At 61.9% G+C, this 56,863-nt stretch carries 54 protein-coding genes and 1 pseudogene (1 of these 55 cut by a window edge); 32 read left to right on the forward strand and 23 right to left on the reverse strand.

What is annotated here, in order from left to right; translation table 11 throughout:
• A partial coding sequence (locus tag BM275_RS18100) for an integrase core domain-containing protein (RefSeq protein WP_139229585.1) occupies window positions 1-323 on the forward strand: 323 nt, incomplete at its 5' end.
• A 282-nt stretch (window positions 324-605) separates the two neighbouring features.
• Window positions 606-1,160, forward strand: a complete 555-nt coding sequence (locus BM275_RS18105) for a hypothetical protein (protein WP_341864684.1) — start codon at window positions 606-608, stop codon at window positions 1,158-1,160.
• A gap of 497 nt (window positions 1,161-1,657) precedes the next feature.
• On the opposite strand, the gene gyrB is transcribed toward BM275_RS18105, so the two are convergent.
• From gyrB to dnaA, 4 genes are read right to left on the reverse strand one after another with little or no spacing between them, the layout of a single operon-like run.
• Window positions 1,658-4,072: a DNA topoisomerase (ATP-hydrolyzing) subunit B gene (gene gyrB, locus BM275_RS18110; RefSeq protein ID WP_023446448.1), complete on the reverse strand. Its 2,415-nt coding sequence runs from the start codon at window positions 4,070-4,072 to the stop codon at window positions 1,658-1,660.
• Window positions 4,069-5,181 carry a DNA replication/repair protein RecF gene (gene recF / locus BM275_RS18115; protein ID WP_090522749.1) on the reverse strand — a complete coding sequence of 371 codons (1,113 nt, stop codon included), beginning with the start codon at window positions 5,179-5,181 and terminating at the stop codon, window positions 4,069-4,071. The genes gyrB and recF overlap by 4 nt, the downstream gene beginning before the upstream one ends.
• A gap of 9 nt (window positions 5,182-5,190) precedes the next feature.
• Entirely contained in the window at window positions 5,191-6,294 is a 1,104-nt protein-coding gene (gene dnaN, locus BM275_RS18120) for a DNA polymerase III subunit beta (RefSeq protein WP_090522751.1), read from the reverse strand.
• A 33-nt stretch (window positions 6,295-6,327) separates the two neighbouring features.
• On the reverse strand, window positions 6,328-7,773 hold the full coding sequence (gene dnaA / locus BM275_RS18125) for a chromosomal replication initiator protein DnaA (RefSeq protein ID WP_090522753.1): 1,446 nt from the start codon (window positions 7,771-7,773) through the stop codon (window positions 6,328-6,330).
• A gap of 514 nt (window positions 7,774-8,287) precedes the next feature.
• Here dnaA and rpmH point away from each other — a divergent pair.
• From rpmH to glmS, 21 genes are all read left to right on the forward strand, one after another.
• Window positions 8,288-8,422, forward strand: a complete 135-nt coding sequence (rpmH, locus tag BM275_RS18130) for a 50S ribosomal protein L34 (RefSeq protein ID WP_003290924.1) — start codon at window positions 8,288-8,290, stop codon at window positions 8,420-8,422.
• A gap of 14 nt (window positions 8,423-8,436) precedes the next feature.
• Window positions 8,437-8,832 (forward strand): ribonuclease P protein component, encoded by a 396-nt coding sequence (gene rnpA, locus BM275_RS18135; protein WP_014822281.1) that lies wholly within the window; start codon window positions 8,437-8,439, stop codon window positions 8,830-8,832.
• Complete coding sequence (gene yidD, locus BM275_RS18140; RefSeq protein WP_014822280.1) at window positions 8,825-9,070, forward strand: membrane protein insertion efficiency factor YidD; 246 nt, start codon at window positions 8,825-8,827, stop codon at window positions 9,068-9,070. The genes rnpA and yidD overlap by 8 nt, the downstream gene beginning before the upstream one ends.
• 2 nt (window positions 9,071-9,072) lie before the next feature.
• Complete coding sequence (gene yidC / locus BM275_RS18145) at window positions 9,073-10,743, forward strand: membrane protein insertase YidC (RefSeq protein ID WP_042925928.1); 1,671 nt, start codon at window positions 9,073-9,075, stop codon at window positions 10,741-10,743.
• 72 nt (window positions 10,744-10,815) lie between these two features.
• Window positions 10,816-12,183: a tRNA uridine-5-carboxymethylaminomethyl(34) synthesis GTPase MnmE gene (gene mnmE, locus BM275_RS18150; RefSeq protein ID WP_090522755.1), complete on the forward strand. Its 1,368-nt coding sequence runs from the start codon at window positions 10,816-10,818 to the stop codon at window positions 12,181-12,183.
• Between the two features lie 486 nt (window positions 12,184-12,669).
• Window positions 12,670-14,562, forward strand: a complete 1,893-nt coding sequence (gene mnmG, locus BM275_RS18155; RefSeq protein WP_090522757.1) for a tRNA uridine-5-carboxymethylaminomethyl(34) synthesis enzyme MnmG — start codon at window positions 12,670-12,672, stop codon at window positions 14,560-14,562.
• Window positions 14,562-15,209 carry a 16S rRNA (guanine(527)-N(7))-methyltransferase RsmG gene (gene rsmG / locus BM275_RS18160; protein ID WP_090522759.1) on the forward strand — a complete coding sequence of 216 codons (648 nt, stop codon included), beginning with the start codon at window positions 14,562-14,564 and terminating at the stop codon, window positions 15,207-15,209. The genes mnmG and rsmG overlap by 1 nt, the downstream gene beginning before the upstream one ends.
• Window positions 15,210-15,227: 18 nt before the next feature.
• The gene (locus tag BM275_RS18165) at window positions 15,228-16,016 is read left to right on the forward strand and encodes a ParA family protein (protein WP_014822275.1); all 789 of its coding nucleotides are present in this window, start codon (window positions 15,228-15,230) and stop codon (window positions 16,014-16,016) included.
• Window positions 16,017-16,025: 9 nt separating this feature from the next.
• Window positions 16,026-16,898, forward strand: a complete 873-nt coding sequence (locus BM275_RS18170) for a ParB/RepB/Spo0J family partition protein (protein ID WP_090522761.1) — start codon at window positions 16,026-16,028, stop codon at window positions 16,896-16,898.
• 127 nt (window positions 16,899-17,025) lie between these two features.
• Complete coding sequence (locus BM275_RS18175; RefSeq protein WP_371104282.1) at window positions 17,026-17,430, forward strand: F0F1 ATP synthase subunit I; 405 nt, start codon at window positions 17,026-17,028, stop codon at window positions 17,428-17,430.
• 14 nt (window positions 17,431-17,444) lie between these two features.
• The gene (gene atpB / locus BM275_RS18180; protein ID WP_023446456.1) at window positions 17,445-18,299 is read left to right on the forward strand and encodes a F0F1 ATP synthase subunit A; all 855 of its coding nucleotides are present in this window, start codon (window positions 17,445-17,447) and stop codon (window positions 18,297-18,299) included.
• A 57-nt stretch (window positions 18,300-18,356) separates the two neighbouring features.
• Window positions 18,357-18,584 carry a F0F1 ATP synthase subunit C gene (atpE, locus tag BM275_RS18185; RefSeq protein ID WP_003290909.1) on the forward strand — a complete coding sequence of 76 codons (228 nt, stop codon included), beginning with the start codon at window positions 18,357-18,359 and terminating at the stop codon, window positions 18,582-18,584.
• A gap of 92 nt (window positions 18,585-18,676) precedes the next feature.
• The gene (locus tag BM275_RS18190) at window positions 18,677-19,147 is read left to right on the forward strand and encodes a F0F1 ATP synthase subunit B (RefSeq protein WP_014822271.1); all 471 of its coding nucleotides are present in this window, start codon (window positions 18,677-18,679) and stop codon (window positions 19,145-19,147) included.
• A gap of 12 nt (window positions 19,148-19,159) precedes the next feature.
• Entirely contained in the window at window positions 19,160-19,696 is a 537-nt protein-coding gene (locus BM275_RS18195; RefSeq protein WP_003291824.1) for a F0F1 ATP synthase subunit delta, read from the forward strand.
• Between the two features lie 15 nt (window positions 19,697-19,711).
• Window positions 19,712-21,256 carry a F0F1 ATP synthase subunit alpha gene (atpA, locus tag BM275_RS18200; RefSeq protein WP_003291823.1) on the forward strand — a complete coding sequence of 515 codons (1,545 nt, stop codon included), beginning with the start codon at window positions 19,712-19,714 and terminating at the stop codon, window positions 21,254-21,256.
• 50 nt (window positions 21,257-21,306) lie between these two features.
• On the forward strand, window positions 21,307-22,173 hold the full coding sequence (atpG, locus tag BM275_RS18205) for a F0F1 ATP synthase subunit gamma (protein ID WP_014822269.1): 867 nt from the start codon (window positions 21,307-21,309) through the stop codon (window positions 22,171-22,173).
• A 30-nt stretch (window positions 22,174-22,203) separates the two neighbouring features.
• Window positions 22,204-23,580 carry a F0F1 ATP synthase subunit beta gene (atpD, locus tag BM275_RS18210; protein WP_003303688.1) on the forward strand — a complete coding sequence of 459 codons (1,377 nt, stop codon included), beginning with the start codon at window positions 22,204-22,206 and terminating at the stop codon, window positions 23,578-23,580.
• A gap of 74 nt (window positions 23,581-23,654) precedes the next feature.
• Entirely contained in the window at window positions 23,655-24,083 is a 429-nt protein-coding gene (locus BM275_RS18215; protein ID WP_003303687.1) for a F0F1 ATP synthase subunit epsilon, read from the forward strand.
• Between the two features lie 142 nt (window positions 24,084-24,225).
• Entirely contained in the window at window positions 24,226-25,587 is a 1,362-nt protein-coding gene (gene glmU, locus BM275_RS18220; protein ID WP_090522763.1) for a bifunctional UDP-N-acetylglucosamine diphosphorylase/glucosamine-1-phosphate N-acetyltransferase GlmU, read from the forward strand.
• 130 nt (window positions 25,588-25,717) lie between these two features.
• Complete coding sequence (locus BM275_RS18225) at window positions 25,718-26,500, forward strand: DeoR/GlpR family DNA-binding transcription regulator (RefSeq protein WP_090522765.1); 783 nt, start codon at window positions 25,718-25,720, stop codon at window positions 26,498-26,500.
• A gap of 2 nt (window positions 26,501-26,502) precedes the next feature.
• Complete coding sequence (gene glmS, locus BM275_RS18230; RefSeq protein WP_090522767.1) at window positions 26,503-28,353, forward strand: glutamine--fructose-6-phosphate transaminase (isomerizing); 1,851 nt, start codon at window positions 26,503-26,505, stop codon at window positions 28,351-28,353.
• Between the two features lie 67 nt (window positions 28,354-28,420).
• Here glmS and BM275_RS18235 read toward each other — a convergent pair whose 3' ends face one another.
• From BM275_RS18235 to BM275_RS18250, 4 genes and pseudogenes are all read right to left on the reverse strand, one after another.
• Window positions 28,421-28,975 carry a biliverdin-producing heme oxygenase gene (locus BM275_RS18235; RefSeq protein ID WP_090522769.1) on the reverse strand — a complete coding sequence of 185 codons (555 nt, stop codon included), beginning with the start codon at window positions 28,973-28,975 and terminating at the stop codon, window positions 28,421-28,423.
• Window positions 28,968-31,362, reverse strand: a pseudogene (locus tag BM275_RS18240) (response regulator). Before BM275_RS18240 ends, BM275_RS18235 begins: the two are co-directional and overlap by 8 nt.
• A gap of 66 nt (window positions 31,363-31,428) precedes the next feature.
• Window positions 31,429-31,902, reverse strand: coding sequence for a response regulator (locus tag BM275_RS18245; protein WP_023446463.1), 474 nt, complete (start codon window positions 31,900-31,902; stop codon window positions 31,429-31,431).
• Complete coding sequence (locus tag BM275_RS18250) at window positions 31,902-34,172, reverse strand: ATP-binding protein (RefSeq protein ID WP_042924203.1); 2,271 nt, start codon at window positions 34,170-34,172, stop codon at window positions 31,902-31,904. Before BM275_RS18250 ends, BM275_RS18245 begins: the two co-directional genes overlap by 1 nt.
• 227 nt (window positions 34,173-34,399) lie before the next feature.
• Between BM275_RS18250 and BM275_RS18255 the strand changes: the two genes are divergently transcribed.
• Entirely contained in the window at window positions 34,400-34,810 is a 411-nt protein-coding gene (locus BM275_RS18255; RefSeq protein WP_044313777.1) for an SMI1/KNR4 family protein, read from the forward strand.
• 82 nt (window positions 34,811-34,892) lie between these two features.
• Window positions 34,893-35,267 carry a DUF3301 domain-containing protein gene (locus tag BM275_RS18260; RefSeq protein WP_014822224.1) on the forward strand — a complete coding sequence of 125 codons (375 nt, stop codon included), beginning with the start codon at window positions 34,893-34,895 and terminating at the stop codon, window positions 35,265-35,267.
• 4 nt (window positions 35,268-35,271) lie between these two features.
• On the opposite strand, the gene BM275_RS18265 is transcribed toward BM275_RS18260, so the two are convergent.
• Window positions 35,272-36,240, reverse strand: a complete 969-nt coding sequence (locus BM275_RS18265) for a CobW family GTP-binding protein (protein WP_473828331.1) — start codon at window positions 36,238-36,240, stop codon at window positions 35,272-35,274.
• 88 nt (window positions 36,241-36,328) lie between these two features.
• On the opposite strand from BM275_RS18265, the gene BM275_RS18270 reads away from it, so the two are divergent.
• A complete protein-coding gene (locus tag BM275_RS18270; RefSeq protein WP_090522773.1) occupies window positions 36,329-36,691 on the forward strand; it encodes an NADH:ubiquinone oxidoreductase in 363 nt (120 codons plus the stop codon).
• Between the two features lie 60 nt (window positions 36,692-36,751).
• Here the strand turns inward: BM275_RS18270 and BM275_RS18275 are convergent, their stop codons facing one another.
• Window positions 36,752-37,279, reverse strand: coding sequence for a DUF3617 domain-containing protein (locus BM275_RS18275; RefSeq protein ID WP_090522775.1), 528 nt, complete (start codon window positions 37,277-37,279; stop codon window positions 36,752-36,754).
• A 165-nt stretch (window positions 37,280-37,444) separates the two neighbouring features.
• On the opposite strand from BM275_RS18275, the gene BM275_RS18280 reads away from it, so the two are divergent.
• The 4 genes from BM275_RS18280 (at window position 37,445) to BM275_RS18295 (ending at window position 42,750) form a co-directional block, all read left to right on the forward strand.
• Entirely contained in the window at window positions 37,445-37,960 is a 516-nt protein-coding gene (locus tag BM275_RS18280; RefSeq protein ID WP_090522777.1) for a sigma-70 family RNA polymerase sigma factor, read from the forward strand.
• Window positions 37,960-38,922 (forward strand): FecR domain-containing protein, encoded by a 963-nt coding sequence (locus tag BM275_RS18285; protein ID WP_090522779.1) that lies wholly within the window; start codon window positions 37,960-37,962, stop codon window positions 38,920-38,922. The genes BM275_RS18280 and BM275_RS18285 overlap by 1 nt, the downstream gene beginning before the upstream one ends.
• Before the next feature lie 99 nt (window positions 38,923-39,021).
• Window positions 39,022-41,478, forward strand: a complete 2,457-nt coding sequence (locus BM275_RS18290) for a TonB-dependent siderophore receptor (RefSeq protein WP_090522781.1) — start codon at window positions 39,022-39,024, stop codon at window positions 41,476-41,478.
• 66 nt (window positions 41,479-41,544) lie between these two features.
• The gene (locus BM275_RS18295; RefSeq protein WP_090522783.1) at window positions 41,545-42,750 is read left to right on the forward strand and encodes a PepSY-associated TM helix domain-containing protein; all 1,206 of its coding nucleotides are present in this window, start codon (window positions 41,545-41,547) and stop codon (window positions 42,748-42,750) included.
• Window positions 42,751-43,068: 318 nt separating this feature from the next.
• On the opposite strand, the gene BM275_RS18300 is transcribed toward BM275_RS18295, so the two are convergent.
• The 5 genes from BM275_RS18300 to BM275_RS18320 are packed head-to-tail and all read right to left on the reverse strand — an operon-like array spanning window position 43,069 to window position 47,041.
• The gene (locus tag BM275_RS18300) at window positions 43,069-43,704 is read right to left on the reverse strand and encodes an SCO family protein (RefSeq protein ID WP_090522785.1); all 636 of its coding nucleotides are present in this window, start codon (window positions 43,702-43,704) and stop codon (window positions 43,069-43,071) included.
• Window positions 43,705-43,725: 21 nt separating this feature from the next.
• The gene (cyoE, locus tag BM275_RS18305; RefSeq protein ID WP_023445729.1) at window positions 43,726-44,625 is read right to left on the reverse strand and encodes a heme o synthase; all 900 of its coding nucleotides are present in this window, start codon (window positions 44,623-44,625) and stop codon (window positions 43,726-43,728) included.
• 17 nt (window positions 44,626-44,642) lie between these two features.
• Window positions 44,643-45,698: a COX15/CtaA family protein gene (locus tag BM275_RS18310; RefSeq protein WP_090522787.1), complete on the reverse strand. Its 1,056-nt coding sequence runs from the start codon at window positions 45,696-45,698 to the stop codon at window positions 44,643-44,645.
• A 52-nt stretch (window positions 45,699-45,750) separates the two neighbouring features.
• Window positions 45,751-46,329: a hypothetical protein gene (locus BM275_RS18315; RefSeq protein WP_090522789.1), complete on the reverse strand. Its 579-nt coding sequence runs from the start codon at window positions 46,327-46,329 to the stop codon at window positions 45,751-45,753.
• Window positions 46,304-47,041, reverse strand: a complete 738-nt coding sequence (locus tag BM275_RS18320) for an SURF1 family protein (RefSeq protein ID WP_090522791.1) — start codon at window positions 47,039-47,041, stop codon at window positions 46,304-46,306. Before BM275_RS18320 ends, BM275_RS18315 begins: the two co-directional genes overlap by 26 nt.
• 70 nt (window positions 47,042-47,111) lie before the next feature.
• Between BM275_RS18320 and BM275_RS18325 the strand changes: the two genes are divergently transcribed.
• Window positions 47,112-47,315: a twin transmembrane helix small protein gene (locus tag BM275_RS18325; RefSeq protein ID WP_003303658.1), complete on the forward strand. Its 204-nt coding sequence runs from the start codon at window positions 47,112-47,114 to the stop codon at window positions 47,313-47,315.
• A gap of 4 nt (window positions 47,316-47,319) precedes the next feature.
• On the opposite strand, the gene BM275_RS18330 is transcribed toward BM275_RS18325, so the two are convergent.
• From BM275_RS18330 to BM275_RS18365, 8 genes are all read right to left on the reverse strand, one after another.
• Window positions 47,320-48,216 (reverse strand): cytochrome c oxidase subunit 3, encoded by an 897-nt coding sequence (locus BM275_RS18330; protein WP_090522793.1) that lies wholly within the window; start codon window positions 48,214-48,216, stop codon window positions 47,320-47,322.
• Entirely contained in the window at window positions 48,213-48,788 is a 576-nt protein-coding gene (locus tag BM275_RS18335; protein ID WP_003303654.1) for a cytochrome c oxidase assembly protein, read from the reverse strand. Before BM275_RS18335 ends, BM275_RS18330 begins: the two co-directional genes overlap by 4 nt.
• 88 nt (window positions 48,789-48,876) lie before the next feature.
• Window positions 48,877-50,514, reverse strand: a complete 1,638-nt coding sequence (ctaD, locus tag BM275_RS18340) for a cytochrome c oxidase subunit I (protein WP_003303652.1) — start codon at window positions 50,512-50,514, stop codon at window positions 48,877-48,879.
• Between the two features lie 12 nt (window positions 50,515-50,526).
• Window positions 50,527-51,660, reverse strand: coding sequence for a cytochrome c oxidase subunit II (coxB, locus tag BM275_RS18345; RefSeq protein WP_042924233.1), 1,134 nt, complete (start codon window positions 51,658-51,660; stop codon window positions 50,527-50,529).
• A 232-nt stretch (window positions 51,661-51,892) separates the two neighbouring features.
• Window positions 51,893-52,159 (reverse strand): hypothetical protein, encoded by a 267-nt coding sequence (locus tag BM275_RS18350; protein ID WP_003303649.1) that lies wholly within the window; start codon window positions 52,157-52,159, stop codon window positions 51,893-51,895.
• Between the two features lie 109 nt (window positions 52,160-52,268).
• Window positions 52,269-53,810, reverse strand: a complete 1,542-nt coding sequence (locus BM275_RS18355; RefSeq protein WP_090522795.1) for a SulP family inorganic anion transporter — start codon at window positions 53,808-53,810, stop codon at window positions 52,269-52,271.
• A 76-nt stretch (window positions 53,811-53,886) separates the two neighbouring features.
• Entirely contained in the window at window positions 53,887-54,540 is a 654-nt protein-coding gene (locus BM275_RS18360) for a carbonic anhydrase (RefSeq protein WP_244153891.1), read from the reverse strand.
• A gap of 294 nt (window positions 54,541-54,834) precedes the next feature.
• Window positions 54,835-55,899 (reverse strand): PA0069 family radical SAM protein, encoded by a 1,065-nt coding sequence (locus tag BM275_RS18365; RefSeq protein WP_090522797.1) that lies wholly within the window; start codon window positions 55,897-55,899, stop codon window positions 54,835-54,837.
• 299 nt (window positions 55,900-56,198) lie between these two features.
• Between BM275_RS18365 and BM275_RS18370 the strand changes: the two genes are divergently transcribed.
• A protein-coding gene (locus BM275_RS18370; RefSeq protein WP_046618235.1) for an acyltransferase family protein crosses the window boundary here: on the forward strand, window positions 56,199-56,863 show its 5' portion. 406 nt of this gene lie beyond the right edge of the window; 665 of the gene's 1,071 nt are visible here — the first part of the coding sequence; the start codon lies at window positions 56,199-56,201; its stop codon lies beyond the right edge, outside the window.

Raw genomic sequence — 56,863 nt, forward strand, 5'->3', positions numbered from 1 at the left:
CGCAGCAGGTACTGTTTCATTCCGATCAGGGCAGCCAATACGCTAGCCGCCTGTTTCGGCAACGGTTGTGGCGATATCGGATGGAACAGAGCATGAGCCGCCGGGGCAACTGCTGGGATAACTCGCCGATGGAGCGATTGTTCCGCAGTTTGAAATCGGAGTGGATTCCACCGACCGGTTACCTGACAGCTCAGGAGGCCCAACGGGACATCAGTCATTACCTGATGCACCGCTACAACTGGATCAGGCCGCATCAATTCAACGATGGGCTACCGCCTGCGGTGGCCGAAGAAAAACTTAACCCACTGTCCGGGATGGGTTGACCACTACATCCTGCATTGGAGCGGGTATTCGATCTTGCTCGAATTCCCAGTACCGATGCTTATTTCATAAGTCGAGCATGGGCGAGTGGTGAGACGCTCTTTGACCAAGCGTCTATCAGTGCCGACGAGTTCCGGCACTGGCTGGAGCAATTACTCGCGGGGCTTGGCTATCTACACAGGCTGGGATTCACCCATAGGAACATAACCCCGCTCAACATCCTCGTGGATGGCGCTAGGGCTACCTTAGTCGGCATGAGTTCTCTGCCAGCAGAGGATCGTCGAGTGGGTGATCTTCGTTATAAATTCCCAGGTGTTATCGAGCAGGGCTGGTCTGCTTTTGCGGATTTGTATGCGCTTTGGGCTTCATTGCTGGATGGCCTACAACCCGGCGTATTGAAGCAAGCAGATGGCGATCTTGAGCGTGCGATACAACAAGTCACTCACCCTGCGCTTTATGATGGCCTGAAAGCCAAAGTAGCGAAGCTGCTGCACGAAGGCACTGCGTTCCATGCTGATGACTACGTTGCGTGGTTTGGTCTGGACATCACTGACCAGCAGACCACAGATCTACCCGACGCGTTTGCCAAAAAATGGGGCATCAGCAAGGGCTACATGACGTTCTTGGTTGTGGACATGTTGAACGATCAAAGACCCCGCATTCGTAGCCAATGGGTTATCGATGCGCTGAGAACCAGACGTATACCGGGAAATAAAACCAACAAAGCCTCGATGAATTCGACCTTCAGCAGGATGAAATCAGCTGGGATCGTTGAGGAGCACAAGACCAAGCACCGCCTGACTGAAGCCTTCTTGGCCGACTGGAGCACCGGCCAGTAGAGGCTTCAGGCTAAGCAAAAGCCCCTGCGGACTCGCGTCAGCAGGGGCTTCTATTTTTAGGCTATCGCCAAATTACTTTGGCCGAACCGCTTAACTTTGGCCGAAAGGGCAAATAACTTTGCCCACCTCCAGGCAGGGTGGCAGGGTGGCAGGGTGGCGGGAATATCAGCATGCGGTTTGTTTCAAAGAAGCCGCAAGCGTGTCGCATCGCACTGCCAATCAGAGTGACTGCTGATGGGCGATGCCCTTTTGATTGGCATAAATTGCAGAGCCCCAGCCGTCCCGTCGAATCTCCCAGAGTTCCTCCACGCCAAAACGAGATTTTCCGCCTCTTCCTTGTAGCTTCACTACACAGCATACCTATGCGGGGCTGTGTGACTATGTCTAAAAGCCTGATCTAGAAAGAAAAACCCCGGCGCTAGGCCGGGGTGGTGAAAGAAATTGTCATGACAATAACTAGCACAAACATGACAATTTATCTGCCCGCCGACAGCGAATCAGAAGTCCAGATTAGACACTGCCAGAGCGTTGGTTTCGATGAAGTCGCGACGCGGTTCAACTGCATCGCCCATCAGGGTATTGAAGATCTGATCTGCACCAATGGCATCTTCGATCGTCACTTTCAACATGCGCCGTACGTTTGGATCCATGGTGGTTTCCCACAGTTGATCCGGGTTCATCTCGCCCAGTCCCTTGTATCGCTGAACGCTGTGGCGGCGCGTGCCTTCGGTCATCAACCATTCCAGCGCTTGCTTGAAGGTGGATACCTGCTTTTTGCGCTCACCGCGCTGAACATAGGCTCCCTCTTCGAGCAGGCTGTTCAGCTTCTCACCGAGAGCAGTTACCGTCCGGTAATCGTTGCTGGCGAAGAAATCACGGTTGAAGGTGATGTAGCTGGCCAGGCCGTGGGAGCTAATCTCGACTTCCGGTAGCCACAGGTGGCGCTCTTTGTCCTCACGCAAGCTGACGTTGTAGATCAAACCGGAGCGTTCACCGACCTTGAGTTGCGCGCTGTACTGCTCCAGCCAGGCCTGCATCGCGGTGTGATCGGCCAACTGCTCTACTGAAACACGCGGCAGGTAGATGAAGTGTTCAGTCAACTCCAACGGATACAGACGCGATAGGCGCTGCAGAGTTTTCATCACCGTACGGTAATCGTTGACCAGCTTCTCCAGCGCTCCACCAGAAAGGCCTGGGGCATGCTCATTGACGTGCAGGCTGGCGTCTTCCAGGGCCGACTGGGTGAGGTATTCCTCCATCGCCTCGTCGTCCTTGATGTACTGCTCCTGCTTGCCACGCTTGACCTTATAGAGCGGCGGCTGGGCGATATATACATAGCCGCGCTCGATCAGCTCAGGCAGCTGACGGAAGAAGAAGGTCAACAGCAGCGTCCGGATGTGCGAACCGTCGACGTCGGCGTCGGTCATGATGATGATGTTGTGATAGCGCAGCTTGTCGATGTTGTACTCTTCACGCCCGATACCACAGCCCAGAGCAGTAATCAGGGTGCCCACTTCCTGGGATGAGATCATCTTGTCGAAACGCGCCTTCTCGACGTTAAGGATCTTGCCCTTGAGCGGCAAAATTGCTTGAGTCTTGCGGTTACGACCTTGCTTGGCCGAGCCACCCGCAGAATCACCCTCCACTATGTAGAGTTCGGAAAGCGCGGGATCCTTTTCCTGGCAGTCAGCAAGTTTGCCCGGCAGGCCGGCGATATCCAGAGCGCCTTTACGACGGGTCATTTCCCGAGCCTTGCGCGCAGCCTCGCGAGCACGGGCGGCGTCGATCATCTTGCCGACCACGGCCTTGGCCTCACCCGGATGCTCGAGGAGGAAATCACCGAAGTACTTGCCCATCTCCTGTTCCACGGCCGTTTTCACTTCCGAGGAAACCAGTTTGTCCTTGGTCTGCGAGCTGAACTTAGGATCCGGAACCTTCACCGAAATGATCGCAGTCAGGCCTTCGCGGGCATCGTCGCCGGTAGTGGCGATCTTGTGCTTCTTGGCCAGGCCTTCCTGCTCAATGTAGGAATTCAAGTTTCGCGTCAGCGCGGAGCGGAAGCCGGCCAGGTGAGTACCGCCGTCACGCTGAGGAATATTGTTGGTAAAGCAGAGAATGTTCTCGTTAAAGCTGTCGTTCCACTGCAGCGCCACCTCGACACCAACGCCGTCGTCACGCTGAACGTTGAAGTGAAACACCTCGTTGACGGGGGTTTTGTTTGTGTTCAGGTAAGCAACGAACGCGCTCAGACCGCCCTCGTACTTGAACAGCTCTTCCTTGGCGGTACGCTCGTCCCGCAGGACGATACCGACACCCGAGTTCAGGAATGACAGTTCGCGCAGACGCTTGGCCAGAATATCCCAGCTGAAATGGATGTTCTGGAAGGTCTCGGACGACGGCTTGAAGTGAATCTGTGTACCCGAGGTATCAGTTTCACCTACCGGAGCCAAAGGTGCCTGGGGCACGCCATGACGGTAGAGCTGTTCCCAGACCTTGCCCTCGCGGCGGATGGTCAGCATCAACTCCTCGGACAGCGCGTTGACCACCGAAACACCCACGCCGTGGAGTCCACCGGATACCTTGTAGGAGTTGTCATCGAACTTACCGCCGGCGTGCAACACGGTCATGATGACCTCTGCCGCCGAAACACCTTCCTCATGGATATCCACCGGAATGCCGCGACCGTTGTCGCGAACGGTGATGGATTCATCGGTATGGATGGTGATGGAGATGTCGCTGCAATGCCCGGCCAGCGCTTCGTCGATCGAGTTATCGACGACCTCGAAGACCATGTGATGCAAACCGGTGCCGTCGTCGGTATCGCCGATGTACATGCCAGGGCGCTTGCGCACTGCATCAAGGCCTTTGAGTACCTTGATGCTCGACGAATCGTACGTGTGGTTTTCGCTCATGCCTTCACTCCCGAGGGGCCGTGGATCTGGGTAATTTGCCCATGTTCCACGTGAAACATTGAGACTGGCGTCTGTTCATGCCAGCCTTCTTGCAAAATGGATGAATCTACGCAGGTGATAAACACCTGACAGTTAAGTTGCTCAAGCAACTTGCACAGCGCCAACCTATGTTGGGCGTCCAGTTCGGACGGCAGGTCGTCGACAAGATAGATGCACTGACCGCGCTTGGTTTCGCTAACCAGATGACCCTGAGCAATACGCAATGCACACACCACCAATTTCTGCTGGCCGCGCGATAGCACTTCAGCCGCGTTGTGATTGCCAACCTTCAATCGCAGATCCGCACGCTGCGGCCCGGATTGGGTGTGCCCTAATGACCTATCCCGTTCCAGCGAAGACACCAGCACATCAGTCAAGGAGCGGTCTTTATCCCATCCCCTGTAATAACTCAGCTTCAGGCCGTCCAAGTCGAGCAAGGCCGCGAGGGTCGATTCAAATACAGGTTTAAGTGCCTGAATATAGGCCCGTCGATATCCGTCAATTTCATCACTTGCCAGCGTCAGTTCCCGGCTCCAGGCCGCATCCAAAGCGCCGTCCAGTGTACCATGCCGCAGCCACGAGTTCCGTTGCCGGAGCGCCTGCTGCATGCGTAGCCAGGCTGGCATGAACCGATGTTCCACGTGGAACACGCCCCAATCAAGAAACTGCCTACGTAATTTCGGTGCGCCTTCGAGAAGGCGGAAACTATCTGGATTGATCAGTTGCAAAGGCAGCGTATCGGCAAGCTCCGCGGCTGACCTGACCCCCTGTCCATCGATACGGATCCGGACGTCACCGCTACGATCCCGGGAAACCCCCAACGCACGACTGTGCTGATCTGGCAGATCAACTTGACCAAAAACGGTGCACGCTGATTGTTCATAGGTGATGACGGGGTTCAGCCGAATGCTACGAAACGAGCGCGCCAGCCCGAGCAGGTGAATGGCTTCGAGCAAGCTGGTTTTTCCGCTACCGTTATCGCCGAAGAGGATGTTGATTCGAGAGGAGGGAGATAACGTCACCGGGTGCAGATTGCGGACCCCGGTGACGGAAAGGCGACTGAGGGACATGAAGCTGGTTTACAGACGCATCGGCATCACGACATATGCGGAATCATCGTTATCGAATTCCTGAACCAGAGCACTGCTGTTCGAGTCAGACAGAATCAGACGCACCTGTTCGGTGGTCATCACGCCCAGCACATCGAGCAGATAGCTGACGTTGAAACCGATCTCCAACGAACTGCCGTTGTAGTCGACCGCAACCTCTTCCTCAGCTTCTTCCTGTTCGGGGTTGTTCGCCTGAATCTTCAACAGCCCACTTTCCAGCTGCAGACGAATGCCGCGGTACTTTTCGTTGGAGAGAATCGCCGTGCGACTGAACGCTTCACGCAGCAACTGACGATCTCCCACCACTAGCTTGTCACCACCACGCGGCAGCACGCGCTCATAGTCCGGGAACTTGCCGTCCACCAGCTTGGAGGTGAAGGTGAACTCGCCAGTGGTGGCGCGAATATGGTGCTGGCCCAGAACGATGCTGACCTCGGCGTCCTGATCGTTGAGCAGCCGCGCGAGCTCGAGGATACCCTTACGCGGCACGATGACCTGATGCCGATCGGGTTGCTCGATCCCCGCCTGCATCGAGCACATCGCCAGGCGGTGGCCGTCCGTCGCTACCGCGCGCAGCATTCCGCTTGAAACTTCGATGAGCATACCGTTGAGGTAGTAGCGAACGTCCTGCTGCGCCATGGCAAAGCTGCTGCGCTCGATCAGCTTGCGCAGCTTGCCCTGTTCGACGGTGAAGGAAAGCGAACCTGGACCTTCTTCAACCGTAGGGAAGTCATTGGCCGGCAAAGTTGAAAGGGTAAAGCGGCTGCGCCCGGACTTGATAACAACCTTCTGATCATCGAGACGGATATTGATCAGCGCATCGCTCGGCAGGCTCTTGCAAATGTCCATGAGTTTGCGCGCCGGAACGGTGATCTCGCCTGGCTCGGCGGCCTCTTCAAGGGCAACACGGCCGACCAGTTCGACTTCGAGATCGGTACCGGTCAGCGACAATTGCTGTCCTTGCACCACAAGCAGTACGTTGGACAGCACCGGCAAGGTCTGACGGCGCTCAACGACGCCAGCAACCAGCTGCAGGGGTTTCAACAGGGCTTCGCGCTGAATGGAGAAATGCATGGTCTGGTCCCTTGCCTATAGATTAGGTCGCACTCAGGTTGTCAAAGTTCGCAGCAAATTCTTGTAATCTTCACGTATATCCGCGTCAGTTTCCCGTAGTTCGGCGATTTTACGGCAAGCATGCAGAACCGTGGTGTGATCCCGCCCACCGAACGCGTCGCCAATCTCAGGGAGGCTGTGGTTGGTCAGCTCCTTGGACAGGGCCATGGCCACCTGCCGCGGTCGGGCGACCGATCGCGATCGCCGCTTCGACAGCAAGTCGGAGATCTTGATCTTGTAGTATTCGGCCACGGTGCGCTGGATATTGTCGACGCTGACCAGTTTATCCTGCAACGCAAGCAAGTCCTTCAGCGATTCGCGAATCAGTTCAATCGTGATATCGCGCCCCATGAAGTGAGCATGGGCGATGACCCGCTTCAGCGCTCCTTCGAGTTCACGGACGTTCGAACGGATCCGCTGGGCAATGAAGAAAGCCGCGTCGTGGGGCAGGTCCACCTTCGCCTGGTCCGCCTTCTTCATCAGGATCGCTACACGAGTCTCAAGCTCGGGCGGCTCGACGGCAACGGTCAGCCCCCAGCCAAAACGCGATTTCAGACGTTCCTCAAGGCCGTCGATTTCCTTGGGATAGCGGTCACTAGTGAGGATGACCTGCTGGCCACCTTCGAGCAGCGCGTTGAAGGTGTGAAAGAACTCTTCTTGCGAACGCTCTTTTTTGGCGAAGAACTGGATATCGTCGATCAGTAGTGCATCGACCGAGCGATAGAAGCGCTTGAACTCGTTGATGGCATTGAGCTGCAGTGCCTTGACCATATCGGCCACGAAGCGCTCGGAGTGCAGGTAAACCACTTTGGCGTTGGGGTTCTTCTTCAGCAGGTGATTACCCACTGCATGCATCAGGTGAGTCTTACCCAGGCCAACACCGCCGTACAGAAAAAGCGGGTTGTAGCCATGCTTGGGATTGTCGGCAACCTGCCAGGCAGCGGCTCGCGCCAACTGGTTGGATTTGCCCTCGACGAAATTTTCGAAGGTAAAGGTCCGGTTCAGGTAGCTGGTGTGCTTGAGCCCACCCTCGACCTGCACGGTACGCTCGACACGCGGCTGCTCGGGTTCACTGGTGTCAGCCGACAACGGCTCGAAGCGTGGCGCCTGCATGGCCGGCGCAGGAGCGCTTACTGCCATTGGCTGTGGCTGAGCACGTGCAGCAGCAGCCGAAGGAAGAGCGGCGGATGACGTCCGTTTACTGCCTATAAGGAGAGAAAGCGCCGGTGCGATTCCGCTTGAACGCTCCGACAGCAGTTCCAACAATCGGGAAAGGTACTTTTCGTTGACCCAGTCGAGCACGAAGCGATTGGGCGCATAGACGCGCAGCTCATCACCATCGCCTTCCACCTGTAGTGGACGAATCCATGTGTTGAATTGCTGAGCAGGCAGTTCATCGCGCAAAATCTCAACACACTGCTGCCAAAGTTCCACCGACACGGAAGCTCCTATCGACTCAGTCGAGGTAAGACGGCGGCCATTGTAACGGCGCGCCCTCAGGTTATCCACAACAAACCTGAAGCGCAGGACGGAATACCCTAGGTCTGGTCAACCACTCAATGCATGGAAAAGCATTGTCGCCAAGTCTGTTGATAAATACCCCTGAGGGCAGTGGTCAAGCCTGTTCAAAAGCACTGATCAATATCGCCTGTGGATATCTTACGTTTTAATCCCCAGGTTGCGCAGAGCCTCTGCACGGGGTGAGCACCGCTTTCGCACCAAGTTTGCATTCGCGGGAGCGCCCGTCTCCTAAGGTCTGTAGCCATCTATCCACAGAAAAGGTGCTGCACATATATAAGCATTACATCTTAAGAGCTTATATTTCTTTTCCTCTTATTTTTTCATCCATGCAGGGCTGGTTGGAAATTGACCTGGCTCGATAGCTTCTCTACAATCGCCGGTCTCTTAAAAGGGGGCCATTCCGGCCCGCAATGGATCACCAGGTAAACGCACCATGAAACGCACTTTCCAGCCCAGCACCATCAAGCGCGCTCGTACTCACGGTTTCCGTGCACGTATGGCCACCAAGAACGGTCGTCAGGTTCTGTCGCGTCGTCGCGCCAAAGGCCGTAAGCGTCTGACCGTCTGATATCGGAACAGGTAGTGAGTCGGGGCTTCGGCCGGGAAAAGCGTCTGCTGACTCCCCGCCAATTCAAGGCAGTCTTCGACTCCCCTTCCGGTAAGGTGCCTGGCAGGAACGTCCTGCTGTTGGCACGCGAGAACGATCTGCAACACCCCCGCCTTGGGCTGGTGATCGGCAAGAAAAGCGTCAAGCTCTCGGTCGAACGTAACCGCATCAAGCGGCAGATACGTGAGACCTTCCGCCATCACCAGTCGGATCTGGTGGGCTGGGACATCGTGATCATCGCCCGCAAGGGATTGGCTGATCTGGACAATCCCGAACTGGCGAAGCAATTCGCCAAGCTCTGGAAGCGACTGTCACGCAGCCCATCCAAGACCGCCGTCGAACCTGGAGCCGCCAACAGCACCCATGCGTAAATTGGCCATCGCTTCGATCAGGGTCTACCAGTACGCCATCAGTCCGATGATGGCCAGTCACTGCCGTTTCTATCCAAGCTGCTCCTGCTATGCACTCGAGGCCATCGAAACTCATGGCCTGTTGCGTGGCGGCTGGCTGAGCCTGCGCAGGTTGGGGCGCTGCCATCCGTGGAATCCCGGTGGCTACGATCCCGTGCCTTCTCATAACACTTCCAATTCATCTCCGATGGCCGAGTAACCATGGATATCAAACGCTCGATACTGCTCGTCGCTCTAGCAGTCGTTGCCTACCTGATGGTTCTTCAATGGAATCAGGACTACGGTCAGGCAGCCCTGCCGACCGAAACCGCGCAAAGCCAGCCGGGCGTACCGGCTCTTCCAGATAGCCCCGCGGCCAACAGCGAAGGCAACGCTGGCGATGTGCCCGCGGTTGCCGGCCAGCAACAGGCCAGCGCCCTGCCGGCTAACGCGCCAAGCAGCCAGCTGATTCGTGTGCGCAGCGACGTGCTTGACGTAGCCATCGATCCGCGCGGTGGCGACATCGTCGAACTGCATCTGCCGCAGTACCCGCGTCGTCAGGATCGTCCCGATGTGCCGTTCCAACTGTTCGAGCGTAGTGGCGAGCGAGTCTATGAAGCACAAAGCGGCCTGATCGGCGACGGCCCGGACAAGGCCAGCGGGCGTCCTCAGTACAGCAGTGAGAAAAGCGAGTACCAACTGGCCGAAGGTCAGGATCAGGTGGTCGTCGATCTGAAATACAATGCTGATGGCGTCAACTACATCAAGCGTTTCACCCTCGAGCGCGGTAACTATGCGCTGAAGGTGAACTACCTGATCGACAACCAAAGCGGTCAACCCTGGACCGGTTACCTGTTCGGTCAGCTCAAGCGCGACAACAGCGGCGATCCCTCCTCAAGCACCGCCACTGGCACCGCTACCTACCTTGGCGCTGCGCTGTGGACCAAGGACGAGCCGTATCGTAAGGTCTCCATGGGCGACATGGATGAAAGCAACCTGCGTGAAAGCGTGCAGGGTGGCTGGATCGCCTGGCTGCAACATTATTTCGTCACCGCCTGGATTCCTCAGCCGGGCGATACCAACCAGGTGCAGACGCGCAAGGATAGCCAGGGCAACTACATCATCGGCTTCACCGGCCCCGCCGTTACCGTACCTGCCGGCGCACAGGGCGAGACAGGCGCCACGCTGTATGCCGGCCCGAAGAGCCAGGACAAGCTGGAAGAACTGTCCCCCGGTCTGCGTCTGACCGTCGACTACGGCATCCTCTGGTTCATCGCTCAGCCGATCTTCTGGCTGCTGGAAAACATCCACGCGCTGCTGGGCAACTGGGGCTGGTCGATCATCGTTCTGACCATCGTCATCAAGCTCGCCTTCTTCCCGCTCTCCGCGGCCAGCTACCGGTCGATGGCGCGCATGCGTGCGGTGTCGCCGAAAATGCAGGCGCTGAAGGAACAGCATGGCGACGACCGCCAGAAGATGTCCCAGGCGATGATGGAGCTGTACAAGAAGGAAAAGATCAATCCGCTGGGCGGCTGCCTGCCGATCCTGGTGCAGATGCCGGTATTCCTGGCCCTGTACTGGGTCCTGCTGGAAAGCGTCGAGATGCGCCAGGCGCCCTGGATGTTCTGGATCACCGACCTTTCGATCAAAGACCCGTTCTTCATCCTGCCGATCATCATGGGCGTGACCATGTTCATCCAGCAGCAGCTGAACCCGACGCCGCCGGATCCGATGCAGGCACGAGTGATGAAGCTGCTGCCGGTGATCTTCACCTTCTTCTTCCTCTGGTTCCCTGCCGGTCTGGTGCTGTACTGGGTGGTCAACAACGTCCTGTCCATCGCCCAGCAGTGGTACATTACCCGCAAGATCGAGGCCGCGGCGAAGCCCGCCTGACGCCTCAACCGCCAATGCAGAACGCCCCTTGATTGGGGCGTTCTGCTATCTGCCGTCCAGAAAGGAGGCCGCATGAATCCAGTTCGCGACACCATTGCCGCCGTCGCTACCGCGCCGGGGCGCGGAGGAGTAGGCATCGTTCGGGTATCAGGGCCACGGTCCAAGGCTATCGCCATTACCCTGACCGGCCGTGAGCCAACGCCGCGGCATGCACATTACGGTGCATTTCACGCAGACGACGGCGAGGTGATCGACGAAGGCCTGCTACTGTTCTTTCCGGGACCGCATTCGTTCACCGGTGAGGACGTACTCGAACTGCAGGGGCATGGCGGCCCGGTTGTCATGGATATGCTGCTGCAGCGCTGCGTCGAGCTCGGCGTTCGTCTGGCTCGGCCAGGCGAATTCAGTGAACGCGCATTCCTTAACGACAAGCTCGATCTGGCCCAGGCCGAGGCGATCGCCGACCTTATCGAAGCGAGTTCGGCGCAGGCCGCGCGCAATGCGGTGCGTTCGCTACAGGGTGAATTCTCTCGCCGCGTGCATCAGTTGACCGAAAGATTGATTCAGCTGCGTATCTATGTCGAAGCGGCGATCGATTTTCCCGAAGAAGAGATCGACTTTCTCGCCGATGGGCATGTCCTGGCACAATTGGATGTCGTGAAAGCCGAGTTATCCACAGTGCTGCGCGAAGCCGGGCAGGGCGCCTTGCTGCGCGACGGAATGACCGTGGTGATTGCAGGGCGCCCCAACGCCGGCAAGTCCAGTCTGCTTAACGCACTGGCGGGCCGTGAGGCCGCCATTGTCACCGATATTGCCGGCACCACCCGCGATGTCCTGCGCGAACATATCCTGATCGACGGCATGCCGCTGCATGTCGTCGATACCGCGGGCCTACGCGATACCGAAGATCAGGTCGAGCGGATCGGTGTGCAGCGCGCGCTCAGCGCCATCGGCGAAGCGGACAGGGTACTCCTGATGGTCGATGCCAGTGCGCCTGAGGCGCAGGACCCACTAGCCCTTTGGCCGGAGTTTCTCGAATCCAACCCTGCGCCGAACCGGGTGACGCTGATTCGGAACAAGGCTGACCTGAGCGGTGAGCCGATCTCGATTCGCTTCGACGACAACGGACAGGCAACACTGAGCCTGTGCGCACGATCCGGCGAAGGTATCGAGTTGCTGCGCGAACACCTCAAGCAGTGCATGGGCTACGAGCAGACCGCTGAAAGCAGCTTCAGCGCCCGACGTCGCCATCTGGACGCACTGCGTCTGGCCGACCAGTACCTGGAGCATGGCCATGCCCAACTGACGCTGGCCGGCGCCGGTGAGCTGCTGGCCGAGGATCTGCGCCTGGCACAACAGGCACTCGGTGAGATCACAGGCGCGTTCAGCTCAGACGACCTGCTCGGGCGAATCTTCTCGAGCTTCTGCATCGGCAAATGACACTGCACGGGCGCTAACCACGCCCGCCCCCCTTTCATGCACAACGCTACGCTGAAAATTCGTGGCGATGGCATTCGGCTGCCGAAATTCCCGCCATGAGCCCTGTGGAAAAGGCCGCCTAAGGGCAGTAGAAAAGTTAGGGCGTAAGATGGTGAAAACCCCCGCTGTGTATAAGCTTCACTTTAATCCACAGGATGCTGACGGTATTCACACCGCCAGCGCCCAGCCGCAGCACAGGTTTATCCTTCGCCACAAGTAAAGAGTGCCAAGGGCTCCACGTGGTTATCCACAGAAATGAGCTTCACCATTTATAAACACATAAATAAGCTTCTTATATATTTTCTTCTCTATTTCTAATGTTTATCCACCGACTCGCCTCCGCCAGATGGTTGGTCATTTTTTGCTCAGAGCCCTTCTTTAGCACTGGCTAAATCCCTATACTTCGCGGCTTCCCAAATTCCCATCTGAACAGGCACGAGGTGCGTGGTGGACTTCCCTTCCCGTTTTGACGTGATCGTTATCGGCGGCGGCCATGCCGGCACCGAGGCTGCGCTGGCAGCGGCACGCATGGGCGTGAAGACCCTGCTGCTCAGCCACAATGTGGAAACCCTCGGCCAGATGAGCTGCAACCCGGCCATCGGTGGCATCGGCAAGAGTCATCTGGTCAAGGAAATCGATGCGTTGGGTGGGGCCATGGCGATGGCCACCGACAAGGGCGGCATCCAGTTTCGCGTGCTCAACAGCCGCAAGGGGCCAGCCGTTCGAGCCACCCGAGCGCAAGCTGACCGCGTGCTCTACAAAGCTGCTATTCGTGACACTCTGGAAAACCAGCCGAACCTGTGGATATTTCAACAGGCAGCGGACGACCTCATCGTCGAGCAGGATCAGGTCCGGGGTGTCGTGACCCAGATGGGGCTGCGTTTCCTCGCGGATTCCGTGGTGCTGACCACCGGGACCTTCCTCGGCGGGCTTATCCACATTGGCCTGCAGAACTATTCAGGCGGGCGCGCAGGCGATCCGCCTTCGATCGCCCTGGCTCACCGGCTGCGCGAGTTGCCGCTGCGCGTCGGTCGGCTGAAGACCGGTACGCCGCCACGTATCGATGGTCGTTCGGTGGATTTTTCTCTTATGACCGAGCAACCGGGCGACACACCGCTGCCGGTGATGTCGTTCATGGGCAATCGTGAGCAGCACCCGCCGCAGGTCAGCTGCTGGATCACTCACACCAACGCGCGAACGCATGAAATCATTGCCGCCAACCTCGATCGTTCGCCGATGTATTCCGGCGTGATCGAGGGCGTCGGCCCGCGCTACTGCCCGTCGATCGAAGACAAGATCCATCGTTTTGCCGACAAGGACAGCCATCAGGTCTTCCTCGAGCCCGAAGGCCTGACCACTCATGAGCTGTATCCCAACGGCATCTCCACCTCGTTGCCGTTCGATGTGCAGCTGCAGATCGTGCAGAGCATCCGTGGCATGGAGAATGCCCACATCGTGCGGCCGGGCTATGCCATCGAGTACGACTACTTCGACCCCCGCGATCTCAAGTACAGCCTGGAGACCAAGGTGATCGGCGGGCTGTTCTTCGCCGGCCAGATCAATGGCACCACCGGTTACGAAGAAGCTGGTGCCCAGGGACTGCTCGCCGGAGCCAACGCTGCGCTGCGGGCGCAGGGCAAGGACAGCTGGTGTCCGCGTCGCGATGAGGCCTACCTAGGCGTGCTGGTCGATGACCTGATCACCCTCGGTACCCAGGAGCCCTATCGGATGTTCACCTCGCGTGCCGAATACCGGCTGATCCTGCGCGAGGACAATGCCGATCTTCGTCTGACCGAGAAGGGTCGCGAACTGGGTCTGGTGGACGATGCCCGCTGGGCTGCGTTCTGCGCAAAGCGCGAAGGTATCGAGCTCGAGGAGCAGCGCCTGAAGAGTTGCTGGGTTCGTCCCGGCACACCACAGGGCGATGCCATCGCCGAGCGTTTCGGCAGCCCGCTGGCTCGCGAGTACAACCTGTTCAATCTGCTGGCCCGTCCGGAAATTGATTACCAGAGCCTGATCGAACTGACCGGTGACGGTGCGCAGGATCCTCAGGTCGCCGAGCAGGTCGAGATCAAGACCAAGTACGCCGGCTACATCGAACGGCAGCAGGACGAGATCGAACGACTGCGTGCCAGCGAAAACATCGCCTTGCCGGAGAATCTCGACTACACGACGATTCCGGGCTTGTCGAAGGAGATTCAGCACAAGCTCGGTCAGGCAAGGCCTGAGACGCTCGGGCAGGCCTCGCGTATTCCGGGAGTCACTCCCGCTGCGGTGTCGCTGCTGATGATTCATCTGAAGAAGCGCAATGCCGGCCAGCAGTTGGAGCAGAGCGCCTGATGAGTCTGGTCAGCGAATCCCATGCCGCCGAACTCGTGCGCGGCGCCCTGGCGCTAGGCGTCGAGCTGAGTGAAGGGCAACAGCAGCAGTTGCTGGCCTACCTGGCACTGCTGATCAAGTGGAACAAGGCCTACAACCTAACCGCGGTGCGCGATCCCGACGAAATGGTTTCGCGACACCTGCTCGACAGCCTGAGCGTGGTGTCCTTCGTTGCCGAGTCCGGACAGACCTTGCTGGACGTCGGCAGCGGTGGTGGCATGCCTGGCGTGCCGCTGGCGATCGTGTTTCCTGATCGCAGCTTCACGCTGCTGGACTCCAATGGGAAAAAAACGCGATTCCTGACGCAGGTGAAGCTGGAGCTGAAACTGGCCAACCTCGAAGTCGTGCACAGCCGCGTCGAGCAGTTCCAGCCGGCGGAAGCCTTCGACGGCATCACCTCGCGCGCCTTCAGTTCCCTTGAGGACTTCGCCAGCTGGACGCGGCATCTGGGCAATACCCAGACGCGCTGGTTGGCGATGAAGGGCGTGCAGCCGGACGACGAACTGCAACGGCTGCCCGCCGACTTCCGCCTCGATGCCTGTCACGTACTCAAGGTTCCCGGTTGCCAAGGCCAGCGCCATCTGCTGATACTGCGCCGCACTTCATGACCCGGACAGACACTGACCATGGCTAAAGTTTTCGCCATTGCCAACCAGAAGGGCGGTGTCGCCAAGACCACCACCTGCATCAACCTTGCGGCTTCGCTGGTTGCCACGCGCCGTCGCGTGCTGCTGATCGATCTCGACCCCCAGGGCAACGCCACCACTGGTAGCGGTGTGGACAAGCTCGGGCTGGAGTACTCGATCTACGACGTACTGATCGGCGAATGCAGCCTGGTGGATGCCATGCAGTTCTCCGAGCATGGCGGCTATCAGTTGCTGCCGGCCAATCGCGACCTGACCGCGGCGGAAGTGGCCCTGCTGAATCTGCCGGCCAAGGAAAAACGCCTGCGTGAAGCACTGGCACCGGTGCGGGAGAACTACGACTACATCCTCATCGATTGCCCGCCGTCGCTGTCGATGCTGACCATCAACGCGCTGGCTGCGTCGGACGGCGTCATCATTCCCATGCAGTGCGAGTATTACGCGCTCGAAGGGCTTACCGATCTGGTCAATTCGATCCAGCGTATCGGCCAGGCGCTCAACCCCAGCCTGAAGATCGAAGGCCTGCTGCGCACCATGTACGACCCGCGCAGCAGTCTGACCAACGATGTATCCGAACAGCTCAAGGCGCATTTCGGCGACAAACTCTACGACACCGTTATCCCGCGCAACGTCCGGCTCGCCGAGGCCCCCAGCCACGGCATGCCGGCGCTGGTCTACGACAAGCAATCCAAGGGCGCTCTGGCCTATCTGGCCCTGGCCGGTGAACTGTCGCGACGCCAGCGTCAGTCGGCGCGTGGCGCCCCCGCATAAGGACTACTCATGGCGACCAAGAAAAGAGGCCTAGGCCGTGGACTCGATGCCCTGCTCGGCGGCGCCAGTGTTTCGGCAATGCAGGAAGAGGCTGCGAAGGTCGATACCCGTGAACTCCAGCACCTGCCGCTGGACCTGATCCAGCGCGGCAAGTACCAGCCGCGCCGCGATATGGACCCGCAGGCCCTGGAGGAGCTGGCCCAGTCGATCAAGAACCACGGCGTGATGCAGCCGATCGTGGTGCGTCCCGTCAGCGGTGGCCGTTTCGAGATCATCGCCGGTGAACGTCGCTGGTGTGCCAGCCAGCAGGCCGGGTTGGAGAAGGTGCCGGCGCTGGTTCGCGAAGTGCCGGACGAAGCGGCCATTGCCATGGCGCTGATCGAGAACATCCAGCGCGAAGACCTGAATCCGATCGAGGAAGCCGTCGCGCTGCAGCGCTTGCAACAGGAGTTCCAGCTGACCCAGCAGCAAGTTGCCGACGCGGTAGGCAAGTCGCGTGTCTCGATAAGCAATTTGCTGCGCCTGATTGCGCTGCCGGAAGAGATCAAGACGCTGCTGTCACACGGTGACCTGGAGATGGGCCACGCGCGGGCATTGCTAGGTCTGCCGGCGGAACAGCAGGTCGAAGGCGCGCGGCACGTTGTCGCACGTGGCCTGACCGTGCGCCAGACCGAAGCCCTGGTGCGTCAGTGGTTGAGCAGCAAGGAAACACCGAAAGCCGAAGTCAAGGTCGACCCGGACATCAGCCGTCTGGAGCAGCGCCTGGCGGAACGCCTGGGCTCTCCGGTGCAGATCAAGCACGGACAGAGAGGCAAAGGGCAGCTGGTGATTCGCTACAGTTCGCTGGATGAACTGCAGGGTGTATTGGCCCACATCCGCTGATACAAATTGTTTGTAGTGCCGGTCGGAAAATACTACCGGAGAGTTGAACCCTGGCTGGCCTGCTCCTATACTCGCCGCGCTTTTTTGACTGCGGACAATTATTTACGCGGCCTGCTACAGCGATGGAATTCAGGTGAACATACGCAACAGAACACCCTTCCATCGCCTTCCGGCATTTCGCGTATTGCTGATGCAGGCAATGGTCGTAGTAGTGACCGCTGTCTCATGTGGCCTGGTTTTTGGTATGGTCGCCGGCTACTCCGCGCTGTGCGGTGGTTTGATTGCGCTGTCAGCGAACGTGTATTTCGCGTACAAGGCCTTTCGTTACTTTGGCGCACGTTCGACTCAGGCGATCATCCAGTCGTTCTGGTCTGGCGAGATGGGTAAACAGATTCTGGCAGCAGCGCTTTTTGCGTTGGTGTTCGTGGGAGTGAAACCGCTGGAACCGATCGCCTTGTTTGCCGGCTATCTGCTGGTTCTGGGTGTCGGAGCAAGCGCGCTCCTGCTGATGAAAAACAATCCGAAGCATTGAGCATTGAGGCGTTTATGGCGAGTACCCCCGCTGAATATATCCAGCACCACCTGCAAAACCTCACCTACGGCAAGCTGCCGGCAGGTTACGAGCGTGCTGATGGCTCCGTTCTCGATCAGGCCACCTGGACCATCGCTCAGACGGGTCTGGAAGCTCGTGACATGGGCTTCATGGCATTCCACCTGGATACCCTCGGCTGGTCGCTGCTGATGGGCGCCATCTTCATCCTGCTGTTCCGCAGCGCCGCCAAGTCCGCCACGACCGGTGTACCGGGCAAGCTGCAGAACTTCGTCGAGATGTGCGTCGAGTTCGTCGAAGGCGTGGTGAAGGACACCTTCCACGGCCGCAATGCTCTGATCGCTCCGCTGGCGCTGACCATCTTCGTCTGGGTGTTCCTGATGAACAGCCTGAAGTGGATTCCGGTCGACTACATCCCGGGTCTGGCCAGCCTGCTGGGCCTTCCGGCGTTCAAGATCGTGCCAACCGCCGACCCGAACGGTACCTTCGGTCTTTCGCTCGGCGTGTTCATCCTGATTCTCTTCTACAGCGTCAAGGTCAAGGGTTTCGGTGGCTTCAGCAAGGAGCTGGCGTTCACTCCGTTCAACCACTGGTCGCTGGTGCCGTTCAACCTGTTCCTCGAGATTCTCGGCCTGCTGACCAAGCCGCTCAGCCTCGCGCTGCGTCTGTTCGGCAACATGTATGCCGGTGAGGTGGTGTTCATCCTCATCGCTCTGCTGCCGTTCTACGTGCAGTGGACCCTGAATGTGCCTTGGGCGATCTTCCATATCCTGGTGATCCCGCTTCAGGCCTTCATCTTCATGGTACTGACGGTGGTGTACCTGAGCTCTGCCCATGAAGAACATCACTGAAAACCGCTAACGCTTTAACCGAAAAACCTTAACCCCCCTTAGCTTCAGGAGCTTTACATGGAACTCGTCTACATCGCCGCCTCTATCATGATCGGTCTGGGTGCCCTGGGCACCGGTATTGGCTTCGCCCTGCTGGGCGGCAAGCTGCTGGAATCCACTGCTCGTCAGCCTGAGCTGGCTCCCCAGCTGCAAACCAAAACCTTCCTGATGGCCGGCCTGCTCGACGCCGTGCCGATGATCGGCGTTGGTATCGCGATGTACCTCATCTTCGTTGTCGCCGGTTAATCACTTTCCGGTTTGAGATGGGGTTCGCCGGGCGAGCCCCGTCGCCGTGGAATGACTCCCGCGTTGAACGAGATAGCACGAGGTAAATCGCTGTGAACATTAACTTGACGCTGTTCGGTCAAACGCTCGCCTTCGCTATCTTCGTCTGGTTCTGCATGAAGCTCGTCTGGCCGCCAATCACGGCAGCCATGGCAGCGCGCCAGAAGAAGATCGCTGAAGGACTGGATGCGGCAGGCCGTGCGCAGCAAGACCTGAAACTGGCTCAGGACAAGGTGTCCAACACCCTCCGCGAGACCAAGGAGCAGGCAGCCCAGATCATCGAGCAGGCGAACAAGCACGCCAATGCGATCATCGAGGAAGCCAAGCAGCAGGCACGTGTCGAAGGCGAGCGACTGGTCGCCGGCGCCCGCGCCGAGATCGAACAGGAAGTGAACCGTGCCAGGGACCAACTGCGCAATCAGGTAGCGGCTCTTGCCGTCGCCGGTGCAGAGAAGATCCTGGAGTCCCAGGTGGACGCCAAGGTGCACAACGAGCTGGTCGAAAAACTGGCCTCCCAACTCTAAGCGAGGCAAGCGATGATCAATACCCAGACGCTTGCTCGGCCATACGCGAAAGCCGCTTTCGAGTTTGCCAGCGCCGCAGGAACGACCGAGTCCTGGTCGAAAATGCTGAACCTGGCCGCCATCGCTGTTGAAGTCCCAGAAGTCGCAGCGTTGCTGAACGACCCCCGCCTGACCAGCGAAAGCAAGGTCCAGGGGCTGGTGCGTCTACTCGGTGACGACGCCGACGAAGCTTTCCGCAACTACGTCCAGACCCTTGGCGAGAATGATCGCCTGTCGGTACTGCCGACCGTGTGGGAGCTGTACGAGGACATCAAGGCGCAAGCCGAGAAAACGCTCGAGGCAGAAGTTGAAACCGCCTTCGAGCTCAGCAACGAGCAACTCCAAACTTTGGCTGCCGCCCTGTCGAAGCGGCTAGATCGCACCGTCAACCTCCAGCAGGCCGTGAATCCTGCGCTGATCGGCGGCGTGTTGATTCGCGCCGGTGATGTGGTTGTCGACGGTTCGGTCCGCGGCAAACTGAGCCAGTTGGCCGAATCGTTGAAATCCTGATTTGAGGGTCATGGCATGCAGCAACTGAATCCTTCCGAGATTAGTGAAATCATCAAGCAGCGCATCGAGAAATCGAATGTCGCTGCTCAAGCCCGTAATGAGGGCACCGTCGTCAGCGTTTCTGACGGTATCGTACGTATCTACGGTCTGGCCGACGTCATGTACGGCGAAATGATCGAGTTCCCTGGCGGCATCTTTGGTATGGCACTGAACCTGGAGCAGGACTCCGTAGGTGCCGTGGTTCTGGGTAACTACCTGGGCCTGACCGAAGGCATGAGCGCCAAGTGCACCGGCCGCATCCTTGAAGTTCCGGTTGGTCCGGAACTGCTGGGCCGCGTAGTCGACGCACTGGGTAACCCGATTGATGGCAAAGGCCCGATCAACGCTCAGGCAACTGACGCGGTCGAGAAGGTTGCGCCGGGCGTGATCTGGCGTAAGTCCGTCGACCAGCCGGTGCAGACCGGTTACAAGTCGGTCGACGCCATGATCCCGGTAGGCCGTGGCCAGCGTGAGCTGATCATCGGCGACCGTCAGATCGGCAAGACCGCCCTGGCCATCGACGCCATCATCAACCAGAAGAACAGCGGCATCCGCTGCGTTTACGTTGCCATTGGTCAGAAGCAGTCGACCATCGCCAACGTGGTTCGCAAGCTGGAAGAGCACGGCGCACTGCACAACACCATCGTTGTCGCTGCGTCCGCCTCCGAATCCGCTGCCCTGCAGTACCTGGCGCCTTACGCTGGTTGCACCATGGGCGAGTACTTCCGCGACCGCGGTGAAGACGCGCTGATCGTGTATGACGATCTGTCTAAGCAGGCTGTGGCGTACCGCCAGATCTCCCTGCTGCTGCGTCGTCCGCCGGGACGTGAAGCCTATCCGGGCGACGTGTTCTATCTCCACAGCCGCCTGCTGGAGCGTGCGTCGCGCGTTTCCGAAGAGTATGTCGAGAAGTTCACCAACGGTGCCGTAACTGGCAAGACCGGCTCGCTGACCGCTCTGCCGATCATCGAAACCCAGGCGGGCGACGTTTCCGCGTTCGTTCCGACCAACGTGATTTCCATCACCGACGGTCAGATCTTCCTGGAATCGGCCATGTTCAACGCAGGTATCCGTCCGGCCGTCAACGCCGGTATCTCGGTATCCCGTGTTGGTGGTGCTGCCCAGACCAAGATCGTCAAGAAGCTGTCTGGTGGTATCCGTACCGCTCTGGCTCAGTACCGTGAACTGGCTGCGTTCGCGCAGTTCGCTTCCGACCTCGACGAAGCGACCCGCAAGCAGCTGGAGCATGGTCAGCGCGTTACCGAGCTGATGAAGCAGAAGCAGTACGCGCCGATGTCCATCGCCGACATGTCCCTGTCCCTGTACGCCGCCGAGCGCGGTTTCCTGACGGACGTGGAAGTGGCCAAGGTTGGCGCCTTCGAGCAGGCCCTGATCGCCTTCTTCAACCGCGAGTTCGCCGATCTGATGGCGAAGATCAACGTGAAGGGTGACTTCAATGACGAAATCGACGCAGGCCTGAAGGCCGGTATCGAGAAGTTCAAGGCCACTCAAAGCTGGTAAGCCGCAGCGGGAGCCGTGAGGCTCCCGCCTGCTAACCCGATAGGTGTCAAATGGCAGGCGCAAAAGAGATTCGCAGCAAGATTGCGAGCATCAAAAGCACGCAGAAGATCACCAGCGCCATGGAAAAGGTGGCGGTCAGCAAGATGCGCAAGGCACAGATGCGCATGGCTGCCAGCCGCCCTTATGCGGAGCGGATCCGACAGGTAATCGGCCATCTGGCCTTTGCCAACCCGGAATACCGTCATCCGTTCATGGTAGAGCGTCCGGTCAAGCGTGTCGGCTACATCGTCGTGTCGACCGATCGTGGTCTTTGCGGTGGCCTGAACATCAACCTGTTCAAGGTCCTGATCAAGAACATGAAGGAGTGGCACGATCAGAAGGTCGAAGTCGACCTCTGCGTGATCGGCAACAAAGGCGCGAGCTTCTTCCGCAGCTTCGGCGGCAACGTCGTCGCAGCGATCGGCAACCTCGGCGAAGAGCCGTCGATCAATGATCTGATCGGCAGCGTCAAGGTCATGCTGGACGGCTTCCACAATGGCCGTATCGATCGCTTGTACCTGGTATCCAACAAGTTCATCAACACCATGACCCAGAAGCCCACGGTCGACCAACTGCTGCCGCTGGCCGCAGACGAGAACGCCGAGCCGGTCAAGAAAGGTCAGTGGGACTACCTCTACGAGCCGGACGCCCAGCAGCTGCTGGATGCTCTGCTGGTACGGTTCATCGAGTCCCAGGCCTATCAGGCGGTGGTTGAGAACGGCGCAGCCGAACAGGCCGCGCGGATGATTGCCATGAAGAACGCAACCGACAACGCCGGTGAGCTGATCGGCGACCTGCAACTGGTCTACAACAAGGCCCGTCAGGCTGCGATCACTCAGGAAATTTCGGAAATCGTCGGCGGCGCTGCCGCGGTTTAAGAACGGTTCAAATATTCAGAGGAACCAAACATGAGTAGCGGACGTATCGTTCAAATCATCGGCGCCGTTATCGACGTGGAATTTCCGCGCGATGTGGTACCGAACGTCTATGACGCGCTGAAAGTTCAAGGCGCCGAGACCACCCTGGAAGTCCAGCAGCAGCTGGGCGACGGCATTGTCCGTACCATCGCCATGGGTTCGACCGAAGGCCTCAAGCGTGGCCTGGACGTCGTCAACACCGGCACCGGTATCTCCGTACCGGTCGGCAAGCAGACCCTGGGCCGCATCATGGACGTCCTGGGTAACCCCATCGACGAAGCCGGCCCGATCGGCGAAGAAGAGCGCTGGACCATCCACCGCGCTGCTCCGTCCTACGCAGAGCAGGCTGGCGGCAACGAGCTGCTGGAAACCGGCATCAAGGTTATCGACCTGGTTTGCCCGTTCGCCAAGGGCGGTAAGGTCGGTCTGTTCGGTGGTGCCGGTGTAGGCAAGACCGTAAATATGATGGAGCTGATCCGTAACATCGCGATGGAGCACAGCGGTTACTCCGTGTTCGCCGGTGTGGGTGAGCGTACTCGTGAAGGTAATGACTTCTATCACGAGATGAAGGACTCCAACGTTCTGGACAAGGTTGCCCTGGTTTACGGCCAGATGAACGAGCCGCCGGGAAACCGTCTGCGCGTTGCACTGACCGGCCTGACCATGGCCGAGAAGTTCCGTGACGAAGGTCGTGATGTTCTGCTTTTCGTCGACAACATCTACCGCTACACCTTGGCCGGTACCGAAGTATCCGCGCTGCTGGGTCGTATGCCTTCCGCGGTAGGTTATCAGCCGACTCTGGCCGAAGAGATGGGCGTTCTACAGGAGCGCATCACCTCCACCAAGAACGGCTCGATCACCTCGGTACAGGCCGTATACGTACCTGCGGACGACCTGACCGACCCGAGCCCGGCGACCACGTTCGCCCACCTCGACGCCACCGTCGTACTGTCGCGTGACATCGCCTCCCTGGGTATCTACCCGGCGGTCGATCCGCTCGACTCGACTTCGCGTCAGCTGGATCCGCTGGTGATTGGCCAGGAGCACTACGACACCGCTCGCGGCGTTCAGTACGTGCTGCAGCGCTACAAAGAGCTGAAGGACATCATTGCGATCCTCGGTATGGACGAACTGTCCGAGACCGACAAGCAGCTGGTATCCCGCGCTCGTAAGATCCAGCGCTTCCTGTCCCAGCCGTTCTTCGTGGCCGAAGTCTTCACTGGCTCGCCAGGCAAGTACGTTCCGCTGAAGGAAACCATCCGTGGTTTCTCCGGCATCCTCAATGGCGACTACGACCATCTGCCGGAACAGGCGTTCTACATGGTCGGCAGCATCGACGAAGCCATCGAGAAAGCCAAGAAACTGTAACTGGCGCGCCCGTTCGCGGGCGCCAACCAGCCTGACCGGCAGCTGCTGGTCAGGCTGATTACCGAGGCATGAACATGGCTATGACAGTGCATTGCGACATCGTCAGTGCGGAAGAAGAGCTGTTCTCGGGGCTGGTGGAAATGGTCGTCGCCCACGGCAACCTGGGTGACATCGGCGTTCTGCCGGGTCACGCGCCGCTGCTGACTGATCTCAAGCCGGGTCCGGTTCGAGTGATCAAGCAGGGTGGTGACGAGGAGATCTTCTACATCTCCGGCGGCTTCATCGAAGTGCAGCCGAACATGGTGAAGGTTCTCGCCGATACCGCTACGCGCGCCAAGGACATCGACGAAGCTGCCGCTCAGGCTGCCGTCAAAGCTGCCGAGAAGGCCCTGCACGAGAAGGGCGCGGAGTTCGATTACGGCTCCGCCGCCGCTCGCCTGGCCGAGGCCGCAGCCCAGCTGCGAACCATCGAGGCAATGCGCAAGAAGTACGGCCGACACTGATCGGCAAGCGACTTCATCGCGCACGAGTAAAAGGGTAGCCTTGGCTACCCTTTTTCTTTTTCTGCCATTTGTCGGCGCTGATACCAGCTGCACTCTTATGTACGGGTGAGCTGACGGGCCGCTACCGCTCAGGAATCGCTTCATGTCTCTCGATATCGTCATTCTCGCCGCTGGCCAGGGCACGCGCATGCGTTCGGCGCTGCCCAAGGTTCTGCATCCGGTCGCCGGAAAATCCATGCTCGGGCACGTGATCGACACCGCGCGTGCATTGCAGCCGAAAAGCATCCAGGTGGTCATTGGCCACGGTGCCGAGCAGGTGCGCCAGCGACTGGCCGGCGATGATCTCGCCTTCGTCGTTCAGGCCGAGCAGCTGGGAACCGGCCATGCTGTAGCCCAGGCGTTGCCGAATCTGTCGGCCGAGCGCGTGCTGATCCTTTACGGTGACGTACCACTGATCGAAGCCGACACTCTGCAGCGCCTGTTGCAGAAGGTCGGGCCGGAGCAACTCGCGCTGCTGACGGTGAAGCTTGACGACCCAACCGGCTATGGACGCATCGTCCGCGACGCACGCGGCGAAGTGCGGGCTATCGTCGAGCACAAGGATGCCAGCGACGAGCAGAAGGCGATCCGCGAGGGCAATACCGGGATTCTCGCCGTACCGGGCAGCCGTATCGGCGAATGGCTGGGTCGCCTGTCCAACAGCAATGCCCAGGGCGAGTACTACCTGACTGACGTCATCGCCATGGCTGTGGCCGACGGCCTGCGCGTTGCCACCGAGCAGCCGCTGGACGCCATGGAAGTGCAAGGTGCCAACGACCGTATCCAGCTGGCCGAGCTGGAACGCCATTACCAGCAGCGTGCCGCTCGTCGTTTGATGGCCCGGGGTGTGACGCTGCGCGACCCGGCGCGTTTCGATCTGCGTGGCGAGGTGGAGGTCGGGCGAGACGTGCTGATCGACGTGAATGTGGTGCTCGAAGGCACGGTGGTCATCGAAGACGACGTGCAGATCGGACCGAACTGCGTGATCAAGGACAGCACGTTGCGTCGCGGTGCGATCGTCAAGGCCAACTCCCATCTTGAGGGTGCGGTAGTCGGCGAGAGTGCCGATTGCGGCCCGTTCGCGCGGCTGCGTCCAGGCAGCGTGCTCGGCGCCAAGGCGCATGTCGGCAACTTCGTCGAGCTGAAGAACGCGACCCTCGGCGATGGCGCCAAGGCCGGGCATCTCAGCTACCTCGGTGACGCCGAGATCGGCGCGCGGACCAACATCGGTGCCGGTACCATCACTTGCAACTACGATGGCGCCAACAAATTCAGGACTGTGATGGGCGAGGACGTTTTCATCGGCTCCAACAGTTCGCTGGTTGCACCGCTGAATCTTGGTGATGGCGCAACGACCGGCGCCGGTTCGACGATCACCGAGGACGTGCCGGCCCATACCCTGGGCCTCGGCCGCGGTCGCCAGCGCAATATCGAAGGCTGGCAGCGACCGAAGAAGCAGTCGTAGATCCGCGTTCGGCGCGGGATGCCGGCCTGCTTCCCACTGTTGGTGGGTGACGCCGGATCGCCAGCAGCTTGCAGCCCGTAAGCACTTATGTTTTGATTCGCGCCGTTATCTTTCGAATCGAAACATATCTATGTCGAAGCGCAACACTCCACAACGTCGCCACGCGATCCTCGCCTTGCTCAACGAGCTCGGCGAGGTCAGTGTGGACGAGCTGTCGCGGCGCTTTGAAACCTCGGAAGTCACCATCCGCAAGGACCTCGCCGCACTCGAGAAGAATGGCCTGCTGCTGCGCCGTTACGGCGGGGCGGTACAGTTGCCTCAGGAGCTGATCGGCGACAGCGTGCAGCCCGTTTCGCCCTGGAAGCAGGCGATCGCCCGTGCTGCGGTTGGCTGCATCCGCGAGCACGCGCGGATCATCATCGACAGCGGCACCACCACGGCGGCGATGATTCCTCAGCTCGGCCACAAGCACGGGCTGGTGGTGATGACCAATTCGCTGAACGTGGTCAATGCGCTGCGCGAGCTGGAGCATGAACCGGTGCTGCTGATGACCGGCGGCACTTGGGATCCACATTCGGAATCCTTTCAGGGCCAGGTCGCCGAGCAGGTGCTGCGCTCCTATGACTTCGACCAACTGTTCATCGGTGCCGATGGCATCGATCTGGAGCGGGGCACCACCACCTTTAACGAACTGCTAGGGTTGTCCCGAGTGATGGCCGACGTCGCGCGGGAAGTCATCGTGCTCGCCGAGGCCGACAAGATCGGTCGGCGCATCCCCAATCTTGAGCTGCCCTGGAGCAGCGTGCACACCCTGATTACCGATGAGCGCCTCAGCGACGAGGCGCGCAGCAGCATCCTGGCCCGCGGCGTCAAACTGATCTGCGTGGCCGTCGAAACCAATCTGGAGACCTGAGCATGTGTGGCATTGTTGGCGCCGTCGCCGAACGCAACATCACCGCGATCCTTCTCGAGGGCCTCAAGCGCCTGGAATACCGTGGCTATGACAGTGCCGGCGTTGCCGTGCTGGACGAGAACGGCACACTCGAGCGTCTGCGCCGTAATGGCAAGGTCGCCGAACTGGAGCAGGCTCAGCAACACACGCAGCTGGCCGGCCGCCTAGGCATTGCGCATACCCGCTGGGCAACCCATGGCGCGCCCTGCGAGCGCAATGCCCATCCGCATTTCTCCGGTGATGATCTGGCCGTGGTGCACAACGGCATCATCGAGAACCACGAGGCGCTGCGGGCTCAGCTCAAGGAGATGGGTTACGTATTCGTCTCGGATACCGACACCGAAGTCATCGTGCACCTGCTGCACCACAAGCTCGATTCGCTCGGCGACCTCACCGCTGCGCTGAAGGCGGCAGTCAAGGAACTGCATGGCGCCTACGGACTGGCGGTGATCAGTGCGCGGCAGCCGGATCGCCTGCTCGCCGCGCGCAGCGGCAGCCCGCTGGTGATCGGTCTGGGCCTGGGCGAAAACTTCCTCGCCTCGGACCAGCTGGCGCTGCGTCAGGTCACCGACCGTTTCATGTATCTGGAAGAGGGCGACATCGCGGAAATCCGCCGCGATGCGGTGCAGATCTGGGATGTCGACGGCCAGCCGGTGCAGCGCGAGGCCGTGCAGTACCACGAAGGTGCCGAGGCGGCGGACAAGGGCGAGTACCGCCACTTCATGCTCAAGGAGATTCACGAGCAGCCGAAGGTGGTGCAGCGCACGCTGGAAGGTCGGCTAGGCGATCATCAGGTGCTGGTGCAGGCGTTCGGACCGCAAGCCGCCGAGCTGTTCGCCAAAGTGCGCAATGTGCAGATCGTCGCCTGTGGCACCAGCTATCACGCCGGCATGGTCGCGCGCTACTGGCTGGAGGAACTGGCCAGCATACCCTGTCAGGTCGAGGTTGCCAGCGAATTCCGCTACCGCAAGGTGGTGGTGCAGCCGGACACCCTGTTCGTCACCATCTCCCAGTCCGGCGAGACGGCCGATTCGCTGGCAGCGCTGCGTAACGCCAAGGCGCGCTCCGAGCAGGAAGGTCGCTATCTGGCGAGCCTGGCGATCTGCAACGTCGGCATCAGTTCGCTGGTGCGCGAATCGGACCTGACCCTGCTCACCCAGGCCGGCCCGGAAATCGGCGTGGCTTCGACCAAGGCCTTCACCACCCAGCTGGTTGGTCTGCTGTTGCTGACGCTGTCGCTGGGCCAGGTCCGGGGCACGCTTTCCCCTGCGCTGGAGGCCGAACTGGTCGACGAGTTGCGCCGGCTGCCGACCCGCCTGGGCGAGGCGCTGGCGATGGATGCTACGGTGGAGAAGATTTCCGAGCACTTCGCCGAGAAGCATCACACCCTGTTCCTCGGCCGCGGCGCTCAGTACCCGGTGGCGATGGAGGGTGCGCTCAAGCTCAAGGAAATTTCCTATATCCATGCCGAGGCCTACCCGGCCGGTGAGCTCAAGCACGGCCCGCTGGCGCTGGTGGACGCCGACATGCCGGTGGTCACGGTGGCGCCGAACAACGAGTTGCTCGAGAAGCTCAAGTCTAACCTGCAGGAAGTGCGCGCCCGTGGTGGCGAGCTGATCGTCTTTGCCGATCGTGAAGCCGGGTTCGACAATGGTGAAGGGATCTTCGTGGTGAACATGCCGCATATCCACGATGTTCTTGCGCCGATCCTCTATACCCTGCCGCTGCAACTGCTGTCGTACTACGTTGCCGTGCTGCGCGGTACCGATGTCGACCAGCCACGTAACCTCGCCAAGTCCGTCACGGTGGAGTGACCGGCGAGCGCGCCAGAGAGCGTGTTGTTGTTGCGTAAAGCAAAGGCCCTGCGGGGCCTTTGTGCTTTCAGCCGTATTCGCAGTCGTGTTCCAGCGCGGCAGCTTCGGCGAACAGCGCGAAGGTCTGTTCGGCGGCGAGCAGCATCGGTTCCCAGGCGCAGCTGGCAGCATGCTGTTCGAGACGGGCGAGGAAGGCCGGCCAGAGCCTGGCGACCTCACCATGCTCGAGGTAACGAATGGGGACGGCCTGGTTGGCCTGACGTACACGCCGTGCGAGCACGCGGCCACCCAGGCGTGACCCTTCCAGCACGTAGGCGACGCCCCAGCAGCTGGCGAAATCGTTCAATGACGGTATCGACAGCGCTGCTGGAGACGGGCATTCCAGTTCGGCCAGATCGGCCCATAAGGCATGACGGCGCACCCGCATCGGCCAGTCGTCGAGCAGAGCGGTGAAACCGGCGCGCTCCAGCGCGATCTCCGCGGCGCTGAGGACCCGGCTGTGCGCACGCAGGAAGCGACGATAATCGTCTGGCTGCTCGAGGCTGAAATCCGAGAAGGCGGCATCTACTTGCTCATGCAGTGGCGCCGTGGCCTGTCTGAGGCGTGCGCGCAGCTCAGCCATCGGTCAGGCTGCCTTCGTTCAAAGCCAGATGAATCTTGCTCGCCAGCTGTTCCTCACGAAACGGCTTCTGGATCACCGAGTAGCCAGCCAAGCCCAGTTCGCACAACTCGGCGTAGCCCGTCACGAAAATCACTGGCAGCTCGGGGTGACGCACACGCGCGGCACGGGCCAACTCACCGCCGTTCATGCCTGGCATGGCGAAATCGGCCAGCAGCAGGTCGACTTCGATATCGGACGCCAGTAGTTGCAAAGCATGGGCGCCGCTTTCCGCCTCTGTCACCGCGAAGCCGAGGTCTTGCAGCATCAGCGCGGTAACCTCGCGCACGCTGTGATCGTCGTCCACCAGCAGAATGCTGTGCTGGCTGTTGTCTTCGCGCGTACCGGAGCTCAATGCCAGGGCCGGCTCCACCTGCTGTGGTGCAGCGGTGCGCGGCAGGAACACCTTGACCGTCGTACCGATGCCCTCGCGGCTTTCGATACATGCACCGCCACCGGATTGTTTGGCGAAGCCAAAGACCTGCGCCAGGCCCAATCCCGAGCCCTTGCCGACTTCCTTGGTGGTGAAGAAGGGTTCGAATGCCTTGCTCAGCACTTCCTCGCTCATGCCGGTTCCGGTATCGGTTACCGAAAGCACCACGTACTCGCCTGGGCTGGGATCTTCGGCGCGCAGTGCCGGTTCGCTGATCACCACGTTGCGCGTGCCCAGCGTCAGGCGTCCGCTGTCACCCATGGCGTCACGGGCATTGATTGCCAGGTTGAGAATGATCATCTCGATCTGGGTTGGGTCCACCAGCGCGTGCCAGATATTGGCCTGGGTATCGGTCTCGATGCTGACGCTACCGCCTAGGGTGCTTTTCAGCAGGCTGAGCAGGCTGACCAGGGTGTCGTTGAGGTCGATCGCTGCTGGCGTCAGCTGCTGGCGACGGGCGAAGGCGAGCAACTGGCTGGTCAGCGTCGCGCCGCGCTCGCCGGATTCGCGGATGTACTGCAAGCGCCGCAAGCTGGGCACCCTGCTCGAGGTCGCTCTGTAGAAAGCTGGCACTGGTCAGAATGACCGTCAGCAGGTTGTTGAAGTCATGGGCGACGCCAGCGGTCAGTTGGCCTACGGCTTCGAGGCGCTGCATCTGCTGCAGCGTGGCCTCGACACGTTCGCGTTCCTGGATCTGCGCGCGCAGCTCGCGGTTGGCTTCGGCCAGTTTGTCGACGGCGGCGATCTCGCTGGTGATGTTCCGCGCCGCGGAGTAGATACGTCCGTCATCGGCGACCACCGACCAGGACAGCCAGCGGTAACTGCCGTCGCGATGGCGCATGCGATTGACGAAGCGGTTGGTGACCTTGCCTTGGCCGACGCGGGCATTTTCTTCAAGCGTCGCCTGCAAATCGTCGGGATGCACCAACCAGGTCAGCGGGTGCTGCATGAGCTGTTCCAGCGGCCAGCCGAAAGCATGCTCCCAGATCGGGTTGAGCGCGACCGGCATCATGTCCAGGTGAGTGACCGCGAGCAGGTCGCGGGACAACTCCCAGGTGCGGTCACGCTCGCGGGTGCGCTCCTGTACCCGCTCGCCCAGAGTTTCGTTCATCTGCTTGAGGGTCTGGGTCGCCAGCTGCTGCTCGGTGATGTCCATCACCACGCCAACGAAGCGCAGGCACTGGTCGCCTTCGAAGAACGCCTGGCCGCGGGTCTCCATCCAGCGCAGGCTGCCGTCATCGAAAAGCACGCGATAGGTTGTGCAGAACTCGCCGCCGTCTTCGCCGCCGATGGCTCGGGCGATTTCCTCGCGTATCCGCTCGCGGTCCTGCGGGTGGCAGAGGCGTTCGAACAGCGGCATGTCCACCGGGTCCTGTGCGCCGATGCCGAGCATGGCCCGGCAACGCTGGTCCCAGATCAGCGTGCCGCTCTGCGGTTCGTAATCCCACATGCCCAGGCGTGCCGCGTCGATCGCCAGGCGTGCGCGTACCTCGACCTCGCGCAAAGCCTGCTTGGCCTGCAGGCGGCGGCGTCGTTCGTTGACTTCGGCCAGTGCCCGTTCCACTGCCTTGGGTAGAAAGCCGAGGTTCTGCTTGAGCACGTAGTCGACGGCGCCGGAGCGCATCATGTTGACCGCATGCTCCTCGCCGAACACGCCGGAAAGGAAGATGAAGGGTGTTTGCGGTGCCAGTCGACGCGCTTCCTGCAACGCCTGGCTGCCGGAGAAGCCTGGCAGGATGAAGTCAGCCAGGATCAGGTCGAAGGCGCGTCGCTGTAGCGCTTCCACGACGCCGGCATGGCTGTAGACCAGTTCGGTGTGCAGGGTGTAGCCACTGCGCTCCAGCGCCAGCTGGGCGAGTTCGGCGTCGTGCGGGCTGTCCTCGATGAACAGGACGCTGATGTTCTTTGACGCTGGCATATCCATCCTGTCGAGGAAGCAGGAATCATCGAAACGGCCCGCCAGGCGCGGGCCGGCAATGCTCGTTCAGTTCTTTTCGTCTTTGTTGCGCGCGCGCTTGAGTCGCAGCGAACCGGGTGGTGGCTCGTTGAGCACGGCCCAGAAGATGCCGAGGTCGGAGATTGCGGCGACAAAATCTTTGAATTCGACCGGTTTGACGACGTAAGCGTTCACCCCGAGCTCGTAGGCTTTCATCAGGTCGGGTTCTTCCCGCGACGAGGTCAGCATGACCACTGGAATGCTACGCAGCTCGGCGGTCTCGCGTACGGTCTTGAGCACTTCCAGACCGTCGACCTTGGGCAGCTTCAGGTCCAGTAGCAGCACTGCCGGATTGCCATCGGCGCGATCGGCGTAGGCGCCGGTGCGCTGCAGGTAGTTCAGCGCCTCGGCGCCGTCACGCATGATCACCACTTCATTGGCCAGCTGGCTGCGTTCCAGCGCGATCAGGGTGAGTTCCAGGTCGTGAGGGTTGTCTTCGACCAGCAGTATCGGTTTCAGCATCAGATGTCTCGGTCCAGGAGGGACGATGTGTAGGACAATTTGGGGAGTGAGAAGTAGAACGTGGCGCCCTTGTCCAGCTGGCCTTCGGCCCAGACCTGGCCATCGTGGCGCTCGATGATGCGACGCACGCTCGCCAGGCCGATGCCGGTGCCTTCGAATTCCTCCATGCGGTGCAAGCGCTGGAACACGCCGAACAGCTTGCTCGAATACTGCATGTCGAAGCCGACGCCGTTGTCGCGCACATAGACCACCACCTCGCCGGCGCGTTGCTCGGCGCCCACTTCGATGACGGCCACCTCCCGGGTGCGGCTGTACTTGACCGCATTGTCGATCAGGTTGCGCAACACCATGTGAATGAAGGCGGCATCGGCGACGACGACCGGCATTGGCAGTAGGTGCCATTCGATTTGGCGACCTTCGCAATCGGGTACCAGCTCCTCGCGAATCGAGGCAACCAATGCAGCGAGGTTGACATCCGACAGGCGCAATGCCGAACGGCCCATCTGCGAGAAGCTCAGCAGGTTGTCCACCAGCGTGCCGGCAAAGCGTGCGGCGTCGGCAATGTTGTCGAGAAAGCGCATCCCGCGTTCGCTCAACTGCTTGCTTTCCATCTCGCTGAGCAGCTCGGTGTAGCCGGCGATGTGCCGCAGCGGTGCGCGCAGGTCGTGGGACACGCTGTAGGAGAAGGCCTCCAGCTCCTTGTTGCTGGCGCGCAACTCGCCGGCCAGCTGGGCCATTTCCTCGGCTTTGCGCAAGACGATACCGAGCACCGCATTGCGCAACTCCAGCGCGCCCTCGATCACCACCTGATCCCAGGGCTGCGCATAGCCGCGCAGGGTTTCCTGCCATTGTTCGAAGCTGTGTCGCGGAGTGAGCGCACCGCTCTGACGGTCGATCTGTTTTTCCGGCTGACCGGCCCAGTTGACGGTCTTGATCTGCTCGTGGCGAAACCAGATCAGATAGTGCGCGTGCAGGCGCGAGATGGAGATGGCCATGACCCCGGCACAGCGCTCGGCGAGCGCCGGCATGCCGGGGATGTCGCGGCCGACGCAGTCACTGTGGAAGACCAGCTCGTCGCGCCGTTCGCCCAGCCACTGCGCCAGCTGCAGGATCTGTTCATGCTCCGGCGTGTCGCCGACGGTTTCGCACTTGTCGGCGGAGATGATCGCCGCGCCGTCGGCACCGGCGAACCCCAGCACCACCTCGGGGAGATGGCGGAAACCCTCGACCACGCTGTCGCGATCGGCCATCGCCGCGAGCAGGTGGACGATCTGGTGGCGCAGTTCCAGCTTGCGCTGCGCGAGGGTCTCGCTTTCCCTCGCCTCGATCTGCAGCGAGAGGATGCGGCCGAGCAGCTCGCAGGCGGTGCGGGTCTGGTAGCTGACCGCACGCGGTTCGGCATCATGGCAGGAGATCAGCCCCCAGAGGCGGTCGCGAATGACGATGGAGATCGACATCGACGCCAGCGTGCCCATGTTGCGCATGTACTGCAGATGCACCGGGGAAACGCTGCGCAATGCGGCGAAGCTCAGGTCCAGTGGCGCGCCGGAGACCGGATTGAGCGCCGGCACCAGTGGCGAGGGTTGATAGTTGGCATCCTGGATCACCCGGATCAGGTTCTCGCGATACAGCCTGCGCGCCTGCTGAGGAATGTCGGCGGCCGGGAAGCACAGCCCGAGGTAGCTTGGATAGCCGGGGTCGGCGACCTCTGCCAGCACCACGCCGTTGTCTTCGGCATCGAAGCGATAGGCTTTGACGCGGCCGAAGCCGGTGATGCGCTTGACCTCCCGAACCGCCAGTTGGCAGAGCGCTTCGAGCTCGCGGCTGTCCTGCAGCTGGGCGACGAAGGTGCGCATCAGCGGGTAGAGGGTGTCGTAGGCCTGGCCCGAGGTTTCCGCGCGTTCGAATTCGAGGATCAGCTGGCCGCGATGGCGATGGCCGAGCAGGGCGAACGCCTGGCCGGCGACACCAGTGAGACCGATGCTCACATCGCTCAGGTGAAAGGGGTTGTGGTCGTCTTCGCTCAGTGCCGTGAGACCGGCTTCGAGGCGTGCGGTGGGCAGCAGGTTCGACAGTGGCTGACCGAGTAGCGAGCGGGCGTCGATTCCGAGCCAGTGCTGAACGTTTTCACTGGCCTGCTGCACGCGCAGTTCGGGTTCGCTGACCACCAGCAGGAAGCCATGGGGCTGGATGCTACCGGGGATATGGATCGGCTCGTCGGCGCATCGGTCGATGGCCTGGAGCAATTCCTGGGCTTCGGTAGTGGTCATTGCGTGTCCTTGTTCAGGTCCGAGCGGACCAGACGTGTCTGGCAGGCACCAATGCAAATTGCTACCTAAAATTCCGCAATTGTGCGTACTGAATCGGGCAAGTCGCTGTGAAGGTCTTAACCGAGCGTTTCGCTAGGCCATGCACTTTAACGCGACAGAACTAGCTCGCCAATCCGGCGGGCTGTATAAACGGGCCTTGCCCAGGGGCATACGACAGGAGGTGGGGTGTGGAAGAAGTCATCGAACAGCTGCGCGAGCTCAACGAGCCGGTGCCGGTACCGCTGGAACTGCCCGACGACGATCTCTTGGTGGAGATCGAGGAACAGCTGTTGATCAACCTCCCGTTCGGCCTGCGCGAGTTCCTGCTTCAGGTCAGCGATGTGATTTACGGGCGCCTGGAGCCGGTCACCGCCACCGATCCGCAGTCACACACCTACCTGCCGGAAGTCGCCGCCAATGCCTGGGATGCCGGCGTGCCGCGCGATCTGATCCCGATCTGCCAGGACGGGCGCGACTACTACGTGGTCGATCTGGAAGGCGAAGTCACCCTGTGGGACGGCGACGACTGCGAGCTGACCGATGAGGAAACCTGGGAGACCGTCTGGCATTGGGCGCGCGACGTCTGGCTGGAAAGCTGAAGCGGATATACGACGGTATCGACACGGCGGCGCCGCGACGGCCTGTTAAGCTGTGCGCCCGCCGGACACTTTCCGTTACTTCATGCTGACTCTGAGCAATCTGTTTCTGTTCATGCTGCTGGCTGCCGCCGGCGCCTGGCTGTGGCACTCCCACGGTATTCGCGAGCGCGCCCTGCAGGCGGTGCGCCGGCACTGCCAGAAGCTCGATGTGGAATTGCTCGACGGCAATGTAGCCTTTCGCAAGCTGACGCTGTTGCCGGATGCACGCGGCCAGCGCCGGCTCGCGCGTATCTACGGTTTCGAGTTCACCGTCACTGGTGAGCAGCGCCACCCAGGCACCATCGTCATGTTCGGTGCGCAGGTCGGTCGTATCGAACTGGCGGCGCATCCGTTTCAGCCCGCCGACGAGCCGGGGAGGGTGATTCAATTGGACGACTGGCGCCGCCCCCGCGAATGACAGGTCATTCGTCGATAAGGCACTCGACCATGCCCTGTTGCAGTTCCGCCTGCGACTGAGGTTCGCTGAAGATCAGCTCTATCCTTGAATCCCGCCGCCATTCGCTGCTCCTGAAGACCAACGCCTGGCCGTCCAGCGCGTTGGCTGACTGCCAACCGCTGCGGCCGTGAATTACCAGCTTGGCGCGACGCCAGGGCCAGCGCGTCAGCCATTGCGAGAGCTGGCCGAGATCGAAGCGCTGGCTCGGGTGCCAGCGCCAGCCGATGCTCCAGTGCTCTGCTGTCGCCTGAACCTGGCAGATCGGCTGGCGCGGATCGAGCCACACCTGCGCCAGCGTCGCCGACCCGGAGGGCAGGGTGGTCGCGCGTGTCGGTTCACTGGCGCGTGCGCCGATACCGGGAAGCTGTTCCAGGGACAGCTGGCCTTGCGTGGTCCAGTAAAGCGGCTGCCCAGACAGCTGCTCGGCCAGTCGGGTACGGCTGGGTTGGTCCAGCGTTTCGCTCTTGTTCATCAGCAGCAGGCCGGCTTGGGCCAGGGCCTGCTGCTGGCTGTCGGGCAGGGGTTCGCCGCGGCTGAGGGCGGCGGCATCCAGTACCAGTACGGTTGGCTGGACGCTCAGCACGTTCTGCCATGGCGGTTGCCTGAGCTGCCGCAGCAATTCCGCCGGGTGGCCCAGGCCGGAGGGTTCGATCAGCAAGCGGTCTGGTTTTGCCTGACGCAGCAGGCGCGCCAGGCCGACCTGGAACGGCACGCCGTTGACACAACACAGGCAGCCGCCGGGGATCTCCGCCAGGCTGATGCCGTCTGCTTTGGTCGTCAGTAACGCGGCATCTAGCCCGATCTGGCCGAACTCGTTGATCAGCACCGCCCAGCGCTCGCCGACTGGCTTCTGATCGAGCAGATTACGGATCAGGCTGGTTTTGCCGGCGCCGAGCGGGCCGCCGATGAGATGGGTCGGGATATGTTCGAGCATGGCGGCTATGGTGCGCATTTTGCGCTGGGTCTGAAAGGGGCGGGTGGCTCATGTTAAAGTCGCCGGCGATTCTCGGAGAGGTGAAATCGTGCGGTTACCGTTCTTGCTGACAGCCCTGTGCAGCCTGCTCGTCGCTGGCGACGTGATGGCCGAAGCGTGCGTCATTAACAGCCACGACGACCGCGTGGCAGTGAAGCTTTGCCAGGCAAACATCAACATTCCCGCAGAGCTGTTCCGCACCGGCTTCTGTCAGCCGCAGCTGAAGGATCACGAGGTCGAAGTCGAGTTCGTTGATCAGTGCCCGGACGGGGCCTTCGGTGTCTGCCGCAACGCGCAGGTGTCGAACATGCCGTACCGGCAGGACATTCACTATTACGGCATCGCCAGTGATGCGCGCTTTCTCCAGCCCGCTTGCGAGCAGAACAACCAGGGCAGTTGGGAGAAGAACTGACTCCCGCCCAGCAGTCATGGGGGTTTCACGTGGAACCCCTGCTGATTTCCCGGTTGCCTTCTACCGAGCCGGTTTCAATGCGCCGCAATCGTCCGCTATCCAGCGCGCGTGGGATTCGATTCGCGAGGTACCGGTCTCGGTGCCTTGGCGGTATTCACTTTCCACGGTACTGACGAACTCCTTGTCGCTGATGAAGCGCGTCTCGCCCTGACCTCGGGCATCAGGGCACTCGAACCTGAATTTCCACAGCTTGTCGCCACGCTCGGTGATCTCCTGGGTACAGGCCGGATCATCTTGGAAGGGCAGCTCATCGGACTCCACCTGAGCCTTGCTCAGACAGATCTGCACGCCCTTGCCGCCGAGTTTCACGCCCTGCGCGGCCAGCATCTCCTCCATCATCCGGCGCTGGTCGGCGGGCAGGTTCTCCATCTGCGCCAGCATCGCGTCCATGCCCGGCATCTGCTGGCCATCCACCTGTATATCGCCGCTGCTGAATTCCCAGAGGCCCGGCAGGATCTGCTGCGCATGGGCGGGCATTAGCGTCAGGAAGAGGAGCGCGAAAGCGGCCAGACGTGGCAGTTGGGTCATGAGTGTGCCTCCGGAGATGGGTTGTTCCTTCAGCCTAGTCGAGCTTTTTCCGTACGGTGCCCGAACGGGCAGCGGTCGGCAAAGATCGCGACACAACGATTGCTGATGGATTTGTGTTGTTGAGAAGCGTTAGCATTAACGCCTGCAGCGCTCATGGGAGGCCGCATGGCAACTGAAGGTATGGTTCGACAGCAGATGCTACATCGGCTCTATGCCGAGCATCACGGCTGGCTTAACGGCTGGCTGCGGCGCCAGCTGGGCTGCAATCATCGGGCCGCCGACCTCGCGCAGGACACCTTTGTGCGGGTGATGACCAAGGATCAGGACATGGGCGCCATCCGCGAACCCAGAGCCTACCTGCATACCATCGCCAAGGGCCTGTTGATCAACCATTGGCGGCGCCGACAGATCGAGCAGGCCTATCTTGATGCGCTGGCACTGCAACCCGAGCCCGTGGCGCCATCGCCGGAATCCCAGGCGTTGATCGTCGAAACCTTGCTGCAGGTCGACGCCATGCTGGCCCAGCTGCCGGCGAAGATGCGCAGCGCCTTTCTCATGTCGCAGCTGCAGGGCATGACCTACGCCGCAATCGCCATCGAACTCGGCGTTTCCGAGCGGATGGTGAAGAAGTACATGGCTCAGGCCATGTTGCATTGCCTGCTGCTGGTGGCGGAGGACTGATGGGCATCGATTACCGCGTGCTGCAGGAAGCGGCGAAGTGGTTTGCCGTGTTGCAGTCCGGTGCGGCCAGCGCTGGCGAGCGCCAGGCCTGGAGCGCGTGGCTGGAACAGCCGGAACATGCCCGCGCGTGGGCCAAGGTCGAACGCATCAGTGGCCAGTTCCAGCCGCTGGCCGACAATGCCGTCGGGAGCACTGCCGGCGCGATGTTGCACAGCCGCCAACCGAACCGTCGCCAGGCACTGAAGGTGTTGTCCGTGCTTTGTGGCGGCGCGGCACTGAGCCTGGCCGGCGGATCGCTGCCCTGGCGACAGTGGACGGCCGATGAGCGGACCGCGGTTGGTGAGGTGCGCGATCTGCGCCTGGCTGATGGCTCGCAGATCTGGCTGAACACCGATACCGCGGTGGATATTGCCGATGATGCGACCGCGCGCAGGCTGGCGCTTTACCGCGGTGAGCTGCTGGTCGATGCCTCGCCCAGCCAAGGCGGGCGGCCGTTGCTGCTGACTAGTCGTGAAGGTCGCGTGCGCAGCGAACAGGCCGCGCGTTTCTCGCTGCGCCAGGAAGATGGCAATACCCGCCTGAGCGTGTTCGCCGGCGTTGTGGATATCCAGCTGGATGGCTTAGGCATCACCCGTGTGGCGGCCGGGCAGCAGACCGATTTCAGTCGCCGCTACATCGCCCCCTTGTCAGCGGCCCGCGCCGAACATCAGGCCTGGGCGAGCGGCGTATTACTGGCCGACAACCAGCGCCTGGAAGATTTCCTCGTCGAACTGTCGCGCTATCGACACGGCTATCTCGGCTGCGATCCGCGTATCGCCGATCTGCGCGTGGTCGGCGCCTTTCCCCTCGGTGACACCGAGCGTGTGCTGGATGCGCTGGCGGCGACGCTGCCGGTGCGCATCGAGCGACGCTTGGCCTGGTGGGTCAGCCTCGAACCTGCCGCGGCACGGGGTGGCGTGTAGTTCGTTGCGGACACGAATAAAAAATATTCGCATCTGCAGTTCCCTTTCTTCGATCTGGTTGGGCATAGGGCTAAATCCGTCACTCGAACAGGAACACCCATGCGCTCGACCGCCTTGCCGTTCATTCCCAATCGCTCCCGCGCCTTGGCGCTCGGCATTCGTGCCGCGCTGCTGTGCCTGCCGCTGGCCAGCGTCGTGCCCGGCGCTGCCATGGCGCAGTCTGCGACCCAGCAGGTGGTGCGCAGCTACGACATTCCCGCCGGCCCGCTCTCCAGCGCACTGAGCCGTTTCGCCGGTGAAGCAGGTGTGCTGCTCTCGGTGGATGGCAGCCTGCTGCAGGGCCTGGACAGCAACGGCCTGCAAGGGCAGTACGGCGTTGACGACGGTTTCGCTGCGTTGCTGCAGGGTAGCGGCCTGCACGCCGTTCGCGACAGCCAGGGCAACTACTCGCTAGCGCGCCGTAGCGCGCAGACCGATGCCGTCGAACTGCAATCGATGACCGTCGAAGGTTTCGCCCTGGGCAACGCGCTGGGTTCGATGGAAGGCTACAACGCGACCCACAGCAGCGTGGCGACCAAGACGAGCATGCCGTTGCTCGAAACGTCACAGTCGGTTTCTGTAGTTACACGCCAGCAGATGGATGATCAGGGCTCGCTGACGGTCGCTCAGGCGCTGCGCTATACACCCGGTGTGATGAGCAGCCCCTACGGCGCAACTAGCCGCTACGATTACGTGGCCATGCGCGGTTTTAACGATGGCTCGGTGGATAACCTCTACCTAGACGGCCTCAAAATCATGGGGGATGCCGGCACCTACAGCACCATGCAGATCGACCCCTATTTCCTGGAGCGTATCGACGTATTGAAAGGCCCGTCGTCCGTGCTCTACGGACGCAGCCTGCCTGGCGGCCTGGTGGCCATGACCAGCAAGCAGCCCACCGCCAAGGCGTATCGCCAGGTACAGGCGACCTTCGGCAGCAATGCGCAGAAAGGCATTGGCGTCGATCTGGGCGGTCCGCTGGACGATGATGGTATGTTGTCCTACCGGCTGGTCGGCTTGGCCGAAAAAGGTGATACCCAATACGACCATGTCGAGTCGCAACGCTATGCCGTGGCGCCCTCCCTGCGTATCGACTTTTCTGCCGATACCGCGCTTACCTTGCAGGCCTATCTGCAGCACGACCCGGAAAGCGGTTATCACGGAGGCCTGCCTGCCGAAGGCACCCTGTACCGTCGCAATGGACGCTATCTCCCCGATGGCTTTTTCGAGGGGGAGCCCGATCACGAAAAATTCGAGCGCACCCAGCAGATGCTCGGTTACCAGTTCGAGCACCGCTTCGACGATACGTGGTCGATGCGTCAGAACTTCCGCTATCTGGACTCGGAAGTAGAGTCCGAGCAGGTCTACGGCATGGGCTGGGACGGGAATTCCTCGGAACTGGCACGCGCCTATACCGGGGCGGATGAGCGCCTGCATTCGTGGATCATCGACAACATGCTGCAGGCCGAATTCGACACCGGTGCAGCTCGCCACACCCTGATCACCGGGATCGACTACCAGCGCGGAAAATCGAATGTGGCCTATTACGGCGCGGCTGCGGCCAACCTCGATGCTTTCGACCCGGTGTACGGCGCACCGGTGACGCCCGGCACGCCCTTCGTCCAGACCCGCCGGCTGGAGCAGACGGGCCTGTACATTCAGGACCTGATCGAACTCGACCGCTGGCGCTTGTCCCTGGGCGTGCGCCAGGACTGGGTCGAAACCGAGGTGGAAACGGCGGCCACGGGGACGTCGTCCGGTAAGGATTCCAGTCAGCTGACCTCTCGCGCCGGCGTGCTGTATCTGTTCGACAACGGTGTGGCGCCGTATCTCAGCTATTCGCAGTCGTTCAACCCAAACTCGACCGCCGATGCCAGTGGCAATCCGCTCGAACCCACCGAAGGCACCCAGTGGGAGCTGGGCATCAAGTATCAGCCGGTGGGACACGATGACCTGTACACCGCTTCGCTGTTTCATATCGAGCAGGAGAACCTCGCCTCCAAACTACCCGATGAGAACTTCTTCCGTCCGGTCGGGGCTGTCCGCTCCCAGGGCCTGGAACTTGAAGCACGTCTTCAGGTGACGGAAAGCTTGCGCTTGCTAGGCAGCTACACCTTCACTGATATCGAATACTCGAAGTCGGTGTTCAGTGCGGTGGACAGCACTCTGGATAACAAGGGCAACACCCCGACCCAATCCGTGCGCCACATGGCCTCGCTCTGGGCGGACTACCGTTTCGTCGATCGCCTGGCGGGGCTGAGCACCGGTGCGGGCATTCGCTATGTCGGCAAGAGCTGGGCTGATGCCGAGAACACGCAGCGTATTCCGTCCTACACGCTCTTCGACGCGGCCATCGGCTATGACCTCGCCAACGTGGGGCTGCCTGGGGCAGAGGTACGCTTGAATGCCAACAATCTCACCGACAAAAGGTACGTCGCGGCCTGCGGCAGCAGCCTGAACTACTGCTATATGGGTGAGGAGCGCAATGTCACCGCCACGGTCAGCTACGAATTCTGACCGATAACAGCCGCCGGCCCCCAAAGGCTGGCGGCTTTGTGCTTTCTGAAGGACGGACAACCGACGATGCGTTCCATTCTCGTGCTCCTGCACCGCTACATCGGCCTGGCCACGGCGATCTTCCTGTTTCTCGCCGGCATTACCGGCAGCATCCTGGCCTTCCATCACGAGCTGGACGAATGGCTCAACCCGGAGTTCTACCACACCACCAGCGAGGGCCCGGTGCTGGCGCCGGGAACGTTGGTGGAACGCGTCGAGCAGGCCAACCCGCGTATGCAGGTCTGGTACATGGAGTTTCCCAGTGAGCCCGGTCACGCCGCTTTGATGGCGCTGGTGCCGCGTAACGATCCGGCAACTGGCAAGCCGTATGGCGAGCGCCCAGTGGTGCAGTACGTCGATGCGGTGAGCGGCGACCCGGTGGGCACGCGCTACTGGGGCGAATGCTGCTTCTCGCGCAAGAACTTCGTGCCCTTCATCCTCGAGTTTCACTACAACCTGTCGCTGCCGGGCAACTGGGGGCTGTGGTTGATGGGTATCGTCGCTATCGCCTGGGTGATCGATTGCTTCGTCTCGCTGGTGCTGACCTTTCCTCGTGGCCGGCCGTTCTTTTCCAAGTGGTGGACGTCCTGGAAGATCAAGCGCCAGCGCATGAACCACGACGTACACCGCGCAGGCGGCCTGTGGCTGTGGCTGCTGCTCACGCCGGTGGCGGTCAGCAGCGTGGCGATGAACCTGCCGGAGCAGGTGTTCAAGCCGGTGGTATCGCTGTTCTCGCCCGTTGAGCCGAGCGTCTACGAGGCCCGCGGGCGGATGCCGGCTGAGCAGTTGGGCACCACCGCTTACGACTTCCATCAGGCGTACGACTACGCCATGCAGCACGCCGCCGAGCTCGGCCTGAGCGAGGCAATCACCGAGCTGTACTACAGCTTCGAATACAACTTCTACGGCGCCGGCTTCGGCGAGCACGACAGCAACCAGGGCAACGCCTGGCTGTTCTTCCATGGCACCGACGGTCGTCTGCTGGGGCAGGAGATTCCCGGCCAGGGCACGCTGGGGCAGCAGTTCCATCTGCTGCAGCCGGCTATCCATGGCGGGCGCATCCTCGGCCTACCCGGGCGCATCCTCATCGCCGTGCTGGGCGTGGCGATCGCGGTGTTGTCGGTCACCGGTGTGGTGATCTGGTGGCGCAAGCGACGAGCACGCATCAGCGCGGTGCTGCGTGAACCTCGCAGGGGGAGTGCAGCGCCGGTTAGTCCGGTCGGTGAGCCATGATGGTCATGAGGTGAAGTGCCCCCTCAACCCTATGCTGGGCGCCCCAGCCGTCTCTCCGGAGGGGCGAGGGGGGGTGGATCGCAGAGGTATGTGAGTATTACGGCAGTGTTTGATGATTGTGCAGCCAAAGATGGTTGCTGCGCCGTGCTGACGTCCGAAGCGTGCCGCCTCTGGGCCGGGCGTTGATTCGCCAGAGCCTGCGCCATCATCGAACAGTCCCCTCGCCCCTTGGGGAGAGAGCTAGGGAGAGGGGGCGGGCTTCCAGGCCCAGCGCCAGCTACGGTCCGTACACCGCGAACGCCAACAGGCTCGCTTTCCTCACTCCGCCTGCTTGACCAGCTCAGGCAACTGCTCGGCCAGTTTCTGCACCCGCAAAGGCGAGCGGATAAAGCCCTGCTGCCGACCATCCGGGCCGATCAGGACCAGGTTGCCGCTGTGGTCGACGGTGTAGTTTTCCTTGCTGGTATCGCCGGGTATGAAGGGAATGCCGACGCCGTTGGCCAGGGTCTGGATATCGTCCAGCGGGCCGGTCAGGCCCTGGAAACCGGCGTTGAAGTAGCCGAGGTATTCCTTGAGTTTTTCCGGTGTGTCGCGATTCGGATCGACGCTGACGAGGATGATGCGCAGCCGGTCGCGCACGGCGTCGGGCAGCATGCCGTTGAGCTGGCGCAGCTCGGCCAGGGTGGTGGGGCAGATGTCCGGGCAGAAGGTGTAGCCGAAGAACAGCAATGTCCACTGCCCATCCAGCTCGTCCAGTTTTACCGCTTCGCCGTCCTGGTCCGTCAGGCTCAGTGACGGCACCGTGCGGCTCTGCGGCAGCACGACGATGCCGGCATCCAGCAGCTGTGTAGGGTCGAGCTGGCGCTGGCTGTTGAGCACCTTGGAAACCGTCAGCCCGACGACCAGCGCGATCAGCGCCACGAGAATGAAGACGGTTTTCTGGATGCGGGTCATGGATGTCCTTAGGGCGACTATCTAGAAATCGAGCAGAAGATAATGATCAACCAGCAGCGCGATGAACAGCGCGAACAGGTACCAGATGCTGAATTTGAAGGTCTTGATTGCCGCATGTGGCCGGCTGTCGCGGTACAGCGCGATCGTCCAGTAGAGGAAGCGTGCACCCAGCAACGCTGCGGCGGCGAGGTACAGCGGGCCGCTCATGTGAATGGCGAACGGCATGAAGCTGACCGCCAGCAGCATCACCGTGTAGAGCAGGATATGCACCTTGGTGTAGTGCACGCCGTGGGTCACCGGCAGCATCGGCACGTTGACCTTGGCGTACTCGTCCTTGCGGTGAATCGCCAGCGCCCAGAAGTGCGGCGGCGTCCAGGCGAAGATGATCAGCACCAGCAGCAGCGGTTCGGCGGTGACCTGGCCGGTCACCGCGACCCAGCCGAGCAGTGGCGGTGCGGCGCCGGCGAGTCCGCCGATGACGATGTTCTGCGGCGTGGCGCGTTTGAGAAAGCCGGTATAGATCACCGCGTAGCCGATCAGCGAGGCCAGGGTCAGCCAGGCGGCGAGGGCATTGGTGAAGGTCAGCAGCAGGGCCAGCCCGCTGACGCCGAGAGCGAAGGCGAAGGTCAGTGCCGCCGCTGGCGAGACCCGGCCTTCGGCCAGGGGTCGCTTGTGGGTGCGGGCCATCACCGAATCGATCTGCCGGTCCACCACATGGTTCACCGCCGCCGCGCCACCGGCACACAGGGCGATGCCCAGATTGCCGAACAGCAGCACCGTCCAGGGCACGCCGGCGCGGGTGGCGAGGAACATGCCCACCAGCGAGGTGATGAGCATCAGCAGCACCACCTTCGGCTTGGTCAGCTCCAGGTAGTCGCGCCAGCTGGCCTGGGCGCTGCGTTCGCTGAGTAGAGTCGCCATGGGGGTTCTCCTTGTGGTCATGCGCGGGGCAGATCGAGCTGTCCCGTCGTGTTCGAAATCGCTGCCGGCTCGGTTTGCCGGGCGGCATGTGCAGGCTGGCGCAGCCGGTAATTGATCAGCACCAGCACCAGCAGTAGTGCGGCGCCGCCACCGTTGTGCGCCACCGCGACCGTCAGCGGCAGGTTGAGCAGCACGTTGCTGACACCGAGGCCGACCTGCAGCGCCAGCGCGGCGATGAGCAGCCCGGCCAGCCGGCCGAGACCGCGGCGCTGGAGCATGGCGGCCAGCAGCAGCAACACCAGCGTCACGCACAGCGCGCCGATGCGGTGGGTGAGATGGATGGCCGTGCGCGCCTCGCCGTAGAGCAGGCCGCCGAGGTAGTTGGGGCCGATGTCGTGATGGGTCAGGTTGAAGGCGTTGGCGAAGTCCATCCGCGGCCACCATTCGCCATGGCAGGTGGGGAAGTCGGTGCAGGCGACGGCCGCATAGTTGCTGCTGACCCAGCCGCCGAGGGCGATCTGGACGATCACCGCGAGCATGGCGATGCCGGCGAATCTGCGCAGACGACCGTCCACGGCCGGCAAGGGAGCAAGCGCGCCGGACAGCCGCAGGCACAGCAGAAACAGCAGGCTGAGGGTGGTGAAGCCGCCGAGCAGGTGCGCGGTAACCACCTGCGGCCAGAGCTGCAGGGTCACTGTCCACATGCCGAAGATCGCCTGGGCGATGACCACCGCGAGCAGTAGCAGCGGCAACTTCACCGGCTGCCCGGGTTGGCCGCGACGGCGTATCGCCTGCGCCGCCATGGCGAGAATCACCAGCCCCAGCGCGCCGGCGAAATAGCGATGGATCATCTCGTTCCAGCCCTTGGTCACTTCCAGTGGCGCCTCGGGAAAGCGCAGCGCGGCGAGGTTCTGCTTGTGCTCGCTCATGGGCACGGCGAGAAAACCGTAGCAGCCTGGCCAGTCAGGGCAGCCGAGGCCGGCGTGGGTCAACCGCGTATAGGCACCGAGCAGCACGACCACCACCGCCAGCAGCGTGGCGATCAGGGCGAGGCGGTATCCGGGTTTGGCCATCGGTTTCTCCTTGGGCGGCCAGTTTGGGACCCCAGCGAAGCGGCAGAGTGCGTCAGCCGATCTGCGAGATCTTCAGCAGGTATTTCAGGTCATCGAGGATTGCCTTGCCGTCGGCTTCGGCGTCGTATCGCAGCACCAGGTTGCCGTGCGGATCGACGATCCAAAGCTGCGGCGTGGCCGGTGCTTCAGGGTTGCGGGCATACACGCCGGCGTCGAGGCCATGGCGTTGCAATTGCGGATACTCGCGACGCAGGCGTTGCTCGTAGGCATCGTCCAGAGCGGTGGCGCTGGCCAGGGCGTGGCTGGCGCGGGCGGCTTCGCGAGCCAGGCCGATATTGATCTGGCGGGCCAGGTAGACCAGCTGCTGGCACTGCGTTTCGCAGCCCTGCGGGGCGGTGACCAGCAGCTCCCAGCGCCGTTCGGAGTCGGCTGCAGTCACGCCAATGGCAGCGCGGTCCTGGCCGTTGGCGATCAGCACGCCGTCGTAGCTGCGGGTCTGCGGTACCCAGAAGCCGAAGCGATACATCGCCGTAGCCAGCAGCATCGGTCCCAGCACGACGCCGAGGATCAGCAGCAGTTGCAGCCGGCCACGGCCGCGTTTTGGTTCACGGCCGGTGAGGGTCGGATTCATTGTCATCAATGTGCTTCTCCCGTGCCTGATGCACGCCGAAGTAGATGAACAGCGCCAGCAGGGCAGCCGCCAGGGCAAACCACTGCACGGCGTAGCCCAGATGCTGCGCCGGGCGCATGCTGGTGATCGCCCAATCGGCGCGGTAGGCGCTGGGGCCGGGCTCCAGACGCAATTCATGGATCACGCCTTCGCGGCCGGCCTGCTGCCACATCGCCTCGATGTCGACGTGGTTGATCAGGCGCGGCCAGCCCTCGGCCGTGCGGTGGCTGAAGATGAACGGCTTTCCTGGCGGTACGTAGACCCAGGCGGCGAGCTTCAAAGACTGCGCAGGTGTGTCGAAGGCCGGCGGCACGCGGCGATCGGGCCAGGGAATCCAGCCGCGGTTGACCATTACCCAACGGTCGCTGAGCTCGTCATGAAAGGGCTGCAGCAGCTCTACGCCAACCTGGCCGTCACGGGTGCGGCTGTCGAGCAGGAAGCTGTGCTCGGCATCGAAACGACCCTGCAGATGCACGCGGGAAAAGGCCGGCTGGGCGCTGCTTTCGATCTGCTCCGGTGACAGCGGCGCAGCTTGCTGCCTCGCCTCCTGGCGTGCCAGCAGATCGCGCTTTTGTTCGCCGCGCTCCAGCTGCCAGAAGCCCAGCCAGACCAGTACCGGCAGCATGGCCAGCACCAGCAGGGTAGGCAGCAGCCCCGGCCTGAAGCCGCTCATGCCCGGCAGCCTGATGTGTCGATACGGCTGGCTATACTCCACCCCCAATACCCCTGTCGTGGAATCGCTCATGCTCAAGGCGGCGATCGTTCTGTTGTTAGTGGCCACGCTGGTCAGTCTGTTCAGTGGGTTGTTCTTCCTGGTCAGGGACGAGGGCCGCACCTCCCGCGTGATCACGGCCCTGTTCATCCGGGTCAGCCTCAGCGCACTGACCGTTGCGCTGATCGGCTGGGGTTTCTATACGGGGCAGCTGCGCCCCGCCTTTGGTTTCTGATTCGCTAGATCACATAGACGAAGACGAACAGCGCGATCCACACCACGTCGACGAAGTGCCAGTACCAGGCCGCTGCCTCGAAACCGAAGTGCTGTTCCGGGCTGAAATGCCCGCGCAGGATGCGCACCAGCATCACCGTGAGGATGATCGCGCCCATGGTCACGTGGGCACCGTGAAAGCCCGTAAGCATGAAGAAGGTCGCGCCATAGATGCCCGAGCCCAGGGTCAGCCCCAGTTCGGTGTAGGCATGCACGTACTCCTCGATCTGCAGGACCAGGAACGCGGCGCCTAGCAGCACGGTCAGCGCCAGGCCGATCTTCAGGTGCTGGCGATTGTTCTTGCGCAGCGCATGGTGCGCCCAGGTCAGGGTGAAGCTGGAGCTGACCAGCAGGATGGTGTTGATCAGCGGCAGGCCCCAGGCACTGATGGTGCCTTCCGGAGCCGGATAGAGCTTGGGATCTGGGGTGTTGAGCAGTGGCCAGGTGTATTCGAAGTTGGGCCAGAGCATGTTGCTGATGCCCTTGTCGTCTTCGCCAGCCAGCCAGGGGCCGGCCCAGTAGCGGATGTAGAACAGCGCGCCGAAGAAGGCGAGGAAGAACATCACCTCCGAGAAGATGAACCAGCTCATGCCCCAGCGGAACGAGCGGTCCATCTGTGCGCTGTACAGCCCGGCGCGGCTTTCCTTCACCACAGCGCCGAACCAGCCGAACATCATGTAGGCGATCAGCAGCGCGCCGACGAAGAAGATCATCGGCCCGCTGGACTCGTCACGCCCGGCTTTCAGGTCGTTGAACCAGCTACCCAGTCCGTAGAAGGTGACCAGCAGGGCGATGGTGGCGATGATCGGCCATTTGCTCTGATCAGGAACGTAATACTGCTCGTGGGTGGTCTGTTGGCTCATTGCAGACTCTCCTTGGCCGGGGCCGATGTGGCGTTGACGGCCACCGGCGGCTGGCGGGACGTGATGTCGAACAGCGTGTAGGCAAGGGTCAGGTTGTGCACGTCGGCGGGCAGGTCGCGATCGACGATGAAGCGCACCGGCATTTCGATGCGCTCGCCCGGTTGCAGCACCTGCTGGGTGAAGCAGAAGCATTCGGTCTTGTGGAAGTAGGCCGCCGCCCGCGACGGCGAGACGCTGGGGATCGCCTGCGCGGTCATCGGCTTGTCGGTCGGGTTGTAGGCGACGAAACGAATCTCCTGGCTGGCGCCCGGGTGCACGCTGAGCTGGTCAGCCAGCGGGCCGAACTCCCAGCGCATGCCGGCGGCGTTGGTGGCGAGGAACTGCACCCGCACCGCCCGCGCCGCGTCGGCGCTCTGCGAGCCGGTGTAGGCGCCGGCGGTCTTGCCGTTGATGCCGAACGCTTGGCACATGACGTCGTAGATCGGCACCAGCAAGAAGCCGAAACCAAACATGCCGACCACGACGAACAGCAGGCGGCGGACCAGGCGTCGGGTGGGCAGGGACTCGTTCATGAGAGCCTCCCCGTTTGGTGGGAGCGGGCCTTTTTGCGGTCGACCTGGCAGACCCGGCCGGGCCTGCCAGCGACGCCCTGTTGCCTGCTCACGGCGTCAGCTCCCCGCCAGTGCCCTTGCGGTGCTCGTGCACATCGCTCATGTCCGGTGGTGTCTGGAAGGTGTGGTAGGGCGCCGGCGACGGCACGCTCCATTCCAGCCCCTCGGCGCCGTCCCAGGGCTTGGCTGGTGCCGGTACGCCGCCGCGAATGCACTTGATGACGATGAACAGGAACAGCAGCTGGGTGGCGCCGAACATAAAGGCGCCGACGCTGGAGACCATGTTGAAGTTGGCGAACATCATGTTGTAGTCGGGGATGCGCCGCGGCATGCCGGCCAGGCCGACGAAGTGCATCGGGAAGAACGCCAGGTTCATGCCGATGAAGCTCATCCAGAAATGCAGCTTGGCCAGGGTCTCGTCGTACATGTGCCCGGTCCACTTGGGCAGCCAGTAGTAGGCCGAGGCGAAGATGCCGAAGATCGCTCCCGGAACCAGCACGTAGTGGAAGTGCGCCACCACGAAGTAGGTGTCGTGGTACTGGAAGTCCGCCGGGGCGATGGCCAGCATCAGCCCGGAGAATCCGCCGATGGTGAAGAGGATGACGAAGGCCACGGCGAACAGCATCGGCGCCTCGAATGTCAGCGAGCCGCGCCACATCGTCGACACCCAGTTGAACACCTTGACCCCGGTGGGCACGGCGATCAGCATGGTGGCGTACATGAAAAACAGCTCGCCGGTCAGCGGGATGCCGACGGTGAACATGTGGTGCGCCCAGACGATGAAGGAGAGGAAGGCGATCGCCCCGGTGGCGTAGACCATCGAGGTGTAGCCGAACAGCGGCTTGCGGCTGAACGCCGGGATGATCGAGCTGACCGCGCCGAAGGCCGGCAGGATCATGATGTACACCTCGGGATGGCCGAAGAACCAGAACACGTGCTGGAACAGCACGGGGTCACCGCCCCCGGCGGCACTGAAGAAGCTGGTGCCGAAGTGGATGTCCATCAGCATCATGGTCACCACGCCCGCCAGAACCGGCATCACTGCGATCAAGAGGAAGGCGGTGATCAGCCAGGTCCAGACGAACAGCGGCATCTTCATCAAGGTCATGCCTGGCGCACGCAGGTTGAGGATGGTGGCGATCACGTTGATCGCCCCCATGATCGAGCTGATGCCCATCAAGTGGATGGCGAAGATGAAGAAGGTCACCGATTCCGGCGCGTAGGTGGTCGACAGCGGCGCATAGAAGGTCCAGCCGAAGTTTGGCCCGCCGCCTTCCATGAACAGCGTCGAGACCAGCAGCCCGAAGGCTGCCGGCAGCAGCCAGAAGCTGAAGTTGTTCATCCGCGGCAGCGCCATGTCCGGCGCGCCGATCATCAGCGGGATCATCCAGTTGGCCAGGCCGACGAAGGCCGGCATTACCGCGCCGAATACCATGATCAGGCCGTGCATGGTGGTCATCTGATTGAAGAATTCCGGCTGCACGATCTGCAGGCCCGGCTGGAACAGCTCGGCGCGGATGACCATGGCCATCGAGCCGCCGAGCAGGAAGGCGCAGAAGCTGAACCACAGGTACATCGAACCGATGTCCTTGTGGTTGGTGGTCAGCAGCCAGCGCGAGAGACCCTTGGCCGGGCCGTGGTGGTGGTCATGTCCGGCATGACCATGATCGTCGATCACTGCACTCATCACCGAATCCTCTTACTGGGTGGCTTCTTCGGCCTGTTTGAAGTCGAGCACGTCTTTCGGCGTGACCATTTCGCCGGTCTCGTTGCCCCAGGCGTTGCGCTCGTAGGTGATGACCGCGGCTAGGTCGACTTCCGACAGCTGCTTGCCGAAGGCCGCCATGGCGGTGCCCGGCTTGCCGTTGACGACGATGTCGATGTGCGCCTCGATGTCGCCGGTGGCGATGGCCGAGCCCTTGAGGGCCGGGAACATCGGCGGGATGCCTTCGCCGCCGGCCTGGTGGCAGGACGCGCAAGCGGTCTGGTAGACCTTCTCGCCGTGCGCGGAGAGCTCTTCCAGCGTCCATTCCTTGCTGGTCAGTTCGGCCACCTTGGCGGCTTCGGCCTTCTTCTCGCCGAGCCAGGCGGCGTAGTCCTCGGCGGACTTGACCTCCACCACCACCGGCATGAAGCCGTGGTCCTTGCCGCACAGCTCGGTGCACTGGCCGCGATAGATGCCGGGCTCTTCGACGCGGGTCCAGGATTCGTTGATGAAGCCGGGGATGGCGTCCTTCTTCACCGCCAGATCCGGCACCCACCAGGAGTGGATGACGTCTGCCGCGGTGATCAGGAAGCGCACCTTGGCGCCGGCGGGAATCACCAGCGGCTCGTCGACTTCCAGCAGGTAGTTTTCGCCCTTGGGCGCCTGGTTGTTGATCTGCTCGCGTGGCGTAGTGAGGTTGCTGAAGAACTCCACATCCTCGCCCAGGTACTTGTAGTGCCACTTCCACTGGTAGCCAGTGATCTGTACGTCGACGTCCGATTCGCTGGAGTCGTAGATGTGGATCAGCGTGCGCGTCGCCGGGATCGCCATGCCCACCAGGATCAGTAGCGGGATGACCGTCCAGAGCACCTCGACGCGGGTGTTTTCGTGGAAGTGAGCTGAATGCTGACGCTTGGAGCGGCGGTGCGCGACCATCGACCAGATCATCACGCCGAATACCAGCACGCCGATGACCACACAGATCCAGAAGATCGTCATGTGCAGATCGAACACCGAACGGCTGACGTCGGTGGCGCCGGAGCGCATGTTCACGTCCCAGGCCGCCTGAGCCTGGCCAAATATTGCCGAAAGCCCAAGCCCCATCCAGATGCATGGATGTCGAGACATTGCGGGTTCCCCTTATGATTCTTGTTATCCCGCCGACCGCCATCGCACCGCCGAAAATCGGCTGGCCGGGGAAACCATTCCCGTCATGCCAGCTACGTTTTCGATCGGTCCGATTCTGCCCAACGCCACCCGCGAAACGCTCGCTGGCGACATGGACGCTTGCACGCGCAGTCGGAACTCAATCAGGTACGCCTACGATTCGGAGTATAGACAGCGATCCCACTCTGGCAATTTAAGCGCGGGGCGCGTCTGGCTCGGGCTGTGTGGGGGCATCGTTCTTCTTCACCCCACGCAGGTTCATCAGCGCCAGGCAGACCTGCAGGGTGATCAGCGCCCAGGCCTCGGCGTGCCAGCCCCAGATCACCCAGAGCAGGTTGCTCAGCAGAAAACAGCAGAAGCCGACGAAGCGCCGGCCGGGCTGCAGCGAGCCGATCAGCCAGGCGGCGATCACCGTGACCACCATGGCCGGCCATTGCAGCAGATCGATATAAACGTCCAATTCAATCCTCCAGAAGCGCCGGCAGCGCATGGACTTACCCGATGCGCTGCCGGCTAGATGCACGTTGTGCATGGTCGTGTCTGAAAGATGAGGGGGCTGGTCGCGCTGATTAGTTCCCGTCGGCCGCTGCGGCAAGATGCACGGCCTGCCGGCGGCGGCCTTCGACCCGCCGCGTCAGTGCCCGCGGCTCGATGATCAGCCGTGCGCCGCTGGCCTGGTTGGCGCGCTGCCATTCTTCCAGCAGCTCCATGCAGGCATGGTCGATGTACTGCAGGTGTGTCATCGGCACATGCACGCAGGCATTCTTCGGTACGCCATCCAGCGCGTGGGCCAGTCGCGGCACCTTCAGAAAGGTCGCTGCACCCTGCATGCGCAGTTCGACCCGGCGGCCTTCCTGCACCACCGTGACCCTCAGCCGCGAAGCCTGCCAGGCCAGTTGCCCCAGGGTCAGCGCGAAGCCCAGCAGGACGCCGGTCAGCAGGTCGGTGGCGACGATGGTCAGCGCCGTGGCGAGATGGATCAGCATGGCCATGCGCCCGTAGCGGCCGAGCTGGCGCAGCGCGTTCAGGTCGATCAGCTTGAGCCCGGTGTAGACCAGCACACCGGCCAGGCTGGCGATTGGAATCTGCTCCAGCAGCGCGGCCAGCAGCACCACCGCGGCCAGCAGCCAGAGCGCGTGCAGCATGGCCGACAGCCGCGTGCGCGCGCCGGCCTGCACATTGGCCGAGCTGCGCACGATCACGCCGGTCATCGGCAGCGCGCCGAGCACACCGCAGAGCATGTTGCCGACGCCCTGAGCGGTGAGCTCGCGGTCGAAATCAGCGCGCGGGCCCTGGTGCATGCGGTCGACCGCCGCCGCCGACAGTAGGGTTTCGGCGCTGGCGATAAAGGCCACGGCCAGCGCCGCGACCAGCAGACCGGGATCGGCGAAGGCCAGCAGATCGGCCGGTTGCAGCCAGCTGATGGCATCGGCGAGATTGTCCGGCACCTCGACACGGCGCACGTCGAGCCCCAGCCACAGCCCCGCCAGCGTTGCCGCCACGACACCCAGCAGCGCGCCGGGCAGCAGGCGCAGGCGCTGCGGCTTGAGCCGATCCCATGCCCACATGCATACGATGGTCAGCAGGCCGAGAGATGCGGCGATCATACCGTTACCGCCGCCGGAAAACGGCAGCGCGGCCCATAACGCGGCGGGAAAGGCGCCGATATTGTCCAGTCCGGAGGCTTCCGGCTGGCCGTCCAGCATCACGTGCAACTGCGACAGCACGATGAGGATCCCGATGCCGGCCAGCATGCCGTAGACCACTGCCGGCGCGGTGACGCGGAACCAGCAACCCAGCTTCAGCCGACCGGCCAGCAGCTGCAGCGCACCGGCCAGCAGCAGGATCGGCCCGAGCATGGCGGCACCGTATTGCTGCACCAGTTCGAACACCAGCACCGTGAGTCCGGCGGCCGGGCCGCTGACCTGCAGGGGGGCACCGGCCAGCCAACCCACCACCAGCCCGCCGACGATGCCGGTGATCACGCCCTTGGCGGGCGGCATGCCCGAGGCGATGGCGATGCCCATGCACAACGGCAGGGCCACCAGAAAAACCACCACGGACGCCATCAGGTCACGCGGCAGCGTTGTTTTGAGCGTTTCTGCATTCATTCAAAAAACCTCGACACGCGGCGACGCCCCCAGGGCGTCGCCTGAAGCGACAAGCCAATGCCTTGCGGCCGGCAGTTCAGGCCTGCAGGTAGCGCGGTGCGGGCGTTGCCACCGGTAGCGGGCCGTCGCCGTCCAGCGGCGCGAAACGGCCGCTGGTGGCGTCGTAGGCGAGGATTTCGCTGGTCTCGATGCAATAGACCCAGCCGTGGATCGACAGCTGACCGCCGGCGAGGCGCGCGGCGACCGAGGGATGGGTGCGCAGGTGGTCGAGCTGGGCCACCACGTTCTCTTCGGTGAGCACGCCCAGGGCTTCGCCGGCGGCGCAGCTGCAGTTCTGCTCCACCAGGCTGCGCGCCACTTCGCAATGGCGCAGCCAGGCCTTTACCGTGGGCATCCGTTGCAGGCCGCTGGGGTCGAGCACCGCTTTCATCGCGCCGCAGTCGGAATGCCCGCAGATGATGATGTGCTGCACGTTGAGCGCCATCACCGCGTACTCGATGGCGCTGGAGACGCCGCCGTTCATCTGGCCGTAGGGTGGCACCACATTGCCGACGTTACGGGTGACGAACAGGTCGCCGGGCGAACTCTGGGTGATCAGCTCGGGAACGATGCGCGAGTCGGCGCAGGTGATGAACATCGCACGCGGCTGCTGGGCCCTGGCCAAGCGGGCGAACAGCGCCTGCTGTTCGGGATAGACCTCGGTGCGAAAGCGGCGAAAGCCATCGACCAGATGGGCGAAGGATTCGTCGGCGCTCTCGTCTCGGGCATTCCGGCCGCCACGTGCGGATGGTTCGTTGCGCTCGGCGCGAGCGGTGAAGATTTCACGCTTGGGTGGTCTCCTGATGCAGGGCAAGGCATGCCAGCACTCATCCAGGCCGGTTGTGCGGCTGGTGACTGGATGGTCACATTTGCCCCGAGGCTAGTCAGTGAGACTTAACTGAAACTGAACGAACCGCTCTAGGACGAGCCTTTTCGGCTTTCTAATTGCTGTCGTAGTGATGGCGCTGGCGGCGCTTGCGAGGTCTCAGAGCAACGACATCTGCGAACCCGGCACGGCAAAACGACTGCAATCAAGGCCGTAGTTCTGATCCCGTCGGTTGAAGCCCAGGCGCTTGCACGCCAGCTGAAAGCGTTGCGCCAGCAGCTGGGCGAATTGGCCTTCACCGCGCATGCGGCTGCCGAAGCGGCTGTCGTAATCCTTGCCGCCGCGCGATTGGCGCACCAGGCTCATGACATGGGCAGCGCGCTGCGGGAAATGCTCCTGCAGCCATTCATCGAACAGCGTGGCCACTTCGTGGGGCAGGCGCAGCAGCACATAGCCGGCCGAGCGCGCACCGGCCTCGCGGGCGGCTTCGAGCAAGCGCTCAAGCTCCATGTCGTTGATCATCGGAATCATCGGCGCGCACATCACGCTGACCGGCACGCCAGCCTCATGCAGGGTGCGCAACACCCGCAGGCGCGCCGAGGGCGAGGCTGCGCGCGGCTCCATGATGCGTTTCAGTTCGTCGTCCAGCGTGGTCAGGCTGACGGAGACGCTGACCAGCTGCTGCTCGGCCAACGGCACCAGCAGATCGAGATCGCGCAGCACCAGCGAACCCTTGGTAATGATGTGCACCGGGTGCTTGAAGCGCAGCAGGATCTCCAGCGCCTGGCGCGTCAGACGCTGCTCGCGCTCCAGCGGCTGATAGGCGTCGGTATTCACCCCCAGCGCGATCGGTTGCGGCACGTAGCCCGGCTTGGAGAGTTCCTGTGCGAGGCGCTCGGCGAGGTTGGTCTTGGCGATCAGCCGCGTCTCGAAATCGATGCCGGGCGACAGGTCCCAATAGGCGTGACTGGGCCGCGCAAAGCAGTAGATGCAACCGTGTTCGCAGCCTCGATAGGGATTGACCGAGCGATCGAAACCCACGTCTGGCGACTGGTTGCGGGTCAGTACGCTCTTGGCCGTCTCCAGGCGCACTTCGGTGGCGCGGGTCGGCGGCACGTCCTGTTCCCAGCCGTCGTCGTACGCCTCGCTGCGTGTCGGGGCGAAACGGTTGTCCGGGTTGATCGCAGTGCCGCGGCCGCGTGGTGTGGCACGGGGGAAGCTCATGGGGTGTCGGTCTGATTACTGTTCATTCATACAGTAATCGTCTCGGCGACAGCGCGCCAGGGCCACTGATCGGTGCTGCCTGCTACCGCCTGTCGGTTGGCTCGGGAACATTTGCGCTGCGCTCGGGACAAAGGGGCTGACCGGGTAACGCTTGCACGCGCGAGCGACGCCTGTCGTGGCGGCCGGCAAACAACAAGGACGATCGGAGCGCGGTGCGCGACCGATCCGGCAGTACCGGCATGCACCGCTTGCGTGCGCCCCTTTTATTAGTCACTGCCGTTACTCGTCAGGAGCAGACCATGCATCCCACCGGCTCTTTCCACACCCGGGAGAATAATTTCGACTTCCTGCGCTTCTTCGCTGCGGCGCTGGTGCTGTTCGCCCACAGCTATCCGCTGGTTGGCCGCCGTGGAGATGAACCCCTGACGTTGCTCACCGGCTACGAAAAGGGCGGCTCGATCGCCGTCGGCATCTTCTTCGTCATGAGCGGCTATCTGATTGCCTCGTCCTGGCTGGCTAGCAGCAGCCCGAAAAGCTTCCTGATCAAGCGGGCGCTGCGCATCTTTCCGGCGTTGATCGTCGCGGTATTGCTCTCGGTGTTTGTCATCGGGCCGCTGGTCACCCATCTGACCCTCGGCCAGTATCTCGCAGCCGACGGCACCTGGACCTATCTGCAGAACATCCTCTTGGTGACACGCTACGAGCTGCCCGGCGTATTTACCGGCAACGTCTACCCCGACGTGGTCAACGGCTCGCTGTGGACGTTGCCGCTGGAAGTGCTGATGTACATCGGCGTGATGATTCTCGGGCTAACCGGTTTCCTCAAGCGCCGGCTGATCTTCCTGCCGATTGCCGTGCTCGCCATCGGGCATTTCTGGCTGCTGGGCAAGCTGGGTATCGAGTCCTACTTCATCAAGAACATCTTCAAACTGGGGCTGCTGTACTACAGCGGCTCGGCACTGTT

The organism is Stutzerimonas kunmingensis (genome assembly GCF_900114065.1).
In the GTDB taxonomy this organism is placed as follows: domain Bacteria; phylum Pseudomonadota; class Gammaproteobacteria; order Pseudomonadales; family Pseudomonadaceae; genus Stutzerimonas; species Stutzerimonas kunmingensis.

What these genes read in the sequence shown, in the direction of transcription:
- atpE (WP_003290909.1), top strand. Translation starts at nt 18,357, where the DNA reads ATGGAACTCGTCTACATCGCCGCCTCTATCATGATCGGTCTGGGTGCC.
- glmS (WP_090522767.1), top strand. Translation starts at nt 26,503, where the DNA reads ATGTGTGGCATTGTTGGCGCCGTCGCCGAACGCAACATCACCGCGATC.
- BM275_RS18260 (WP_014822224.1), top strand. Translation starts at nt 34,893, where the DNA reads ATGCTGACTCTGAGCAATCTGTTTCTGTTCATGCTGCTGGCTGCCGCC.
- BM275_RS18170 (WP_090522761.1), top strand. Translation starts at nt 16,026, where the DNA reads ATGGCGACCAAGAAAAGAGGCCTAGGCCGTGGACTCGATGCCCTGCTC.
- rpmH (WP_003290924.1), top strand. Translation starts at nt 8,288, where the DNA reads ATGAAACGCACTTTCCAGCCCAGCACCATCAAGCGCGCTCGTACTCAC.
- recF (WP_090522749.1), bottom strand. Translation starts at nt 5,181, where the DNA reads ATGTCCCTCAGTCGCCTTTCCGTCACCGGGGTCCGCAATCTGCACCCG.
- BM275_RS18235 (WP_090522769.1), bottom strand. Translation starts at nt 28,975, where the DNA reads ATGGCTGAGCTGCGCGCACGCCTCAGACAGGCCACGGCGCCACTGCAT.
- BM275_RS18195 (WP_003291824.1), top strand. Translation starts at nt 19,160, where the DNA reads ATGATCAATACCCAGACGCTTGCTCGGCCATACGCGAAAGCCGCTTTC.
- BM275_RS18280 (WP_090522777.1), top strand. Translation starts at nt 37,445, where the DNA reads ATGGCAACTGAAGGTATGGTTCGACAGCAGATGCTACATCGGCTCTAT.
- atpB (WP_023446456.1), top strand. Translation starts at nt 17,445, where the DNA reads ATGGCGAGTACCCCCGCTGAATATATCCAGCACCACCTGCAAAACCTC.
- gyrB (WP_023446448.1), bottom strand. Translation starts at nt 4,072, where the DNA reads ATGAGCGAAAACCACACGTACGATTCGTCGAGCATCAAGGTACTCAAA.
- BM275_RS18295 (WP_090522783.1), top strand. Translation starts at nt 41,545, where the DNA reads ATGCGTTCCATTCTCGTGCTCCTGCACCGCTACATCGGCCTGGCCACG.
- glmU (WP_090522763.1), top strand. Translation starts at nt 24,226, where the DNA reads ATGTCTCTCGATATCGTCATTCTCGCCGCTGGCCAGGGCACGCGCATG.
- BM275_RS18365 (WP_090522797.1), bottom strand. Translation starts at nt 55,899, where the DNA reads ATGAGCTTCCCCCGTGCCACACCACGCGGCCGCGGCACTGCGATCAAC.
- BM275_RS18315 (WP_090522789.1), bottom strand. Translation starts at nt 46,329, where the DNA reads ATGAATCCGACCCTCACCGGCCGTGAACCAAAACGCGGCCGTGGCCGG.
- BM275_RS18355 (WP_090522795.1), bottom strand. Translation starts at nt 53,810, where the DNA reads ATGAATGCAGAAACGCTCAAAACAACGCTGCCGCGTGACCTGATGGCG.
- yidD (WP_014822280.1), top strand. Translation starts at nt 8,825, where the DNA reads ATGCGTAAATTGGCCATCGCTTCGATCAGGGTCTACCAGTACGCCATC.
- BM275_RS18165 (WP_014822275.1), top strand. Translation starts at nt 15,228, where the DNA reads ATGGCTAAAGTTTTCGCCATTGCCAACCAGAAGGGCGGTGTCGCCAAG.
- cyoE (WP_023445729.1), bottom strand. Translation starts at nt 44,625, where the DNA reads ATGGCGACTCTACTCAGCGAACGCAGCGCCCAGGCCAGCTGGCGCGAC.
- BM275_RS18275 (WP_090522775.1), bottom strand. Translation starts at nt 37,279, where the DNA reads ATGACCCAACTGCCACGTCTGGCCGCTTTCGCGCTCCTCTTCCTGACG.
- atpA (WP_003291823.1), top strand. Translation starts at nt 19,712, where the DNA reads ATGCAGCAACTGAATCCTTCCGAGATTAGTGAAATCATCAAGCAGCGC.
- BM275_RS18225 (WP_090522765.1), top strand. Translation starts at nt 25,718, where the DNA reads ATGTCGAAGCGCAACACTCCACAACGTCGCCACGCGATCCTCGCCTTG.
- BM275_RS18290 (WP_090522781.1), top strand. Translation starts at nt 39,022, where the DNA reads ATGCGCTCGACCGCCTTGCCGTTCATTCCCAATCGCTCCCGCGCCTTG.
- atpG (WP_014822269.1), top strand. Translation starts at nt 21,307, where the DNA reads ATGGCAGGCGCAAAAGAGATTCGCAGCAAGATTGCGAGCATCAAAAGC.
- BM275_RS18320 (WP_090522791.1), bottom strand. Translation starts at nt 47,041, where the DNA reads ATGAGCGGCTTCAGGCCGGGGCTGCTGCCTACCCTGCTGGTGCTGGCC.
- yidC (WP_042925928.1), top strand. Translation starts at nt 9,073, where the DNA reads ATGGATATCAAACGCTCGATACTGCTCGTCGCTCTAGCAGTCGTTGCC.
- BM275_RS18265 (WP_473828331.1), bottom strand. Translation starts at nt 36,240, where the DNA reads ATGCTCGAACATATCCCGACCCATCTCATCGGCGGCCCGCTCGGCGCC.
- dnaN (WP_090522751.1), bottom strand. Translation starts at nt 6,294, where the DNA reads ATGCATTTCTCCATTCAGCGCGAAGCCCTGTTGAAACCCCTGCAGCTG.
- BM275_RS18335 (WP_003303654.1), bottom strand. Translation starts at nt 48,788, where the DNA reads ATGAACGAGTCCCTGCCCACCCGACGCCTGGTCCGCCGCCTGCTGTTC.
- atpD (WP_003303688.1), top strand. Translation starts at nt 22,204, where the DNA reads ATGAGTAGCGGACGTATCGTTCAAATCATCGGCGCCGTTATCGACGTG.
- BM275_RS18330 (WP_090522793.1), bottom strand. Translation starts at nt 48,216, where the DNA reads ATGAGCCAACAGACCACCCACGAGCAGTATTACGTTCCTGATCAGAGC.
- BM275_RS18310 (WP_090522787.1), bottom strand. Translation starts at nt 45,698, where the DNA reads ATGGCCAAACCCGGATACCGCCTCGCCCTGATCGCCACGCTGCTGGCG.
- coxB (WP_042924233.1), bottom strand. Translation starts at nt 51,660, where the DNA reads ATGTCTCGACATCCATGCATCTGGATGGGGCTTGGGCTTTCGGCAATA.
- BM275_RS18245 (WP_023446463.1), bottom strand. Translation starts at nt 31,902, where the DNA reads ATGCTGAAACCGATACTGCTGGTCGAAGACAACCCTCACGACCTGGAA.
- ctaD (WP_003303652.1), bottom strand. Translation starts at nt 50,514, where the DNA reads ATGAGTGCAGTGATCGACGATCATGGTCATGCCGGACATGACCACCAC.
- BM275_RS18250 (WP_042924203.1), bottom strand. Translation starts at nt 34,172, where the DNA reads ATGACCACTACCGAAGCCCAGGAATTGCTCCAGGCCATCGACCGATGC.
- BM275_RS18215 (WP_003303687.1), top strand. Translation starts at nt 23,655, where the DNA reads ATGGCTATGACAGTGCATTGCGACATCGTCAGTGCGGAAGAAGAGCTG.
- rsmG (WP_090522759.1), top strand. Translation starts at nt 14,562, where the DNA reads ATGAGTCTGGTCAGCGAATCCCATGCCGCCGAACTCGTGCGCGGCGCC.
- mnmE (WP_090522755.1), top strand. Translation starts at nt 10,816, where the DNA reads ATGAATCCAGTTCGCGACACCATTGCCGCCGTCGCTACCGCGCCGGGG.
- BM275_RS18325 (WP_003303658.1), top strand. Translation starts at nt 47,112, where the DNA reads ATGCTCAAGGCGGCGATCGTTCTGTTGTTAGTGGCCACGCTGGTCAGT.
- BM275_RS18285 (WP_090522779.1), top strand. Translation starts at nt 37,960, where the DNA reads ATGGGCATCGATTACCGCGTGCTGCAGGAAGCGGCGAAGTGGTTTGCC.
- BM275_RS18300 (WP_090522785.1), bottom strand. Translation starts at nt 43,704, where the DNA reads ATGACCCGCATCCAGAAAACCGTCTTCATTCTCGTGGCGCTGATCGCG.